The sequence below is a fragment of the Acidimicrobiia bacterium genome (genome assembly GCA_035651955.1).
In the GTDB taxonomy this organism is placed as follows: Bacteria; Actinomycetota; Acidimicrobiia; order IMCC26256; family JAMXLJ01; genus JAMXLJ01.
Genome location: DASRES010000055.1, coordinates 1 through 56489 on the forward strand (window position 1 = coordinate 1; position 56489 = coordinate 56489).

The window sequence follows — 56489 nt, forward strand, 5'->3', positions numbered from 1 at the left end:
CGCGGCTGACGCGCGTCGTGGGTGTCGTCGGCGCGTCCGCCGTCGTGATCCTCATCGTCATCCTCCGATCGCGGACCCGGCCGACGGCAGGATGCGGCGGATCGCGGTGATGTTCTGCGGGAGCGGCGCGAGCTTCACGACGTCGCCCGTGTGCGGCGCGACGACGTACATGCCGTTGCCCGCGTAGATGCCGACGTGACCGTTGACGCGCATGCCCTTGTCGCCGACCGAGAACACGAGGTCGCCCGGTTGCAGGTCGGCGCGGTCGACCGGTTGGCCGACCTTGACCTGGTCGTAGGTGACGCGGGGCAGGTCGATGCCCATGCGGCGGTACGCGACCTGCACGAGGCCGGAGCAGTCGAGGCCCTTGGACGGGTCGTTGCTGCCGTACACGTACGGCGTGCCGAGGTACTGCTCCGCGATCTGGACGACCTGCTGCCCGGGAGTCGTCGCGCCGCTCGCGCCCGTCGCGGTGGTCGCCTGCCCTCCTTGCACGCCCGCGAGCACGCTCGCGAAGTCCGAGCCCGATCCGGCCGTCGACGTGGTCGACGTCGTCGAGGTCGCCGGTACGCCCGCGACGGTCGCCTGCAGGCTCTCGATCGAGCTCTGGATCTGCGCGATGCGCGCCTGCGCGGCGGCGAGACCGCTCGCCGCGCTCGTCGCGCTCGTCGCGTCCACCGCGGTCATGATGTTTCCGCTCCTGGCGCCTTCGGCGCCGGGTGATCCCCGTGGTCGCGCTCGCTGCTCGCGCGGGATACCCGGCTCGCGGACGCTCGCCGCTCGCGGGGCCACGCTTCCGCTCGCCTCTCGGCTCGCTCGCTCCCGCTCCGGTCGTCGTCCGTCGCGCGCGTCGTGCGGAACCGGCTGACGACGAGGTCGTCGACCTCCTGGTCCGCGGCACGCTGCGTCTCGAGCGCGTGCTCGGCGCGGTCGCGCTCGTCGAGACGCTCGAGGCCTTCCACACGTTGCGCGGTCACGTGCCACGCGAGCCGCTTCTCCTCGGCGGCGTGCTCGGCGACTTCGCGCGCGGCGCGCGCCATCGAGATCGACGACGCGATCGACGCGAGACGCGCCTGGTTGGCGAGGAACGCGGGTGTCGACGCGACCTTGGCCGGCTTCGGCAGCTCCTCGAGGTGCGCGATCCGCTGCGCGAGGTGGACCTGCGCGGCCGCGACGGCCTGGTTCGCCCCGAGCAGCTCCGCGCGGGCGCGCTCCTCCTGGATGCGGCGCACGCGCAGGACTGAGTCCAGCCGGAACCGGTACCGCTTCATGTTGTGGTTGGGCTCCCGTCTTCGGGTCGATTCCGCTTCGGCCTCCCGGGCATCCGCCCAGGCCTCCGCTTCATCTCCCTGTCTCTACTGCGCAGGCGTCGGCGTCGCGACGATCGCCTGCAGCGCGGCCCATCCCGCGTCTGCCGTGGCGATCTCGCCGAGGTCCTGTCGGAGGAAGCCGTCCATGGCGTCTCGGAGTTGCACCGCCCGGTCCACGAGCGGGTTCGTTCCCGGCACGTACGCGCCGATCTCGATGAGGTCACGCGCGTCGCGGTACGCGGCCAGCAGGCGACGGAACTCCGTCGCCGCGGCGCGCTGCTCGCGCGTGGTGATCGCGGGTGCGACCCGTGAGATGGACTCGAGCACCTCGATGCTCGGGAAGTGGCCCGCCGTCGCGAGCCGCCGCGACAGCACGACGTGCCCGTCGAGGATCGAGCGGGCCGCGTCGCCGATCGGCTCGTTCATGTCGTCGCCCTCGACGAGCACGGTGTACAGGCCGGTGATCGAGCCGCGCTCGCCTGCACCGGCGCGCTCGAGCAGCTTCGGCAACAACGAGAACACGGACGGCGGGTAGCCGCGGGTTGCGGGCGGCTCGCCGGCCGACAGGCCGACCTCGCGCTGCGCCATCGCGAAGCGCGTGAGGCTGTCCATCATCAACACGACGTCCGCGCCCTCGTCCCGGAACCATTCCGCGATGCGGGTCGCGGTGAACGCGGCGCGCAGGCGCACGAGCGCGGGCTCGTCCGACGTCGCGACGACGACGACCGACCGGGCCAGGCCCTCGTCGCCGAGGTCGCTCTCGATGAAGTCGCGGACCTCACGCCCGCGCTCGCCGATGAGGCCGATGACCGAGACCTGTGCCTCCGTGCCGCGGGCGATCATCGACAGCACGCTCGACTTGCCGACGCCCGAGCCGGCGAAGATGCCGAGGCGTTGCCCACGCCCGCACGGGATCAGCGTGTCGAGCGCGCGCACCCCGAGCGGGAGCTGCCGGTCGACGTGGCTGCGTCGCAGCGGGTGGGGCGGCTCGCCGTCGACGGTCACGCGCGTGACGTCGCGCAGCGCGCCGAGGTCGTCGATCGGCCGGCCGAGCCCGTCGAGGACGCGTCCGAGGAGACCGGCACCGACGGGAACGGTCATGGGACGGTCCGCGGCCGCGACGGTCGCGCCGGTGCGCACACCGCGCAGGTCGCCGAGCGGCATGCAGACGAGGCCGCGGTCGCGCAGCGCGACCACCTCCGCGGGCAGCGGGCCGTGCGGCGTGTCGATCGTGACCGCGTCGCCGATCGCGCTCTCGAGTCCCTCCACCTCGAGCTGCAGGCCGACGACCGACGTGACGCGGCCCGTCACACGCGGGCGCGCGACGCGCGCGGCCTCTTCGAGTCGCGTCAGGAGCGCGTTCACCTGGCGTCTCCCACACCGAGCGCGACGCGCACGCGGTCGACGGCGTCGGCGAGGATCGCGTCGACACGGCACGACCCGGCCTCGACGCGCGCGTCACCGGGTGCGAGCGACGGATCGGGGACCAACGTCACGTCCCGCCCGGGCGCGAGCTGGGCGGCGTCGCCGATCGTCTCGACGTCCTGCGGGCTGAGATGGATGCGCACAGGAAGTCGCTCGGGCGCGAGGGCCAGAGCGCGCGCGACCGCGTCGTGACCGGGGTTCGCGGCCAACGCGAGCTCGCGGCCCAGCAGCGCCTGCAGCAGCGCGAACGCGGCCGACGCAAGCGCGTCCTCGACGTCCGCGAACGCGCGGCCCTGCTCGGCGTCGAAGCGCGTCGCGGCGAGCTCCAGCGCCTGCAACGCCGGCCGGAGCCGCGCGGCCCGCTCGGCCTGCGCCTGCTGTGCCTCGAACGCGGCCGCCTGCATCCCCTCGCTGTGGCCTGCCGCGTAGCCGGCGTCGAAGCCCTCGCGGAACCCGGCCTCGCGCGCGTCGCTCACGAGCGCGTCGTCCACGAGCACGCCCGCGGTCGACTGGGACGGCAGCACGGCCGTCTCGAACGCCTGGACCGGCTGCGAGTACGCCTTGAGCACGGCGCTGCGCCTCACCTCGGGCCGCCCCATCAGTTCACGAACTCCTCGTTGGAGCGCGTGACGACGATCTGGCCGGCCTCTTCGAGCGCACGGATGACGCGCACGACCGCGCCCTGCGCCTCCTCGACCGTCTTCAGCCGCATCGGCCCGAGCAGCTCGATCTCCTCGTCGAGGTTCGCCGAGGCGCGCTCGGACATGTTCGACATGATCTTCTGGCGCACGTTCGGCGCGACACCCTTGAGCGCGACCGCGAGCTCCTTCGAGTCGACCTGCCGGAGCACGAGCTGGATCGAGCGGTCGTCGAGGCTGACGATGTCCTCGAAGACGAACATCCGCCCGCGCACCTCGTCCGCGAGCTCCGGGTTGTCGCGCTCGAGGCCCTCGAAGATGAGGCGCTCGGTCGCGCGGTCGGAGCGGTTGAGGATGTCGACGAGCGCCTGCACGCCGCCCACGACCGACATGTCCTGCTGCTGCACGAGCGACGACAGCTTCGGCTCGAGGATCGCCTCGATCTGCGCGATCACCTCCGGTGACGTGCGGTCCATTGTCGCCAGCCGGCGCGCGACGTCGCGCTGCAGCTCCTCCGGCAGCGCGCTCAGGACCATCGCCCCGGCGTCCGCGTTCAGGTGCGCGAGCACGAGCGCGATCGTCTGCGGGTGCTCGTCCTGCAGGTAGCTCAGCACCTGGCGGGGATCGGCACGGCGGAGGAACTCGAACGGCGCCTTCACGATCGTCGCGCCGAGGCTCTCGAGGATCTCCCGCGCCTTGTCCTCGCCGAGCGTCTCCTCGAGCAGCTCGCGGGCGCGGTCGAACCCGCCCTGCGCGACGTGTGCACGCGCGGTGCGCAGCTCGTTGAACTCGCTCATCACCGCGTCGACCGACTCCGCCTTCACGGTGTCGAGGCGCGCGACCTCCGCCATGATCTGCGACACCTCCTGCTCGCGCAGGAGCCGCAGCACCTTGGCCGACCGCTCCGTACCGACCTGCATCAGCAGGACCGCAGCCTTCTGCGGCCCCGTGAGACCCCGCTGCGCCACCTCGTCAGCTCCTGCGGTCCGCGAGCCAGCTGCGCAGGGTGGCGGCGGCTTCCTCGGGCTGGCGGTCGATCAGGGCGACGATCTCGTGCTCGAGCTGGTCCATCTCGGTCGGCTCCGGCAGGCTCGCCGGCTCCAGCGAGGCCGGCCCGTCGTGGTCCTCGAGCGCCTGCAGCTGCGCGAGCTGCTGGCTCTGCAGGAGGCGTGCCATGTCGGCCGCGGGGAGCGCGGCTCCCGTCCCCGCCTCGAGCGCACGCAGGTCGAGCGGCACGCGGATCGGCTCACGGGCCGCGGCCTTCTTCATCGCGCGCCAGGCGAGGAACAGCACCACGCCGACGAGCAGCAGCGCGACGAGCGCCTTGATCATGTCGAACAGCGCGTTCTGCTTCTTCTGCTGCTCGCTCGACGACAGCGCCTTCGCGGCGTCCTTGGACGCGGTCTGGTCGAAGCTCATGCGCGTCACGTTGATCGTGTCGCCGCGCGTCGGGTCGAGGCCGACCGCGGCCTGCACCGAGCTCTGCACGTTCGGCACGTCCGACGGCTGCACCTTGTTGCCGTCCACGATGACCGCCACCGAGAGGCGGTTGATCTTGCCGGGCGCGCTGCGGACCTCGGCGTGGACCTTGCCGACGCCGTTGGTCGTGTCCGACGTGTTCTTCGAGTAGTTCGTGTTGCCGCCCGCGGCGGCCGGAGTGCCGTTGGGGCCGAGCACGCCGGTCGAGCTGCTCGACGGGCCCGTGAACGTCTCGGTCGACTGGTTCTGCGTGAGCGCGGGTGCCGTCGTCGGCGTCGTGGCCCCCGCGACCGTCGTCGGCGTCGTGCCCACGACCTGGTCCGCGATGTCGTTGCCATACGCGTCCGCGGTCGTCGCCTTCTCGTCGAAGTTGAGGTCGGCCGCGACACGCACGATCGCGTGGCCGGGACCGTAGATCTGGTCGAGCATCTGCTGGACCGACTCCGTGACCCGCGACTCGTACGACGCGGTGTCGCCTGCGTGCGCGTCGCCGGCCGCTGACCCCGCGATGCCCGGCGCGGACAGCACGGTGCCCTTCGTGTCCGCGACCGTGACGTCGTTCGGCGACAGGCCCTGCACGCTCGACGCGACGAGGTTGACGATCGCCTGCACGGACCCCGAGTCGAGCGGCTGGTTCGGCTTCGTCTTCACGAGCACCGACGCGCTCGGCTTCTGCGAGTCCTGCGCGAACACGTCGTTCTGCGCGATGACGAGGTGGACGTTCGCCGCCTCGACCGAGTCGAGCGCCTCGATCGTCTTCGTGAGCTCGCCCTCGAGCGCGCGCTGGTAGTCGACGTTCTGCTTGAACTCGGAGGTGGTGAGGCCCTCCTTGTCGAGCAGCGCGTACCCGTCGCTGTTGCTCGCCGGCAGACCCTGCGCGCTCATGTCGAGACGCTCCTGGTACACCTGCGACTGCGGCACGAGGATCGTGTTGCCGCCGTTCGCGAGCTGGTACTTGATGCCCTTCGACTGCAGCTTCGTCGTGATGTCCGACGCGTCCTTCGAGTCCAGGTTGCTGAACAGCGGCGCGTACTGCGTCTTGGGCGCGTGCGACAGGAACAGCATCCCCACGACGACGAGGCCGATCGCGCCGAGACCGGTCACGACCTTCTGGCCCGTCGTGAAACCGCCGAGGAACCGCTGGATCTGGCTCTTCGTGCGGTCGAGGTCGAGCTTGGGCATCAGACCTGCATCCCCATGATCGAGTTGAAGGACTGCACGGCGCTGTCACGCACCGCGGTCGTGAGCTGGGTCTGCAGCTGCGCCTGCTGCGACGCGATCAGGTAGTCCGTCATGTCGGTGAGGTTGCCGGTGGCGGCCTGCGTCGACAGCTGGTCCGCGTTCGCCTGGGTGCTCTGCAACTGGTCGAGCGCGTTCGCGATCGCGGTGCCGAAGTCGCCCGTCGCGCCCTGCGCCGCGCCGGCGGCGCCGGTGGCATCCGTCGGCGTCGCGGCGGTCGGCTGGAGCCCGAGCGTCGCGAGCGGGCCGAGTGAACCGAGTGATCCCACGGCAGGGACGGCCATGTCGCGCTACTTCCCGAGCTCGAGCGCGGCCTGGTACGACTCCTGCGCACGCGAGATCGTCGCCAGGTTCGCCTGGTAGCCGCGCTCGGCCACCATCATCTGGACCATCTGGTCGCCGAGGTCGATGTCGGGCATGCGGACGTTGCCCTGCGCGTCGGCGAGCGGGTTGCTCGGGTCGTTCACGACGCGACCCGTCGGGCTGCCGAACGTCACCCCCGCGACCGCGGCACCGTGACCGATCCCCGAACCGTCCGTGCTCGGCACGGACTCGGCGACGACCATGCGCTCCTGGAACGCGGGCTGGTTCATCGGCCGCGCGGTGTCGAGGTTGGCGATGTTGTCGGACACCGCGTCGAGCCACGTGCGATACACGTGCAGGCTCGAGCCCGACGTGTTCATCGCGTCGAACATGGACATCGGCTAGCCCTTCCCGATCGACATGCGGAGGATGTTGAACTTCGCGGTCATCGCCTCGACCATGAGCTGGTACTGCATGCCCGTCTGCATCATCGAGACGGTCTCGTCGTCGAGGCTCACGTTGTTGCCCTGGAGGTTCGTGGGCGCGTTCGAGCGCGTGATCGTCGGTTGCACGGTGCCCGGGTCGCCGCCGTTCTGGATCGCGTCGCGCAGCGAGTCCTCGAACGAGACCTGCTCGGCGAGGAAGCCCGGCGTCTCGGTGTTGGCGACGTTGTCGGAGATCGCCCGCTGGCGCGCGGCGAGGCCGTGGAGCGCGCCCTGGATGGCCTCCATCGCGAGGTCCATCACGCGCCTTCACCTCCCCGCGGGGTACCGGTGATCAGGCGCGCACGCGAGACGCAGCCGAGGCGGGGCCGGAGGCCGGGACGCCGGAGCGGAGCCGACCCGGGAGATGTCGCGATGCTTCGAGCGTCGTCGCAGTTGTGCGGTCGAGTGGACGACAACGCGAACCTCCGCGTTCGCTGCCGGCACCCATCCATGGCGTCGAGGCGAGCTTCTCCGTGCTCGACGCATCCCATCGGCGGGTCGGCCGCGCGCCTGAGGAGATCGGGCGCGATGCCGCGGATCCGCCGCGTGTCACGCGCGCGGGCGCGGAGCTTTCATTGAGAGAATTCCGTTGCTCCGCGGTACTCACGTTTCAATGAAACGTGAGGAGCACGTCGAAGAGCTCAGTTCGCGGACGGGTCGAGCAGGCCGCGCAGCACGCTCGTCGCGGTGTCGCGCTCGAGCAGGCCGGCGGGCGGGAGATCCCGCAGCGCGTTCGTGACCCGCTCGCCGTGCACCTCGCCTGCGGGACCGAACAGGTCGAGCAGCGCGTCGACGACGACGCCCCGGTCGATGAGCTGCGACGTCGGCAGCGCGTCGATCACCTCGCGGACGTGGTCGGTGAAGGTCGTCGTCTCGCTCATGACTCCTGTCTCGGCACGGTCGGCCCTCGCTGGAGGGGATTCGGGCGTGAACGTGGGGTCGAACGTTCGCGCTCCGGCGGCGATTCCGGAAGGGTCGTCCGGATCATTCCGTTCGCCTGATTTGCCCGGGTGCCCGGTGGCACACCGCACCCGGGCCGCGCCCGAGCGCCCGGATGGGTCTTGAGCGGGCCCACCGGCGTGCCGATGAGCAGACCGGGGAGGCGTGGCGACGGGCCCGCCCGGTACGTGAAGGCACGAGGGCGATGGCAGACATCGAAGTGGTCCCGACGGGGTGCGAGTCGTTCGACCGCGGCCGTGCCCTCCTCGCCGACGGCCGCGACGACGAGGCGCTCGACGCCTTCGACCTCGCCGTCCTCGAGGCCGGCGACGACGCGATCCGGGCCGCGGCAGCGGCCGCGCTCGCGCGCCTGCTCCTCGGGCAGGGGCGCCACCGCGAGGCGCGCACCTGGGCACAGGCCGCGCGGCGCGACCCCGCGCATCGCGACCTCGCGGACGTGCTCGAAGCCGCCGCGCTCGTCCAGGCCGGCGACTGCTCCGCGGCGCTCGCGCTGCTCGCCCCGATCGGCTCGGCCGGTGACGGCTTCACCGAGATCCCGGCCTCGCTCGTGCGTCTCGTGCGTGGTCACGCCTGCTACGTGCTCGGCCGGTTCGACGAGGCCACGACCGAGGTGCTCGGCGCGTTCGCGGACGACGCGATGGTCCCCGACGTGTGGGCCGCGTTCGCGGCGATCTGCGCGGAGACCGACTTCGACCCGCGACCGGTCGTCGCGATGGTCGAGCGCGCCGACTACACGCGGGTTGCCGCCTGGCTCGACCGCGCGCCCGCGGACGGCGTCGACCGGATCGTCGAGGCGATGTGGGAGCGCCACCCCGGTGACGGCGCGCTGCTGGCCTTCGCGAGCGCGTTCGCCCCGTACCTCGAGCTGTCGCGCGCGCTCGAGTGGTCCGCCCGCATCCGAGAGGCGGGCGCCGCGGACCACTGCCCGCTGATCCGGCTCGCCGGCGCGCGCGACGCGCATCCCACCGAGCGCGTCCGCGCCGCGATCGTCGCAGCCGAGACGTTCGGCGACGAGCGCGCTGCGGCGTTCATGGCGGACGCCGCGCCCGCGGTCCCCGAGGAGGAGCTGGGCGACCTGCTGCACGAGGTCCTGGTGGTCGCGCCGGACCACGCGTCGCAGTTCGTCGTCGACGCCGCATCGACGACGCGACGCTGTCTCGTCCTCGCGGTCGCGATCCACGACGAGGGCGCCGTCGAGGAGTCGCTCGCGCTGCTCGTGCGCGGGCTGGCGGACATCGACGACGACACGGCCCGCGTCGCGGAGGAGGTCGGCGAGGTACTGCCGCCCGACGTCGCGGAGGCGTTCGCGCGCGAAGCCGAGGCGCGTGATGCCGGCGACGTCGCAGTGTTCATCCGTCGTGCGGTGATGGTCCACCGCGCGCGCCACTAGCACCGGGCGTCACGCGATGGCGGCCCCTCTCGATCCAGACCGGATCTTCTGCGTCGTCCCCGCGCGCTCCGGGTCGACGCGCGTGCGCGACAAGAACCTCGCGCTCGTCGGCGGGTCGTCGCTGCTCGAGCGCGCGGTGCGCGTCGCGCGCGCGGCGGTGGGACGCGTCTACGTGTCGACCGACAGCGAGCGCTACGCCGAGATCGCGCGCCGGGCGGGCGCGGACGTCCCCGCGCTGCGGCCCGCGGCACTCGCGTCGTCCGACGTGCCGATGGACCCCGTCGTGGCCCACGCGCTGGGTGCGTGGGGCGGCCGGTCGAGCGAGCTCGTGCTCGTCGTGCAGCCCACCGCGCCGTTCACCACGGTCGACGACCTCGTCGCCGTCGTCGACGCGTACGACGACGCCCCGGGGGCGGCGAGCGCGGTGACCGCGGTCACCGTGCCCCCGACGACCGCGTTCACGCTGGTCAGCGGCCCGGACGGTACCGGGGTCCCGCTCGTCCCGTCGCTGTTCGATCGCCGCACCCAGGACGTCCCGCCGCTCGCGAACGCGACGGGCGCGGCGTTCGTCGCGCCGGCCGCGCGCGTCGCCGCCGGTGGCCCGCTCGTCGAGCCGCCCATCGCGCTCGCGTTCGTCGACCCGACTCGCGCGATCGACGTGGACGACGAGGACGACCTCGCCCGCGCGCAGGAGCTCGCGTCGTGACGCTCGGGACGAACACGGCGTCGCCCTGGTTGATGGCCGAGATCGGCGTCAACCACGACGGTGACATCGAGCGCGCGCGGGACATGGTCCGTGAGGCGGCCGCGGCCGGGTTCGACGCGGTGAAGTTCCAGTACTGGATCGTCGACGAGCTCCTTGCACCGCGCGCGCCGAACGCGGCGTACCAGGGCGACGGCGATCAACACGACCTGCTCGCGCGCCTGCGCCTCGAGGTGGACCAGCTCGCGGAGCTCCGCGACGTCGCGCGCGACGCGGGCATCGCGTTCGTGTGCACGCCAGACGGCGAGCGCGCCTGCGCGGACGTGCTCACGCTCGACCCGCCCGTGCTGAAGATCGGCTCGGGCGACGCGGACAACCCGTGGCTGCTGCACGCGGCCGCCCAGTCGGGTCGCCCGCTCCTCGTGTCGACCGGGATGATGACGGATGCCGAGGTGAAGGAGGTCGGTCGTCACCTCGCGTCCTGCCGGGACGTCGTCTTCCTCCACTGCGTGTCCGCGTACCCGACCCCGCTACGTGAGGCGAACCTCGCACGCATGGCCCGGCTGCGCGAGCTGACTGGTCGTCCCGTCGGGTTCTCAGACCACACGCTCGGCGTCGCGGCGACGGCCGCCGCGGTCGCGCTCGGGGCCGGCGTCGTGGAGAAGCACGTCACGTGGGACGTCGACGCGCCGGGCCCGGATCACGCGGCGTCGCTCGCGTTGCGCGACGCCCCCGAATGGGTCGCCACCGTCCGGGCGGTCGCGGCCGCGGTGCACGACCCGGTCGCGTCGGCCGCGGAGGCCGCCAATCGCGACGTCGTGCGCAAGGGCCTGTACCCCAAGCGGTCCCTCGACGCGGGATACCGGCTGCGACGCGAGGACCTCGAGCCCCTGCGCCCGCTCGACGGTGGCGTCCCCGCGCTCGCGGTCGATCGCCTGGTGGGATGGCAGCTGCGCGTCGCGGTCGGGCCCGAGCGTCCGCTGCACTGGGACGATCTCGCACCATGACGTCGACGGGCGAAGAGGTTTCGCGACGCGCGGCGCACGCGATCGGCGGCGAGATGGCGATCGAGCCGCTCGACCTCGCGCTCCCCGCGCGACCAGCCGACCGCTGGCTCGACGCGCTCCCGGTCGCGCCGCCCCGCCCGCGCGCGCTCGTCGGGTCGGGACGCGAGGCGTTGCGCCTCGTCCTCGGGGACGCGAAGCGGCGCGGTCGTGACCGCGTCGTCGTCCCCGCGTACGTGTGCGACGCCGTCGTCGCGCCCGCACGCGCGCTCGGCTTCGAGATCGTCACCGTCGGCGTCGACGCCCGTGTCGCGCCGCGCGCGGACGCGCTCGTCGCGGCGGTCGGTGGCCGCCCGGAGCGCACGACCGTCGTGACCGTCGCGCCGTTCGGCTTCCCGTACCCCGTCGACGTGCTCGACGCCGTCACCGAGCTCGGCGTGCGGGGCGTCGACGTGGTCGAGGACCGGACGCATGCGCTCTTCGGGCGCTTCGCGATGCACGCGACGCGCGGTGTCGCGAGCCTCCGGAAGTGGTGCGCGATCGGCGACGGCGGTGTCGCGTACGGACCCGGTGTGACCGGGATCGCGACGCCGCCCGACGAAGCGTTCGCGCGGGTGCGTCACGACGCCCTTGTGGCGAAGCATGCGTGGTCGCGTGGTGCGGGGCCCGAGGACGCGTTCCTCGACGCTTTGCGCGCCGCAGAGGCGCACCTGGACGCCGGCGACGATGTGCACGCGATGAGCGCGCCCGCGCGCCACCTCCTCGGGCGCGTGGACGTCGCCGCGCTCGTCGCCGCTCGCCGGCGGAACTACCTCGCGCTGCTCGAGGCACTGGACGGGACGTCCGGTCTCGAGCCGCTGTTCCCGGAGCTGCCCGACGGTGTCTGCCCGCTCGGGTTCCCCGTCCTCGTCGACGCGCGTGACGCGCTGCGGGCGCGTCTCGCCGCGGCCCGCGTCTTCTGCCCGGTTCACTGGCCGCTGCCCACCGATGCCGATCCCGGCGCGTCCGCGCTGGCCGCGCGCGAGCTCACGATCCCGTGCGACCAGCGCTACGACCCCGACGACATGGCGCGCGTCGCGCGGCTCGTCGTCGACGCGACGACACGGCCCCGCACGCGGACGTCGCGTGCGACCGCGGCCCGCGTCGTCGAGGTCGACGACGACCGTTGGGACGCGGAGGTGCGCGCGGTCACGGGCGACGGGAACGCCCCCGTTGACCCGACGTGCGGCCGCGGCATGCTGCGCGCGACCGCCGGGTCACGCGGCGGGCGCCCGGTGCTGCTCGTCGCCGAGGGCGACGGCTGGCGCGCCGCGTACCCACTGCTGCTCACCGGCGCGGATGAAGGCGCCGTGCTGGCCCGGACGCCCGAGTACGGCGGGCCGATCATCGCGGCAGAGGACCCGGACGCGGTCGTGGACACCGTGCGATCCGCGATCGACGCGACCCTGCACGAGCTCGGCGTCGCGAGCGAGGTCGCGCTCCTCGGGCCGTGGCTGCCGCACCGGGACACCGTCACGCGTGCGTGGTCCGCACGCCCCGAGAAGGTCATCTGCGTCTCGGAGCTCGCCGACATCGACGCGCGTCGCGGTGCGCTCAGTCGCAACATGCGCCGCGACCTCGCGCAGGCGCGCCGCGTGCTCACCGAGTGCTGGTCGCCGCTCGACCGCTCGAACGCGACGCGCTTCGCGCGGCGCTACGCCGAGCACATGGACCGGCTGGGCGCGGCCGACCGTTGGCGGCTCGACGAGGCGTACTTCCGCGCGCTCGCGGAGGATCGTGCCGTCGACGCGTGGCTCGGCGAAGCGGTCGGGGACGACGGCGCGGACGGCGCCGCCGTTCTCGTCGTCGTCAGCGGTCCGGTGGCGAGCTACGTCTACGGGACCCGGTGGGGTCGCGCGGGTGCCGCCACGACGCTGGCGATCTGGCGCGCGCACGAGGAGCTCGCGGCGCGTGGTGTCCGCGAGCTGCTGCTCGGCGGCGGCGTGACGACCGCCGACGACGACTCGCTGCTGCGGTTCAAGCGCCGGTTCGCGCCCCGCGAGGAGCAGCTCCTCATCGCGGCGCGCGCCTTCGACCGCCGCGCTCACGACCGGGCCGTCGCGCGCGGCACGGCACGGCCTCTGCCCACCGGAGCGGTCGAGTGCTGACCGCTCGCACGGCGACGCCGTGGGACGACGTCTTCAGCACCCGCGCGTGGGGACGGTGGCCGGCCGAGGAGGTCGTGCGTGCCGTTGCGCGGTTGTCGCGCGGTCAGCGGATGCGTGTGCTCGAGATCGGGTCGGGTGCCGGCGCGCAGCTGTGGTACCTGGAGCACGAGGGCCACGACGCGTTCGGCGTGGACCTGTCGCGCGAAGGAGCGCAGCGCGCATGCGACCGGTTGCGCGACGAAGGGATGCCGGCTCGGCTCGCGGTCGGCGACGCGCTCGCGCTGCCGCTGCCGAGCGCCGTGTTCGACCTCGTCCTCGACGTCGAGGCGATCGCCTACGTACCCGAGGACCGGACGGGATCCGCGTGGCGTGAGGTCGCCCGTGTGCTGCGCCCGGGCGGCTCGTTCCTGTCGATCGCGTTCACGCCGCGGACGTACGCGTGGCACGCGGCACGCCGGGTCGGTGAGCGCAGCGTCGACGACATCGTGGACGGCCCGCTCGCGGGGACGCCGTGCACGGCGCTCGTCGACGAGGGACTCGTGCGCGTCCTCGCGAGCGACGCCGGTCTCGGTGTCGTCGACGTGCAGCGCCGCGGCCGCAGCACCGGTCCGGAGCAGTACTGGATCGACGAGCTGGTCGTGCTCTGCGAGCGTGCGGGAGTCAGCTCACCCTGAGAGCGGGGGTCGAGTGACTCCAGAGCGCGTGGCGTACGACGTCGATCACGCGCTCCTGCTGCTCGTCGCCGAGGCTGGCGGACGAGGGGAGGTTCAGCACCCGCTCGCCGAGCTCCACGGCGACGTTCCCGCCGAGGACCGGCGCGTCGCGGTACGGCGCCTGTGTGCGCAGCGGCGGCCACACCGGGCGTGACTCGATGCCCGCGCCGTCCAGGGCGAGCCGGACGCGCTCGCGCGTCACCTCGTCCTCCAACACGATGCTCGACAACCACCCTGAGCGCCGCGCCCACGCGCAGTCGGGCGCGGCCTTGATGCCGTCGACGTCCGCGAACGCGGCGTCGTAGCGATCGGCGATCGCGCGCCGCCGGGCAAGGAACGCGTCGAGCTGCTCGAGCTGCGCGACGCCGAGCGCGGCCGCGAGGTTGCTCATCCGGTAGTTGAACCCGATCTCGTCGTGGACGTACCCGACGCCGGGCTCCTTCGCCTGCGTGGCGAGGTGCCGGACGCGCGCCGCGAGCGTGGCGTCGTGCGTCACGACCATGCCGCCACCGCCCGTCGTCATGATCTTGTTGCCGTTGAACGAGTAACAGCCGACGGTGCCGACCGTGCCGACCTCGCGCCCGTCGAGCGCGGGCCCGGCCCCGGCGGTCCAGGTCGCGCCCAGCGCCTCGGCCGCGTCCTCGACGACGGGGACGCCGTGACGCGCCGCGGCTTCCAGGACGGGCCCGAGGTGGGCCGGATGACCGAGCAGGTGGACGGCCACGATCGCGGCCGGCATCGCGACTCCGCGGCGGGCGCGCCGGGTGAGCTCGCCCACGACGACGTCGGGCGCGAGGTTCCACGACTCACGTTCGCTGTCCACGAGCGTGACCCGCGCCCCGCAGTACCGGGCCGGGTTCGCCGACGCGACGAACGTGAGGTCCGACACCCAGACCTCGTCGCCGGGCCCGATCCCGAGCGCGTGCAGCGCGAGGTGGATCGCGGCCGTGCCGCTCGCGCACGCGACGGCAAAGGGCGCGCCGACGCGCGCTGCGACCTCGTCCTCGAAGCGCGCGACGTACGGCCCATTGGCGACGAAGGTGCTCGCGAGCGCGTCGCGCACGTAGGCGTCGGCGTTCCCGCCGAGCAGCGGCTCCGACAACGGGCAGCTCATGTCTGGTACCGGTCCGGGTCGATCGCGCCCGGCCGCGCCGCGAGCCACGCCGCGGTGCGCGCCAGCCCCTCGTCGAGCGAGACGGACGGCTTCCACCCGAGGAGCTCGCGCGCGCGGCGCGGGTCGCTCAGGAGGACCATCACCTCGCTGCGCTCGGGACGGAGGCGCTGCTCGTCCTCGACCACCGTCACGTCGACGTCGAGGGCCTTCGCGGCCCGCTCGACCAGCTCGCCGATCGAGACCGTCGTCCCGGTGCCGAGCTGCACGACGGTGCCCGGCTCGAGCGCGGCGGTCGCGGCGCGGACGAACCCGTCGACGGTGTCGGTGACGTACGTGAAGTCGCGTCGTGGTGCGGTGCTGCCGAGCCGGATCTCGGTACGGCCCGCGAGCAGCTGGCTCAGCACGGTCGTGATCACCGCGCGCGCCGACTGACGCGGACCGAACGTGTTGAACGGCCGGAGCACGACGACGGGTGTCCCGAACGAGCACGCCCACGCCTCGCACAGCTTGTCGGCTGCGATCTTGCTCGCGCTGTACGGCGACTGGCCCCGCAGCGGGTGGTCCTCGGTGATGGGCACGACGTCCGGCGTGCCGTACACCTCGCTCGTCGACGTGTGCACAAGCCGCGTCGCGCCGGTTCGCTTGACGGCCTCGAGCACGTTCAGCGTGCCGGTGACGTTGGTGTCGACGTACGAGCGCGGCGCGTCGTAGCTGTACGGGATCGCGATGAGCGCGGCGAGGTGGAGGACGATCTCGCAGCCGTCGACCGCGGCCTCGACGCTGCCGGCGTCGCGCACGTCGCCGAGACGGAGATCCGCCGCCGCGCGCACGTCGGGCAGCTCGTCGAGCCACCCGTACGAGCCGTTCGAGTTGTAGCAGCACAACGCGCGCACGTCCGCGCCGTCGGCGACGAGCCGCTCGACGACGTGACTGCCGATGAACCCGTCCGCTCCCGTCACGAGCACACGACGCCCGCGCAGCGCGCTCGCCGGGTTCTGTGAAGCCGAACGGCCGCTCTTGCGCCGTTGGGCTTCACAGAACGGACTCGGGTGGTCGGTCACGATGCCTCCCCACGCGCGCGGCGCAGCTCGTCGTGACGGCCGACGTCGATCCAGTCACCGTCCAGCAGGTGCCCGCCGACCGGAAGGCCCTCGCGCATCGCGCACGCGAGGAGCTCGGTGACCGGGAACTCGCAGCCCGGTGGGATGCGCTCCAGCAGCGACGGCTGCAGCGCGTAGACGCCCGCGTTCACGGACCAGATGCGCGTCGGCTTCTCCTCCAGGCGCACGAGGTGCCCGTGTCGGACGTCTGCGACCCCGAAGGGGATCTCGTGCGCGTACTCGCGCAGGCCGACGGTCGCGACGTTGCCGCCCTGCGCGTGTGCCGCGAGCAGCCGGCCGACGTCGAACTGGGTGACGAGGTCGCCGTTCATGACGACGACGGGGTGCGCGTCGTCACGCGCGTCGTCGGGCAGCAGCGCCAGCGCACCGCCGGTGCCGAGCGGGACGTCGGGGTCCTCGCGCAGGTACTCGATGCGGCAGCCGAGGTGGGCGCCGTCGCGGAAGTGCTCCTCGATGACGTCGGCCATGTAGTTGACGGCCAGGTAGACGCGGGTGATGCCCGATCCGACGAGGTGCAGCACGATCCGCTCGAGGATCGGCCGGCCCGCGACGGGGAGCATCGGCTTCGGCAGCCGCGCGGTCAGCGGGCGGAGCCGCGCGCCCTTGCCCCCGGCCATCACCACGGCCGGGTTGGGTCGCAGCTCGGGCCCGATGAGGTCGCGCAGGAGGTGGAGGCCGCGCAGCCGTCCCGCGTCGTCGAGGACCGGCACCTGGCTGATGAAGCGGGCCTGCATGAGCTCGAGGACGTCGGCACGCGCCGCGCCCTCGTCCACGTACACGAAGGCGCGCTGGGCGAACGGCGCGATCGGCGCGTCCAGTGCGTGACCGGCGAGGAGCGCGCGGCGCACGTCGCCGTCGGTCGCGATCGCGACGAGCCGCTCGTCGAGTCCGACGAGGAGCGCGATCTCCGCGGCGCCGGCGTCGATCGCGGCCATCGTCTCGCCGATCGTCGCCTCCGGCCCGATGCACATCCGTGCCAGCCGCTCGTTCACGATGTTCCCGCTCTCTGCGCCTTCGGCGCCGGGTACTCACCGTGGTCGCGCTCGCTGCTCGCACGGGATACCCGGCTCGCTGACGCTCGCCGCTCCCCGGGCCACGCTTCCGCTCGCCTCCCGGCTCGCTCGCTCGAGGAACTGCCCCCCGCGTCGACGAACTTCTTGTGGAGCAGCCCGTCGAGGTCGAGCCCGAGCAGCACGTCGACGACGCGCGACGCCGCCTTCCCGTCGCCGTAGGGGTTCGGCAGCCCGCGGAGCGACGCACGGAACGACGGGTCGAGCGCGCGCGCCGTCGCGGCCCGCACCGCGGCCCCGTGGCCGGCGACGTCGACCACGTTGGGGCCGCGCACGCGTCCGCGCTGGCGGTCACCGACGTTGACGACGGGGAGCGCAAACGACATCGCCTCGACGATCCCGCTCGACGAGTTGCCGAGCATGACGTCGGCGGCCGCGAGCGCGGTCGGGTAGAGCTTGCCGAGCGACTCGACGACGACCACGTTCTCGCGCGTGCGCGCCCACTCGCGGAGGCGAGTGATGATCCGCGCGGCGCCCGGGTCCGCGCCGGGGTAGGTCGCGACGACCGTCTCGAACGCCTCGCACGCGCCCAGCAGCGCGTCGAGCTCGGCGTCGAGCCGCTCCGGGTGCAGCGTCGGCGGGTGGTACGTCAACAGCGCGAACGGGTGGCGCAGGTCGATGCCCAACCGGCATGCAAGCGCGCCGGCCGGCGGATGCGCGTCGTGCAGCAGCCGGTCGATCGTCGGCTCTCCGGTGACGTGCACGCGCCACGCCTCCTCGCCGAGCCGCCGCACGCGGGCCGCGTACTCCTCGCACGCGCAGCAGTGCACGTGCGCGAGCTTCGTGACCGCGTGGCGCACCGAGTCGTCGATCGCGCCCTCCGTCACCTCGCCGCCGTGGAGGTGGACGAGCGGGACGCGGTGCAGCGTCGCCGCCGTCGCGACGCCGAGCAGCTCCGTCCGGTCGCCGAGCACGACGAGCAGGTCGGGACCGTGCTCCACGAGCGCGCGCGAGACGGTCTCGGCCGTGCGCGCGACGACGGCGACGTTCGCGTCGGCCGTGTCGTCCTCACCGACCCCGGTCTCGAGCGCGTGGACGACGTCGGCGCCGAGGTCGATCTCGCGGAGCGTGCGTCCGTAGCGATCCGAGAGGTGCGCGCCGGCCGCGAGCACGACCAGCTCGACGCGCGGCTCCGCGTGCAGCGCGCGCAAGACGGGCGACAGCGGCCACAGGTCGGCACGCGTCGCGGTGAAGACCGCGATGCGACGGGTCATGCTGCCCGCGCTCCCGTCGTGAACGCGCGCAGCTCGCGCGCGACGGCGTCGATGACGCTCTCCCAGGACTCGTCGGCCCGCCGCCGGAACAACCGGTTGGACGGCATCCACGGGTACCGGTCGGCTGCGCCGAGCGCGGTCGAGTTGTGCTCGATCGACAGCTGCCACGTCTCGATCCCGAGCGCGCCGCACATGTGCGCGACGGACGTCGCGGGGCCGATCGCGAGGTCGAGCGCGCTCGTCAGCGCGGCGACGTCGTCGAGATCGACCATCAGGTCGATGTCGGGCCAGCGGTGGATCGTGACGCCGAAGCGCTCCTCGGCCTCCACGACCTCGGCCTCGCAGTCGTCGTACTGCAGGAGCACCCAGTGGACGTCCGGCGTCGCGAACAGCGGACCCCACTGGTGGAGCTTCGTGTAGTACCAGGCGCGGTCGCCGTGCCGGTTCCGGCTCCGCCACGACATGCCGACCTTCGGACCGTCGCCCAGCGCGTCGAGACGCGCCCGCCACCGCGCGACGGCCGCGGGATCGGGCGTGAGGTACGCGCCGCGGTCGCGGGGGAACGCGTCGAGCGTCGGTCGCAGCAGGCGCGGCAGGCTGTAGAAGGGGATCTGGACGTCGTAGTCCGGGGGGTCGACCTGCTCGATCCCGTCCGCCATCGAGAGCGTCTCCTCGCGCACGATCGCGGTCGGGAACGTCCGCTGGAACAACGGGATCAGCCGGATGCTGCACTCGATGATGACGCGTCCGGCTCGCGCGACGACCTCCTCGAACATCGACGCGCACAGCAGCTCGTCGCCGATGCCCTGCTCGCGCCAGAGCAGGATCGTCTTGTCGGAGATGTCCTCGCCGTTCCAGCGCGGCGCGGGCAGCTTGCGGTTGGGGCGGCGTTGGCCCGACGCGAGGCCGTACTCGAACTCGTCCCACGCGTCCGGCAGGCGACCGGCCATGAGCAGCGCGGCCGCGTAGTTGAAGTGCACCTGCGGGTCGTCCGGTGCGCGGCGCAGCGCCTCGCGGTACATCGCGATCGCCTCGTCGAAGGAGCCGCGGTCGGCGAGCGTGAGCGCGACGTTCCCGAGCGCGCGCGGGTCGTCCCACAGCTCGGTCGCGCGTGTGAAGCACTCGACCGATTCGTCGAACCGTCCCAGCAGGCGGAGCGCGAGCCCACGCGCGGTCCACGCGACGTGTTGCGCCGGGTCGAGCTCCGTGACGCGCGCCAGCGCCAGCTCCGCGGGACGGGTGCGGCCCTGCTCCTGGAGCGCGAGGCCGAGGCCGAGCAGCGCGTGCACGTCGTCCGGATCGCGGACGAGCAGCTGCCGGTAGGCCGCAACCGACGTGTCGAGCAGGTCGACGCGCGCGAGCTCGCTCGCACCGCGCGTGCGCTGCATGTCGGCGAGCGTGCGGAGCGCGGCCGTGTACGTCGGATCGAGCTCGAGCGCGCGCTCGAACTCGGCCGCGGCATCGTCGAAGTCGCCCCGCTCCCCGAGCGCGATCCCCAGGTTGTGGTGGTACTCGGCGACGTCGCCGTCGAGCGCGATCGCGCGCTCCATGTGCGCGACGGCCGCATCGAGGTCGCGCCGGCTGCCGAGCACGACGCCGAGCAGGTTCAGTGACGGAGCGTGGTCGGGGCACGTGCGCAGCACGCGGCGACTCTCGTGCTCCGCGCCGTCGAGGTCACCGCGGCGCAACGCGGCGACCGCGCGTTCGTGCCCCGTGACGGCGTCGACACGCGGTGCGGGCCGCGTCGACGTCCTCCGCCGCTGCCGCGTTCGCTGCTTCTTCCCCACGTGCCCCCTCACGAGACAGGTCGGCGCGCGCGGCGCCCCTGTCTCATCGGCACCGGGGCGGTCGACCTGAGCGGCGAGCCCTTATCAGCCGCGCTGGTCGAGCAGGCGGGGGCGGGGGGCGTCGTGCACGGACGGGAACCCGCGCCGGTGCGACGACACCGAGCGCAGCCGGTCGAACACCTCGTCGCGGCGCTCCGCGAGCAGCGCCTCCACCTCGGCGCCCGCGTCGAGCACGGCCTGGGCGCGCGCCCGGAGCGCCGGGGGCACCGGACCGATCCCCGCGTGGGGGACGAACCGGACGAGCTCGGCCGGCATCGGCACGGTGTCGCCGGTCTGCAGCGCCTGCAGGTACGCCGCGGAGCGCGCGTCGAGATCCGCGCCCGCGAGCTCACGGCACGCGGCGATGCGCGCCTCGTACTCGTCGAGCAGCTCGGCCCACGCGTCGTGCTCTGCGGTCATGCCACCGATCCCAGTGCCGGTCCTGTGCCCGTCGCGTCACGGGCGGCCTGCTTCCACGCGTCCCGCAACGGCTCGACGATCGCGATGCACGTCTCGATGCGGCGACGGTCCTTCTTCACGTTCGCGGTCACGAGCTGGGCGAGCACGAACGAGTACAGGTCGTGGAGGTTGCGCGCGCCGGGCCACGCGTTGGTGTCCAGCGCGGCCTGGAGCTGCTCGACGACGCGCTGGGCGTGCGTCAGCTCGCGGTTCGCCGTCTCGATCGCGCCCTCGTCCACGGCCTTCGCGCCGCGGTGGAGGTCCATCCAGAGACGGTCGTACAGCGCGACGACGATCCGCGCGGGTGACATCACCTCGACGGAGTCGGCGACGTAGCGCTGTCTCAAGTTCGATGTGGTCATGGTGCACTCCGTTGCGTTGGAGCCGCGCGTTCCATCGTGCGGCCTGACTAACCCGAGCTCGATGACGAAGACGACGACGACGAGGACGACGACGTCGTCGCGACGCCGAGCTGCTGCGCGAGCCAGCTCTGCTGCGCGTGCAACTGGCCCATGACGCTGTCGAGGTCGGCGAACTGCTGCTGCAGCTGCTGCTGGTAGTTGTTGATCTGCGTCTGCATGTTCGAGATCTGCTGCGTCATGTCGTCGATCGTGGCCTGGATGCTGTTGTGCTCGACGGTGAACGCACCGCTGAGCGCGTCGGTCGCGTTTGCGCCGACCGACACCAGGCGTGCGGCGATGCCCGGCGTGTACGTGACGTTCCCGAGATCGCCCGTGCTCGTCCCCGTCACCTGCACCGTGAAGCCGGGAATGACGTCGTCGCCCGCGTCCACCGTGAGGAACTGACCCGAGCCGAGCGACGTGCGACCGTCGATCGTGCCCTGCACGTCCGAGCCGTAGAAGCCCTGCCACGAGCCCGACGTGGTCGTGAGGCCCGTCTGGCCCGCGCCGGCGTTCGACTCGCGGACCTGGAAGCTCGTCGCCGACCCGTAGCTCCCGGCGCGCACGACGAGCGCACCGTTCTCGACGTCGACCGTGAGTCCCTTCACGTTGTTGGTCGTGAGCGCGTTGGTGAGCCCGGCTGCGATCGAGTTGAGCGACTCGCCTGCCGAGGCGTTGTACGTCGACGTGACGCCGTTGAACAGGATGTCGATCGTGTCCGCGTTCGTGATCGAGCCGACGACCGCGCCGGTCGCGGTCGCCTGGGTCGCGGCGTGCGTCACGTTGACGTCGTAGGTGCCGGCGCTGTCGCGGTCGCCCGCGCGCTGGAACGTCACCGCGCTGTTCGCGGCCGTCCCCGACTGCACGAACAGGTTCATCACCTGCGTCGGGTTCGCCTGGTACGCAGCGAGGAAGGCGTTCTGGTCGAACGTGACGTTGCCGTTCTTGTCGATCTGCAGACCCGCGAGCCCACCGCTGCTGAGCGAGCTCGTGCTCACCGCGCCGGTGATCGCCTGGACCAGCCGATCGGCCTGGAGCTGCACGGTGAGGTCACCGAGCAGCGGCGCGGCGGTCTGCGTCGTCGGGTCGTACGCGGTCTGCTTCTGCACCTCCTGGAGCGCGTCGTTCGCCGCGGTCGCGAGGTTGCCGACGAGTGTCGCGATGCTCTGCCCGTCGTTCGCCACGTTCACGGTGACCGGTGACGCCGACGTCGACACGAGGTTCAGCGTGAGGCCCGGCACCATGTTGGCGATCGTGTTGGTGTGCGACGTCACCTGGTACGCGCCCGGCCCGGAGCCGACCGTGATCTGCGAGTCCGCGCCCTGGGTCAGCGTCAGCATCGAGCCCAGTCCGGTGAACGCGCTCGCGTCGACGTCGACGTCCGAGTTCACGCCCGTCGTGGTCGACGCGAGCTGCAGCCGGTAGGCACTCGGCCCGACCTGCACGGCGGTCGCGCTGATCCCGGCGTTCGCGGAGTTGATCGCGCTGACCACGCCGGCGAGCGACCCGTCCGTGATCGCGACCTGCGTGGCGTTCACGGTCCCGGTGCGCAGACCGCCCGACAGCGTGGCGGTGATCGAGCCCGTCGGCGCGGCGAGCGTGACGGTCGCGCCCGCCTCGGCGTCGGTCACGGTCGTCGCGGTGCCGTCCACCGTGACGATCCCGTCGGTTCCCGTCACCGCGGACGCGTCCGTCGCGAGGCCGAGCGCCGCCTGCGCGGTCCCACCGGTCACCTGGATGGACGCGCTACTGCCCTCGCGCGTCGTCGCGAGCACGAGCTTGCCGTTGCCGTCGACCGAGGCGGTGAGCGCACCGTTGGACGCGCTCTGCACTGCGGCGGCGAGCTGGCTCTGCGTGTAGGTGCCGGCCGCGAGCGTGAGCGTCTGGGGGGCGCCGTTGATCGAGACCTGGAGCTGGTCGTTGACGCCGGCGGTGATGGTCGTGCTCGCGGCGAGCGCGCTGTCGCCCGCGCCGGGCGTGCGCGTCGCCGCTGCGGACGCCTGCGTGACGACGATCGTGTGCGCGCCGGCCGGGAGCGTGCTGCTCGACGCGAACGTGCCGAGCCCGTACTGGTTGCCGCCCTGGGCGAGCAGGATCGGCCCGTTCGCGATGACGGTCGACGTCGACGCGACCGTGTTCTGCGAGCGCAGGGCCGCGGCGGCGGCGAGACGATCGACGGTGAAGGTGACCGAGCCGGTCAGCGCGCTCGACGACGCGCTCGCGGTGACGGCACCGGGGTTCGACGAGGTCGCCGTGAACACCTGCCACGCCGACGCGCGCGAGAGCGCGAGCGCGGCGTTCTGGACGGCGGAGAACTTGGAGGAGATGGAGTCGACCGCGGCCTGCTGGGCCTGCTGGGCCTGCATGCGGGCCTGCAGCTGCTGCATGGGGATGCTCTGCACCTGCACCAGCTGCTGGATCATCGAGTTGACGTCGAGGCCGCCCCCGATGCCGAGGCCCGGTAGCGAGATCCCGCTGATCGACGACACCCGCCCTCCTACTCCTGGTCGCGCTCGCTGTTCGGCGGGACACCCGCCTCACGGCCGCTCGCCGCTCCGTTGGTGTTGCAGTCTTCGTTGCGGTTCGGGGCGGGGATCGCTCCCCGCCCCGAACCACGTGTCACTGGTCCCTTGTCACTAGCCCTGCAGGAGCGAGAGCACCGACTGCGGGATCTTGTTGGCCTGACCCAGCATTGCCGTACCGGCCTGCATGAGGATCTGGTCCTTGGTGAAGTTGGTCATCTCGAGCGCCATGTCCGTGTCGCGGATCTGCGAGTTGGACGCCGACAGGTTCTCGGTCGCCACCTGGAGGCTGGCCACCGAGCTCTCGAGACGGTTCTGCTTCGCACCCAGCTGGCCACGAAGGCTCGACACGTTCGAGATCGCCACGTCGACCGACGAGATGAACTGCTCCGCGTTGTTCGTGTTCAGCACGTCGCCCGCGACGTCGGCGAGGCCGGAGCCGTCCGACTTCGAGAGCGCGCCGATCGAGACCGAGATCGTCTCGTTGGCGTTCGCACCGATCTGGAACACGCCACCCTGACCGCTGACGTTCGCCGAAGCGGTCACCTGGCTGAAGCCGTTCGCAGCCGCGGTGTCCGATGCGATCGACACCGAGCTGCTGGTGCTCGCCGTCGTGCGGGTGACGTCCACGCGGTACGCACCGCTGCCGAGCGTCGTGACGCTGACCGTCACCGCGCTCGTCTGCGCGCTGAACGCGGACACCAGCGCCGCCTGGTACGACGCGCCCGTGGCGTACGACGCCGCCGCGAGCGTGACCGTGAAGCTCGCCGTGCCGTCGATGGCGACGGTGAGGGTCGCGGTGTCGTTGTTGGCGATGCTGCCCGAGGCGACGAACGTGCTGTGCACGTCGGCGGCCTGGTTGCCGTAGGTGCCGTCGAGGAGGGCCTGCGTGCCGAACTTGGTCTGGCCGGCGACGCGGCTGATCTCCGCCTTCAGCTCGACGATCTCGTTGTTCGCGGCAGCGCGAGCGTTGTCGTCGTTCGAGCCGTTGGCCGCCTGCACGGCGAGGTCACGCATGCGCTGGAGCATGACGTTGACCTGGTTGAGTGCACCCTCAGCCGTCTGGACGACGCTGATGCCGTCCTGGGCGTTGCGGGTCGCCTGCTGCAGACCACTGATCTGCGCCGAGAGGCCCTCGCTGATGACGAGGCCGGCGGCGTCGTCGGCGGCCCGGTTGATCCGGTAGCCCGACGACAGCTTCTCGAGGCTCTTGCCCATCGCGCTCTCGGTGTTCGAGAGGTTGCGGTAGGCGTTGAGCGCCATGATGTTGTCGTTGATGCGCATGAGTGGAATCCTCCGTGATCCGTGCGCTGCTTCCCGTCCGTGGAAGCCCTGATCCGCCGAGTCGTCCGGCGGCAGGGTCTCATCGGACGACGGCCTCGCTCCTGAAGCGTTTCGGCCGAACTTCCGTCGTTCCTGAGTCAGCTCGCCTTGCGGATCTCGGGCTCGTCGACGTGCGCGGTGTACGCCCGCGCGGCGATCTTCTCGTGCACCGACGCCGGCGCCGCGTCGAGGCGGGCGCGGTAGCTCGACCCCTCGGCGACCTGCGCGTAGTACGCGGCCTTCCGCTTCGCGACGCGGCCGTTGGGACGGGGCTCCGGCTCGAGCGCCTCGGGCTCGAGGTGCGCGTTCATCCCGTCCTTCAACAGCGCGAGCGCCTCGGCCCGCAGCTGCGAGACCCGCGACTCGGAGACGCCGAGCTCGTCGGCGAGCTCCTGCATGGAGCACTCCTCGAAGAAGTAGCCCACGACCACCCGGCGCAGGCGCTCGGGCAGCGCGCTGACCGCGTCGGTCAGGTACGCGCGGCGCTCACGCTCGAGGATCGCGTCCTCCGGGTTCTCGCCCTCGTCCACGAGGAAGAGCTCGGAGGTCCCCTCGAGCACGAGCGACTCGTAGTTCAGGACGGTGGCGCGGTGGACGTCGTCGACGAGCTTCTGGGCGGTCGGCGCGTCGATCCCCATCTCCTCGGCGACCTCGGCCGGCGTGGGCGTGCGCCCCAGCTTGTTCGTGAGGTCCGTCGTCGCCGTCTGCATGCGACGGGCCCGGGCCCGCACCGAACGGCTCGCCCAGTCCCGGCCCCGCAGCTCGTCGAGGAGCGCGCCCCGGATGCGGGTCGAGGCGAAGCGCTCGAAGGCGATGCCGCGGTCGGGGTCGAAGCTGCGCGCCGCCTGGGCCAGTCCGAGCATGCCCGCGGAGACGAGGTCGCTGCGGCTGACGTAGCTCGGGATCCGGTGGGCGATCTCGGAGACCGCGTACTGGATCAGGGGGAGGTGCTCGCGCACGAGCGCCTCCTCGTCGATCCCCCGGGCGAGGCGCTCGGCCCGCGCGTCGCGCGGAGCGCGGTCGGCGGTGGTGGACTGGGACTGCTGGGTACCACGTGAGGTCTGCACGATGTGTGAGATCGGTCCCACGCAGCGTGGTTCTCGATCGACCGGGCGGATGATTCCGCTGGTCGGGTCTCATCCCTGGGGATGACGCGCCCGGCGGCCGGCGACCCGTCGGCCCAGGTCAGCGCCTCGCGCGGTGCGCGGTCGGCCGGGATGATCCCCGGGTGGAGATGCGGCATTCACGTACGGATTCCGTACGTCAGTGCCGCATGTCGCGCGCGAGAAGCGTCCGCGGGGGCCGCGGGCGGCGGACACTACGATTCGCCGCGATGCCCAGCGAGCGCGAGCACCGCGCCGTCGTCGCGGACGACGTGGCGCTGCTGCGCCTCGGCATCGCCGCGGTCCTCGAGCCGCTCGGCTTCGACATCGTCGCCGAGAGCTCGCTCGGGCGGCCCGTCCCGAAGCTCGCCGAGGACGGGGCCGTCGACCTCGTCGTCCTCGGCGCAGTCGCCGACCTGCCCCTGGCCGAGATCGTGAAGCGCTGCAAGCAGGTGCCCGAGCCGCCGCTCGTGCTCGTCCTCGTCCCGCGGACGCATCGCGACGAGCTCGGCGCGCTCCTCAGCTACGACGCCAACGGGCTGGTCGTGCGCAACCTCCCCACCGAGGAGCTCGCGCTGTCGGTCGAGCGGGTGATGAAGGGCGAGCGCGTCGTCGCGCCCGCCCTCCTGTCCACGCTCGTCGGCGCGATGGGGCCCGTGAACGACGAGGCGGTCGACGAGTCGTCGCTGACGGTCCGCGAGCGCGAGGTCCTCGCGTTGCTCGCCGAGGGCCAGTCGAACCGTGAGATCGCGTCGTCGCTCTACGTCTCGCTCCCGACGGTGAAGACCCACCTCGCGCACATCTACGCCAAGCTCGGCGCCAAGAACCGCAACGAGGCGCTCGGGCGGGCCGTCGCGCTCGGGCTCCTCGGCTAGCCCCCTATCGCTTTGTGAAGCGTGACCGCGCCTCGGTGGGCGGTCACCCTTCACAAGAAGCGGAACTCCTTCACCCCGGCGCCTTCCCGCCGATGGGACGCATGTGACAGGACGGCCGTCCGGGAGTCGCCGATGAGCCTCAGCGACGTCTCCAACATCCTCTGGCGCGAGCGCCAGCTTCTCGAGCTGCTCCTGTTCAAGCTCGAGGAGGAGCAGATGATCCTCGCCGGCGGGCGCACCCGCTGGCTCCCTCACGCGACCCGAGAGGTCGAGACGGTGCTCGGCGAGCTCAAGCGGCTCGAGCTCGACCGCGCGCTCGCGCTCGACTCGGCGTCCGCGGAGCTCGGCTTGACGGAGGCGCCGACCCTCAAGCGCCTCGCGCAGCTTGTCACCGGCCCGTGGCGGCGGATCTTCGAGGACCACCGCGCCGCGCTCCTCGAGCTCGCGCAGGAGATCGACACGCTCGCGCAGACGAACCGCGACCTCCTCGGCCGTGGCCACCAGGCGACGCGCGAGGCACTGCGCGTGCTCGGCGACGCGACACCCGACACGTACTCCGCGGACGGCGTCGCGACCGCGCACACCGTCAACCTCGGCCTCGTCAACGAGGCGATGTAGGTGTCGGACTTCGGCGCGCTGCGCATCGCGCTCTCGGCGCTGTACGCCGCGCAGAAGGGCCTCGACGTCACCGGCCACAACCTCGCCAACGTCAACACCGACGGCTATTCGCGCCAGACGGTCACCACCGTCGCGAACGCCGGGCCGCTGACGCCCGCCCTGTTCTCGAAGTGGAACGACGGTGGCCAGGGCGTGACCGTCGAAGACGTGCAGCGCTCACGCGACGTCTTCCTCGAGGCGCGCAGCTATCTCGAGCACGGCGCCGACTCGAGCCTGAAGACGGTGCAGACGACGCTGTCGAACCTCGAGCAGATGTACGGCGAGCCGAGCGACACCGGCATCCAGCAGACGCTCGCCGACTTCTGGGGCGGGTGGCAGGACGTCGCCAACAACCCGGGCGACCAGTCGGCGCGCACGCAGCTCATCCAGCTCGGTGGCGCGCTCACGACGATGTTCAACAGCGACGCGTCGACCATCGCGCAGCAACGCAACGACGCGATCGAGCAGCTCGGCACGACCGTCAACGAGATCAACACGATGGCCGCGAACATCGCCCAGCTGAACGGTGCGATCCAGAACGCGCAGGTCGCCGGTCTCCAGACGACCGACCTCCAGGACCAGCGCGACCTGCTCATCAGCAAGCTGTCCGACGACATCGGCGTGACCGCGCGCCCGAACGCGAACGGGATGGTCGACGTGTACGTCGACGGCGGGCCGCTCGTGCGCGGCACCGAGGCGCAGACGTTGGCCGTCGACTCCAGCGGGCCCACCGTCGCGGTGCGCTGGACCAAGGACAACTACCCCGCGAACTCCTCCGCCGGTCAGGTCGGCGGGCTGCTCACGAGCATCAACGACATCCTCCCGCGCTACGCGACCTCACTCGACAACCTCGCGACGCAGCTTCGCGACCAGGTCAACCAGGTCCACGGCGCGATCGGCGGGACGATCGCGGCCGGGAACCAGGACCTGTCGTCGGCCGGCACCCTGCAGTTCAACCTCTCGGTCAACGGGACCGCGCTCCCGGCCGTGAGCGTGACCGGCGCGGACTGGTCGGGCGCGGGCGGTGCCGCCGCGCTGCAGACCGCGTTGCAGTCCGCCCTGGACACCGCGACCGGCACGCCCGGTCAGGTCGTCGCGACGGTGACGGGCGGCGCGGGCAGTCCGCTGAAGGTCTCGCTCGCGGCGGCGAACCCCACCGACCAGGTCACCGTCTCGGCCGTCTCCGGCAACAACGGGTTCACCACACTGCTCGGCGACACGCTCGTCGGTCTCGACGGCGTCGGCGGACGGCCGTTCTTCAGCGGCACGAACGCGTCCACGCTCGCCGTCGCGCCCGGCGTGATCGCGGATCCGGGGACGATCGCGGCCGCGGTCGCGAGCAACGGTCCGCTCGACGGGCAGGGCGCGCTCTCGATCGGCGCGCTGTCGGCCTCGACGACGGGCGCGGACTCGACGTACCGGTCGATGATCGTCCAGCTCGGCGTCGAAGCGCAGTCCGCGAACCGTCAGGTGTCGATCCAGGACGAGGTGACGTCGCAGGTCGATTCCAACCGGGAGTCTCAGGCCGGCGTGAATCTGGACGAGGAGATGGTGTCGCTGCTCCAGTACCAGCACGCGTACTCGGCCGCGGCGCGTTACATGACGGTCGTCGACCAGACGCTCGACACGCTCATCAACCACACGGGCGCGTAGGCCGCAGAGAAGACAGATGGCTGTTTCGGACTTCAGGATCACGCAGCGCACCCTCAGCTCCGAGGTGATGTCGAACCTGCAGCGCAGCCTCGGCAAGCTGCAGCAGATCCAGGAGCAGATGTCGTCGGGCAAGGTGCTCAACCGCCCGTCCGATTCGCCCACCGCGGCCGTGTCGTCACTCGCGTTCCGGTCGCAGCTCACGCGCTCGCAGCAGTACCAGCGCAACATCTCCGATGGGATCGGGTGGCTCGGCATCGCCGACAGCACGTTGCAGTCCGTCGTGTCGAGCATGCAGCGCGTCCGTCAGCTCGCGGTGAACGGCACCGACGGCGCGATGTCGTCGCAGGACCGCAGCGCGCTCGCCGAGGAGGTCGACCAGCTCCGCGCCGGGCTCGTGACGCTCGCCAACACGACCTACCAGAACCGGCCGCTGTTCGGCGGGAACACGACGAGCGCGACGGCCTACGACGCCAACGGCGTGTACCAGGGCGACTCGGGCGGTGTGACGCGCACGATCGCGCCCGGTGTCCAGCTCGACGTGAACGTGACGGGCGGCGCGGTGTTCGGCAGTGGTGCGAGCGGCCTGTTCGGGACGCTCCAGCAGCTCTCGGACGACTTGCGCACGAACCCCGCCAACCTCCAGGGCGACCTGACCGCGATCGACGGTCACATGACGACCATCCTGAGCGCCCTCGGTGACGTAGGCGCTCGCTACCGTCGTCTCGAGACGACCAAGAACTCGCTGGACACGAACGTCACCGGGTTGCAGCAGAGCCTGTCCGAGGTCGAGGACGTCGACCTCCCGCAGGTCATCATGCAGCTGCAGACCCAGCAGGTGGCGTACCAGGCGGCCCTCGCGGCCACGAGCAAGGTGATCCAGCCTTCGCTCGTCGACTTCCTGAAGTAGGGGACATGACGACGCTGGACGAGACGAGGACGGCCGCACCCCAGCTGCACTTCGCGGCGGGCATCCCCGCGTTCCCGGACGCGCGCCGCTTCGAGCTGCGGTCGTGGGGCGACCCCGACGGTCCGTTCAGCGTCATGCAGTCGCTCGACGACGCCGACCTCGCGTTCGTCGTCACCCACCCCGGCTGGTTCTTCCCCGACTTCCAGATCGACATCGACGACGACACCGCGGACCGGCTCGGTCTGCGCGAGCCGACGGATGCGCTCGTGCTCGTCATCGTCACGGTCCGCGAGCGCGCACAGGACGCGACCGCGAACCTGCTCGGCCCGATCGTCGTGAACCGTCACACGAACGAGGCGATGCAGGTCGTCCTGCACAACTCGAGCTACGACGTGCGGACGCCGCTCGCGTCGAATTGACGCGCGTCTCGCCGCGTCGCGCGTCGAGACGAGGCATCACACGGCACGTGTCGCGCGCGGCCCTATGCTCGTGCGAGGAGCCGCGATCATGGAGGACGCCGGTGCTCGTGCTCACCCGACGCGCGAACCAGAGCATCATGATCGGCCACGACATCGTGGTCACGGTGCTCGAGGTGCGCGGCGACCAGGTTCGTCTGGGCATCCGCGCGCCCCGTTCCGTCGACGTGCACCGTGAAGAGGTGTTCGCCGCGCTGCAGGCCGCGAACCGCTCGGCCGCTTCACCGCCGAAGGAAGCGCTCGAGTCCCTCGGCGAGCTGCGCCCCAAGCGGCCGAAGGAGTAGCGCGCTCACCACGCGTCGGCGAGCGGCGTCGCGCGGCGGCCGAGCGCGTCCGCGACCGCCGCGTTCGTCACGTTGCCGTCGACGGTGTTGACGCCCGACGCGAGCGCGGGCTCGTCATCGAGCGCGCCGACGACGCCACGGGTGGCGAGCGCGACTGCGTAGGGCAGTGTGGCGTTCGTGAGCGCGAACGTCGACGTCCGCGGCACCGCGCCGGGGATGTTGCCGACGGCGTAGTGCAGCACGCCGTGCGCCTCGTAGACGGGCTGCGCGTGCGTCGTCTCCCGACTCGTCGCGACGCAGCCACCCTGGTCGATCGCGCAGTCGACGACGACCGATCCCGCGCGCATGTCCGCGACCGTCTCCTCGTCGACGACGACGGGCGCGCGGCCGCCCGGCACGAGCACCGCGCCGATCACGAGATCGGCGTCGACGACCGCGCGCTTCACGGACGCCGCATTGCTGTGGAGCGTCATGATCCGACCGCGGTGGATCTGGTCGACCCAGCGCAGTCGGTCGAGGTCACGGTCGAGGAGCAGCACCTCCGCCTCCATGCCCTGCGCGATCCACGCCGAGTTCCAACCGACGGTGCCCGCTCCGAGCACGACGACACGCGCCGGTCGCACGCCGGGCGCGCCGCCGAGCAGCACGCCGCGCCCGCCCTGCTGCCGCTCGAGGAAGTGCGCGCCCACCTGCGGCGCCATGCGTCCCGCGATCTCGCTCATCGGGGCGAGCAGGGGGAGCGCGCCCGACGGCTCCTGCACCGTCTCGTACGCGATGCCGACCACACGGTCTGCGAGCAGCGCGTCGGCGACGTCCGGGTACGCGGCGAGATGCAGGTACGTGAACAGCACCAGCCCCGGGCGGAGGTGGGCGAGCTCGCCCGGCTGCGGTTCCTTGACCTTGAGAACCAGCTGGGCGCGCTCCCAGACCTCCGCCGCGCTCTGCGCGAGCGATGCGCCCGCGCGGCGGTACTCGTCGTCGTCGAAGGCGGAGTCGTGGCCCGCGCCCCGCTCGACGACGACCGGCACGCCATGGCGCGCGAGCTCGTGCGCGCCGTCGGGGGTCAGCGCGACCCGGTGCTCGCCGTCCTTCACCTCCCGCGGCACCCCCACCCTCAATGGGGTGACATGCATACGCTCATCTTGGTCGACTCGGGGTGCGCGGAGGCGTGACACGCGCGTGAGCGAGCGGAGCGAGCGAACACGCGGAGCGAGCGGAGCGGATGGAGCGAGCGCAGCGAGCGGAAGTAGCGGAGTGGGAGCGGAGCAATGGACATAGGGATTGGGTTACCGACGACGATCGACGGTGTCGACGCGGCGACGGTTCTGGAGTGGGCCCGGCGCGCGGAGGGCGCCGGGTTCTCGTCGCTCGGCACGATCGACCGGCTCGTGTACGGGAACTGGGAGTCGCTCGTCGCGCTCAGCGCGGCCGCGGCCGTCACGGAGCGGATCAAGCTGATGACGTCGATCCTGCTCACGCCGTTGCGGCCGAACGCGGCGATGCTCGCCAAGCAGACCGCGACGATCGACCGGCTGAGCGGCGGCCGCCTCGTCCTCGGGCTCGCGGTCGGCGGGCGCGCCGACGACTACGAGGCGAGCGGGGTCGACATCACGCGGCGCGGTCGCGTCTTCGACGCGCAGCTCGCGGAGCTGCGCGCGGTCTGGTCGGGTGAGCGTGGCATCGGCCCGTCACCGGCGCGCGCCGGCGGGCCCGAGGTGATCATCGGCGGGACGAGCGATGCGGCCGTGCGTCGCGTCGTCGACCACGCGTCGGGGTGGATCGCAGGTGGCGGCGGTGTCGACGCGTTCGCGGCGACCGCCACGCGTGTGCGCGACGCGTGGGCCGAGGCCGGACGCGACGGTCGGCCGCGCCTGCTCGCGCTCGGCTACTACTCCCTCGGGCCTGCTGCGCGCACCAACGCCGATGCGTACATCCAGCACTACTACGGGTTCCTCGGCCCGGTGGCCGAGCAGATCGCCCAGGGTGTCCTCGTGAGCGACGCGCAGGTCCGCGACGAGCTCGCCGCGTTCGAGTCGGCGGGCTGCGACGAGGTCGTCCTGTTCCCGAGCTCGCCGGACGTCAGCCAGGTCGACCTGCTCGCCGCTGCGCGCGGGTGACGAGCGCGTCGGCGAGCGCGTCGGGCGCGGTCACCACGTCGAGGCGGGCACGCTCGGCCAGCCACGACCGGTTCCGCTCGTGGAGCTCGTCCGCGGCGGTGTAGCGGTTCAGCGCGACGGTGACGGGCAGCGGCGCGAGCGCCTCGACGCACAGCCGTACGGCGTTGATCGTCCCGAGCTCGGCGTCCGCGACGAGCACGACGTGATCGACCTGGAGCGCGCGCGCGAGGTCGACGTTGTCGCCGTCGTCCGCGATGGGCGAGCGCGGGCCGCCCGCACCCTCGACGAGCACGACCCCAGGACGGCCCGGCCAGCGCGTCTCCTCGGCGAGCTCGGCCACGGTGAAGGACGGGCGCCCGAGCGCGTCCGCGGCCATCGGCGGCGCGAGCGGCACCGGGTACCAGCGGTGCGGCGGGCAGACGTCGTCCGGTCGCTCGCCCGTCGCGCGCGCGAGCACGTCGGCGTCCGTGTGCGCGTCGTTCGGCGCGAACGACTGCGCCGGCTTGCGAGCCGCGACGGCGACGCCCCGAGCGTGCAGCTCGGTCGCGAGTGCCGAGCCCCACCACGTCTTGCCGATCTCGGTTCCCGTGCCCGTCACGAAGACGAGCAGGTCGCAGTCGCGACCGCTCACGACAGCCCGAGCGCGTCGAGCGCGTGCACGAGGTCGCCGACCTGCGCGTCGGCGTGCGCCGCGGACAGCGCGACGCGCAGGCGCGACGTGCCCGGTGCGACGGTCGGCGGGCGGATCGCGGGCACGAGCAGGCCCCGCTCGAGCAACGCGGCCGACGCGGCGAGCGCGTCGCGCTCGTCGCCGCACAGGACCGGAACGATCGGCGACGGATGCCCGGGCCGAACGCGCTCGACGTGTGCGCGCAGGCGATCACGCAGCCGGGCGCCCTCGTCGGACCGCAGGACACCCAGTGCGGCGAGCGCGGCCGCGGTGTCGGCCGGCGTCGACGCCGTCGTGAAGATGTAGGGGCGGGCCCGGTTGACGACGAGGTCGACCAGCGAGCGAGGGCCGACCGCGAACCCTCCGAGCGCGCCGAGCGTCTTCGACAGCGTGCCGACCTGCACCGCGGCGACGCCGGACACGTCGACGTCGGGACCGAGCACCGCGTGGGCCTCGTCGAGGACGAGCAGCGCGTCGTGGCGCGCGCACACGTCCACGAGCTCGTCGACCGGCGCGACGTCGCCGTCCATCGAGAACACCGTGTCCGTGACCACCAGCGCGCGCTCCTCGTCGGCGCTCGCGAGGAGCGAGACGAGGTGGTCGAGGTCGCGGTGGCGGTAGACCGCGACGCGGGCACGACTCGCGCGGCACCCGTCGACGATCGAGGCGTGGTTCAGCTCGTCGCTGCACACGAGCACCCCCGGACCCGCGAACGTCGTCAGCACGCCGAGGTTGGCGGCGAACCCGGTCGGGAACAGCACGGCGCGCTCGGCCCCCTTCCAGGCCGCGAGCTCGTGCTCGAGCTGGGTGTGGACGGGACGCGATCCGACGATCAGGCGCGCCGCGCCCGAACCGGTGCCCCACCGGTCGAGCGCCGCGTGCGCGGCCGCGACGACGTCGGGATGCTGGGTGAGCCCGAGGTAGTCGTTCGACGCGAACGACACGACGGGCCGCCCGTCGGGCGCGAGCTTTCCCTCCGGACCGGCTGCGTCGAGATCGCGTGGGGCGCGCCACCGCCCGGCGTCGTGGATCGCGCGCGTCTCGTCACGCGCCCAGTCGAGCCACCTCACGACGCCGTCACCGTGACGATCGCCTCCGCGAGCGTGTCGACGAGCCGGTGCAGCTCCGGCGACGTGATCGTGAGCGGCGGCATCAGCACGACGACGTCGCCGAGCGGGCGCAGCAGCACACCGCGCTCGACCGATGCCGCGCACACCTTCCGGCCCCACCGCGCGGAGGAGTCCGGTGCCGCGAGCTCCACCCCGCCCATCAACCCGCGCAGCCTGACCTCGCGCACGGCGTCGAGCGACGCGATGCGGTCGTCGAGGAGCCCCCGCAGCTCATCGGAGCGCTCGCGCACGTTCGCGAGCACGTCGTACGCGTCGAGCAGCTCGAGATGGCGCAACGCGACCGCGGCCGCGAGCGCGTTCCCACCATAGGAGTGACCGTGGTAGAGCGTCCGCTCCGACAGGTCGGGCCCGAGGAACGCGTCGAACACTCGTCCCGACGCGACCGTGGCCGACATCGGGAGGTACCCGGCCGTCAGGCCCTTGCCGAGGCACATCAGGTCGGCTCGCAGCCCGCACTGCTCCGACGCGAAGAGCGTGCCGGTGCGCCCGAACCCGGTCGCGACCTCGTCGCAGATCAGCAGCACCTCGTGCTCGGCGCAGGCCCGCCCGAGGCGCGCGAGCCCGTCCGGGTCGGCCATCTGCATCCCGGCCGCGCCCTGCACGAGCGGCTCGACGATCACCGCCGCGAGCTCGCTCGCATGGTCGGCGACCATCGCGCACGCGGTCGTGAAGCACTCGGCGTCCGCGATCTCGGGCGCGCGCAGCACCGGGAACCGCAGCGGGTCGAACAGCTCCGTCCCGAAGCCGCCGGCCCCCACCGAGAGCGCGCCGATGGTGTCGCCGTGGTACGCGCCGCCGAAGGCGAGGAACCGGGTACGGCCTGCGTCGCCGCGGTTGTGGTGGAACTGGAACGCGATCTTGAGCGCCTGCTCCACCGCGCACGCGCCATCCGACGCGAAGAGGAAGTGCGGGTCGTCGACCGGCACGACGCGCGCGAGCGCCTCGGCGAGCTCGACCACGACGGTGTTGCCGTTCCCGAGCATCGTCGTGTGCGCGCCCCGGTCGAGCTGGGCCCGGATCGCGTCGTCGAGCTCGGGCACGCGGTGGCCGAGCGTCGTCACCCACAGCGACGAGATCGCGTCGAGATAGCGGCGGCCGTCGGTGTCGACGACCTCGTGTCCGTCTGCGTGGTCGACGACGACCGGCGCGTTGTCCGCGTACGCCGCCATCTGTGTGAACCCGTGCCAGACGACGGCCGCGTCGCGCCGCACCCACTCCTCGGACTGACCCACGGGTCCGCATAGTACGGTCGCCCGGCGTGGAGCTGCGGGGCGGCGTCGCCGTCGTCACCGGGGGTTCGAGCGGCATCGGACGCGCGACGGTCGCGCGGTTGCGCGACACCGGCGCGCGCGTCGCGGTGCTCGACCGCGTCGAAGCCGCCGACAGGGTCGATCTGTTCGTCCACTGCGACGTGGCCGACGAGCACGCCGTCGTGCAGGCGGTCGCCGACGTCGTCGCCGGTCTCGGGCCGCCCGACGTCGCGGTGCTCGCGGCCGGTGTGGGCGGGTCCTCGCCGGTGCTCCGCATGTCGACGGACGAGTGGGACCGCGTGTACGGCGTCAACGTGCGCGGCCTGTTCGTCTCGCTGCGCGAATGCGCGCGTGCGATGGTCGCGCACGGTCGGGCGGGCTCGATCGTCGCGGTGGGGTCCGTCTCGGGCGTGCTCAGCGACCGCTGGCTCGCGCACTACGCGTCGTCGAAGGCGGCTGTCCACCAGCTCGTGCGCGTCGCCGCGGCGGAGCTCGGTGCCCACGGCATCCGCGTGAACGCGGTCGCGCCCGGGACGACGGACACGCCGATGTTCGGCGCCACCGCCCGCCTTCCCGGGTTCCGCGAGAAGGTCGCCGAGCGGGCCGCGCTCGGTCGCGTCGGCTCGGCCGACGACGTCGCGCAGGCGATCGTCGCGATCGCGGCGCTCGACTGGGTCACGGGTCAGGTGGTGGCCGCGGACGGTGGTGTCGCGTTGCGCAGCCCGATCGACCCGGTCGAGTCGATGCCGCTCGAGCCGACGGACGCCGGGAGATGACATGACGATCGCGATGGACCGTGAGGAGCTGCTGCGCGCCGGTGACCTGAACCTGGTCGAGGTGCTCCGGCACTACGCACGCCATCACCCGGGTGGCGTCGTGCACGAGGAGGACGGCGTCGTGCTGTTCGCCGGGTCGCCCGTGTGGCCCGGCCCGTTCGACGACGGCGCGTTCGTGCTCGACCGTCGCACGGAGCCCGACCGTGTGCTGGCGCTCGCGGCCGAGTTCTTCGCGGGGCTGCGCCCCGCGTACTCGGTGTGGCTCGCGGACCATCACGATCCCGCGCTGGAGCGGGCCGCGCTCGATGCCGGGCTCGCGCCGCTCGGCGAGGGAGATCCGCAGATGGTGCTGCACGCGCGTCTCGCGGACGCGGTGCCGCCCGAGGGCGTCGAGCTGCGGCAGGTCGTCGACGACCGCACCCGCGAGGACTATCTGACGGTGTTGCGCGGGTCGTTCACCCCCGCGCAGGGCACGCCGCCCGAGGTGTTCGACGGGTACTTCGGAACCGTCGAGTCGTTGTGCGCGCCGCACGTGCGCACGGTCGTCGCGTACGAGCGCGGCCGACCGGTCGCCGGCGCGATGGTGATCATCAGCCACGGCGTCGCGGGCGTGCAGTACGTCGGGACGGTCGAGGGTGCGCGCGGCCGCGGGCACGGCGAGCTCGTCACGCGCTGGGTCGGCAACACCGGCTTCGACCTCGGCGCGCGCGTCGCCGCGCTCCAGGCGAGCGACATGGGCGAGCCCGTCTACCGCCGCATGGGCTACGAGACGGTCACGCGCTATCGATACGTGATGGGGTCGGGATAGCCCCTCGCGTCGCTGCGTTGGGACGGAAACGCGGCGTGGAGACGACAAAGTGTCCCAACGTCGGGAGCGATGGCTAGCCCGCGATCGTGCTGCCGCCGTCGACGACGACGGTCTGGCCGGTGACGTGCGACGCGTCCTCGGACAGGAGGAAGGCGGCGACGGACGCGATCTGCTCGGGCTGCGCGACCTTCTGCAACGGGATCCGCTTCTTCGCGCGCTCGATCGCCTCCGGCGTCGCGTGCACACCGCCCGTCATCGGCGTGTCGACCGCGCCGGGGCAGATGCAGTTGGCGCGCACGCCCTTCGGCCCGTACTGCGTGGCGACGAGTCGGGTCAGGGCATCGACACCGCCTTTGCTCGCGGTGTATCCCGCGCCGACACCGTTGCCGCGCACGGCCGCGACCGACGCGATCGTGACGAGCGCGCCGCGCTGCTCCACGAGGTGCGGCAGGCAGTGGCGGATGACGAGGAACGTCCCGACCAGGTTCACGCCGAGCACGGTCATGAACGCGTCGAGGTCGACGTTCGCGGCGGGCTGCCCGTCACCGGGATGGAAGATCCCCGCGCACGAGACCAGGCCCGACAGCCGGCCGATGTTGCGCGAGACGAGCATCAGCGCGCGCTCGACGTCGGACTCCTGGCTCACGTCGCCGGTGATCGGTACGCACCGGCGGCCACCCGCGGACGCCTCGCGTGCGGTTCGCAGTGCGCCTTCCGCGTCGCGGTCGAGGGCCGCGACCGCGGCTCCCTCGGCCGCCAGGCGGAGCGCCGTCGCCCGGCCGATCCCGCTCCCCGCGCCCGTCACGAGGACCACCCTGCCGTCGAAGCGCTCTGCCATCCCGGAATCGTAGGCTGCGGGTGGTGACCACGATCGTCGAGAACACCGCGTCGATCGCGGGCATCGGGCAGACGACGTTCGCGAAGGGTCTCGGGCGCAGCGAGCTCGACCTCGCGTGCGAGGCGGTCGTCGCCGCGTGCGACGACGCGGGCTTCCCGGTGGCGGACGTCGACGGCGTCGTCTCGTTCCACGTCGAACAGGTCGACGAGGTCGACCTGATGTACGCGCTCGGGTTCCGCAACCTCGCGTACTTCGCGCGCACGCCGTCGGGCGGTGGCGGTGTCGCGAGCACGGTCGGGCTCGCCGCGCTCGCGGTCGCGACGGGGACCGCGAACGCGGTCGTCGTGTTCCGCTCCCGCAACCGGACGAAGTCCGCCGCGTACGGCGCCGATCCCAACCAGGGCGGACGGCCGTGGGCCAAGGCCGGCGCGCGCCTGTTCGACGAGCGGCAGTGGCATCACCCGTTCGGCGTCGCCGCACCCGCGCAGGAGATGGCGCTGATCGCGCGCCGCCACATGCACGAGTTCGGCACGACGGCCGAGCAGTTCGGGATGCAGGCCGTCGCGCAACGCCGCCACGCGAGCACGAACCCGAACGCGATCATGCGCGCCCCGATCTCGCTCGACGACTGGCGCGCGTCGCGGATGATCGCCGATCCGATCCGGCTGTTCGACTGCTCGCTGGAGAACGACGGCGCGGTCGCGCTGCTCGTCACGTCGACCGAACACGCGCGTGATCTCCGGCAGCCGGTCGTGCGTGTGCTCGCGGCGGCGCACGGGGGCGGGCCGATCCACACGGAGCTCGCCGACTGGTTCCGGTTCACGGCGAGCTACGACGACCGCGACCACGGTGGCCGCCACGTCGCGCGTCAGCTGTTCGAGCGGGCGGAGGTCACGCCGGCGGACGTCGACGTCGCGATGGTCTTCGACCACTTCACGATGGCCGTGCCGCTGACGCTCGAGCAGTACGGGTTCTGTGCCCTCGGTGAGGGCGGGCCGTTCGTCGAGTCGGGCGCAACCTGCTGGCCCGACGGCGCGTTGCCCGTCAACACGCACGGAGGCTCGAACGGCGAGGCGTTCGTGCACGGCGTGAACCACCTGCCCGAGGCCGTCCGTCAGCTGCGCGGCACCGCGGTGAACCAGGTCGACGGGTGCGAGGTCGCGTTCGTGAACGGCTCGATCACCGATCCTGCCGGCGCCGTCCTCCTCGGGCGGGGTGCGTCGTGAGCGACGCGCCGTTCCCGCACCCTGCACCGAACGCGGACGTCGCGCCGTTCTGGGACTGGTGCCGGCGCGGCGAGCTGCGCATCCAGCGGTGCCGCGACTGCGGTGCGTACCGGCACCACCCGCGTCCGCGCTGCCCCGACTGCACGAGCGCGTCGTACGAATGGGCCCCGGTCAGCGGGCGCGGCGTCGTGTACAGCTACACGATCTGCCACCCGCCCGTCCTTCCCGCGTTCGCGGACCGCGTCCCCTACAACGCGGTTGTCGTCCAGCTCGACGAGGGGCCCTTCATGGTGAGCAACCTCGTCGACTGCGAGAACGACGACGTGACCGTCGGCATGCCCGTCGAGGTGCGGCTCGTCGCGGTCGATGACGACCTGACGCTCCCGCTGTTCGCGCCGATCCGTTAGAGCACGCCGAGCTCGCCGCCGAGGGCGAACGCGTCCTCGGCCATGTCGCGCAGTTGCGCGCACACGGCGAGGCGCCTCGTGATCACGTCGTCGAGAGCGACGCCGCGGACGGATGCGCCGCCGTCCTCTTCGCCGACCGCGAGCAGCAGCAGGTGCGAGAGCATCCACGTGTACTTCACGATCGCGCTCGCCGCGATCGCGAAGCGGACAAGGCGCTCGTCGCCGTCCCACCCGCGTTCGCGAAGCCCGAACAGGTACGCGCCGACGCACAGCTCGGCGAGCGCGGGCCCGTCCCCGGGGGCCACGTGGAAGTCCAGTTGCGCGTCCGGGATCAGGTTGCCGACGTCCTCGCCGAGCGCGCCGATCCCGGCATAGGCCCAGTCGATCACCACGACACGGCCGACCCCGTCGCGCCGCGTCGCGCCGAACAGGTTGTCCGGATGCAGGTCGAGATGGCACAGCGTCCGTGGCACGCGGTCGAGCGAGTCGAGCAGGGCGTTCCGCTCCCGCCACGCGCGCAGGAAGTCGTCGCGCAGCGCGACCGCGTCGCGGACGACAGCTGGTACGTCGCGCCAGCGTGCGTCGTCGACCAGGACGGCCCCATGCCGGTCGCGACGCTCGACGTAGGCACGCAGCCAGTCACGACTGAGCCATGGCTCGTCGGGCACCGAGCCCTCCGCGGCCAGCCGTCCCTGCATCCGGCCGAACGCGCGTGAGACGGCTGCGTAGCCGAGCAGCGGCCACTGCGCGCCGGGCAGGCCGAGGACGTCCTCGATCCACGTGGTGACCGACCCGTCGTCGTGTTCCGTGCAGAGCAGGCACCGCGGCGCGCGCAGCCCCGTGTGCTCCTCGTCGAGGACGCGTTCGAGGAACCCGGTGCAGTACGCGAGCGCCTCGCGCCGCCAGTACATCGGGTCGAGCTCGTCGCCGGACGTCCGCCAGTGCTCGCTCCCGCGCACGGAGTGCGTGACCGTCTTCGCGATCGCCGACCAGCCTTCGCCGCGCACGCGCCACAGCGCTGCGGTCGCGCCCGCGACACCGGCACCGAGCCGCTCCGCGCGCCAGTCGCCGTCGCCCCGCGCGCCGAGCACGGACGTGACGCGCGCGACGTCGTCGGCGGACGGCTCGGCGGTCACACACCCTTCATAGCCGCCCGGGCGCGCGGACCCGTGCGTCGCGTACCCTGACGTCCTCGTCAGGGAGGGAAGCGTGTCGCAGACCGTCACGAGCGCGGGCGCCGCCCGCGACATGCACGGCGTCGACGGACGCGTCGTCGTCGTCACCGGATCCGGCCGCGGCATCGGCCGCGGGATCGCCCACCATGTCGGCAAGTGCGGTGCCAGCGTCGTCGTCGCCGAGTGGCGCGAGGACACGATGCAGCGGACCGTCGACGAGCTCGAGGCACTCGACGTCCCGGTGCTCGGCGTGCGGTGCGACATCAACGAGCGCGAGGACATCCAGTCGATGGTCGACGCGTCCCTCGCGCGCTTCGGACGGATCGACGCGCTCGTCAACAACGCGCAGACGTTCCGCCCCATGGCGCCGATCGCCGAGGTGACCGAGGAGGACGTCGACGTCTTCTACCGGTCGGGCGTGAAGGGCACGCTGTGGGCGATGCAGGCGGTCCACCCCCACATGCAGGCGCAGGGGTGGGGCCGCATCGTGAACTTCGCGTCGTCGATGGGCATCACCGGCGGCCGCGGGTTCGCGGCGTACAACGCGTCGAAGGAGGCGATCCGCGCGCTCACGCGCACAGCGGCGCGCGAGTGGGCGATGGACGGCATCGTCGTCAACGCGGTCGCGCCCGCGGCCGCGACGCATCATGGGAAGGCCGGCGAGCAGAGCGAGGGGTACCGCGTCTTCGTCGAGAGCTGCCCGATGCAGCGGCAGGGCGACCCCGAGCTCGACATCGCACCGATCGTCGCGTTCCTCTGCTCCGACGCGTGCCGCTACCTCACCGGCCACACGTTCATGGCCGACGGCGGCGCGTTCATGTGGGCGTGACACCCGGCGTCGAGGCGCTGCACGACGACGGCTACCGCTTCGTCACCGACACGCCGACGACCGCGGCCGACTACGACCAACAGCAGCACGTCAACAACGCGGCCGTGGTACGCCTCCTGAACGACCTGCGCATCGCGTACGTCAACGCGCGACTCGGTCCCCGGTTCGTCGACCACCTGCGTGACGAGGGGCGTGTGCACGTCGCGCGCGAGCTGCACGTCCTCTACGAGAGCGAAGGCCTGCCGGACGAGCGGTTCGTCGGCGGCGCGCGCGTCGCGGCCCGCTACGGGCGGGCGGGGATCATGGAGGAGCGCATCGTCGAGGAGACCACCGGCCGTCCGCTCGCGCGTGCGTGGCTCGTCCAGCTCCTCGTGCAGGACGGTCGCGTCGTGGACTACCCGGACTGGTACTGGAGCCTCGTGGCACGCGCCGAGGGCGGTCGGCTGCGGGTGGGCGACGCGTCCGCGCGACCGCCGTGGGGACCGCCCGCGTGAACGTGGACGACGCCCGCCGGAAGGTCGCCGACGAGTGCCGGCTGCAGGCCGCCGGGTGCGGGTACGTCGGCGCGCCGTTCTACGAGCACCTCCTGCTCGCGATGGCCGACGACGCGCTCGCCGGCGGCCCGACGTGGGATTTGCTCGGTCCCTACGCCGAGCGTCCGTTCGACGACGCGTACCGGCTGCGCGTGCTCGGTGGGGTCCACCGGATGGTCCTCGACGGCGACGCGCCCGCGCTCGCCGCGCACTTCCCGTCGACCGGTGGTGACGGCGACGCGGCCGCGGCCTGGCCTCTCGTACGCCACGTCTTCCGCGACCCGCCGCCGGTGCTGCTCGACGCGATGACCCGCCCGCCCCAGACCAACGAGGTCGGGCGGTCGGTCTCGCTCGTCCCCGGGTTCCTCACGGTCGCGCGCGAGTTCGGGCTGCCGTTGCGGCTCCTCGAGCTCGGCTCGAGCGCCGGCCTCAACCTGCGCGTCGACGCATACCGGTACGAGAACGACGGCGCGGCGTGGGGCGACCCGTCGTCACCCGTCCGCTTCGCCGACCTGTGGACCGACGGCCGGCCGCCGCTCGACACTCCCGCGCGCATCGCCGAGCGTCGCGGCTGCGACCGCGACCCGATCGACGCGACGAGCGACGACGCGCGCCTGAGGTTGCTGTCATACGTGTGGCCCGGCCAGCGCGACCGCTTCGAGCTGCTGCGCCACGCGCTCGACGTCGCCGCGCGCTTCCCGGTCGAGATCGACCGCGCCGACGCCGACGAGTGGGTCGAGCGACAGCTCGAGCGGCGCGCCGACGGCATCGCAACCGTCGTGTTCCACTCCATCGCATGGCAGTACTTCGGCGACGCCGCGCAGGCGCGAGTCCGTGCCGCGCTGGCACGAGCGGGCGAGCGCGCGACGGTCGACGCTCCTGTCGCGTGGCTGCGGCTCGAACCGGCGGCCGCGGGCGTCCCGACCGAGCTGCGCCTCACGACCTGGCCGGACACCGGGGCCGGCGCCGACCGCCTGCTCGCGACGGCCGGGTTCCACTTTGGCCGGGTTCGTTGGCTTTCGTGACCTCCTTCCCCGTCAAGTCACGCGTCCCCCTGCCGATCGAGTGACAGCGGCGCAGATCGATCGCGCCCGGGGATCGGAGTGACGGACATGCGGTGGACGGTGGGTCGGAAGCTCGCGGGGTTGAGCGCGGTCGCGCTCGCCCTCGCGCTCGTCGTGGGCATCGTCGGCTGGAACGGGACCGGCCGTGTGCACGGGGATCTGCAGCGCGTGGTCGCGGCCAACGCCGCGCAACGCGAGCAGGCCGAGGTCGACGCCTCGCACGACAACGTGATGTCCGACGTCCTCATGGTGCTGCGCGCCGCCGACGACGGCGAGCTGAGCGACGCGCGTGCCGCGCTGGGCGACGACGCGAAGACGCTCGTGGAGAAGGTCCAGGGCGTCCGCCGGGCGAACCTGAGCCCGTCGATCAACGCGGCGGCCGACGCGCTCCTGCCCGAGGCCCGTGACTTCGTCGCGTCGACGCAGAAGCTCGCGGCGATGCGCGGTCAGTCGCCCGAGGCGATCGACGCGGCGTTCCGTCCGTACAACGACGCGTTCGGCACCTTCACGGACCACATCGACGCGCTGACAGCCCGCGTGCAGAAGGCGGCCGTGACCGACGCGTCGTCGGCCGGCTCGGCCACGAGCTCCGCTCGCATGCTGATCGTGCTCGTCCTCGCGATCGGCATGGTGATCGTCATCGCGATCGCGGCCCGCCTCGCCCTGGGCATCACACGGCCGCTGCGCCGCAGCGTCGAGAGTCTCGAGGCCCTCGCGCAGCGGGATCTCACGCGCAGGCTGGAGGTCACGACGACCGACGAGACCGCGCAGATGGCGACCGCGCTGAACGCGGCGATCGACGGCCTGCGCGACGCGCTCGGGTCCATCTCACAGGGTTCGGAGCAGCTCGCCACGGCCTCGAACGGGTTGCTCTCGACGAGCTCGCGGGTCAGCGAGGGTGCCGACGTCGCCGCGTCCCAGACGGGTGTCGTCGCCGCCGCCGGCGAGCAGGTGAGCGCGAACAGCCAGAGCGTCGCGAGTGCCGTCGAGGAGATGAACGCCAGCATCCACGAGATCGCGCGTCACGCGTCCGAGGCGTCGGGCGTCGCCGCGGAGGCCGTCACGATCGCGGCGAGCGCCGACGAGCGCGTCAACCGGCTCGGCGTGAGCAGCGCCGAGATCGGTGAGGTGCTCGACCTCATCTCGTCCATCGCCGACCAGACGAACCTGCTCGCGCTCAACGCGACCATCGAGGCCGCGCGCGCCGGCGAGGCGGGGAAGGGCTTCGCGGTCGTGGCGAACGAGGTGAAGGAGCTCGCGAGCGAGACGGGTCGCGCGACCGCGGACATCGCGGCGAAGGTCGCGGCCATCCGCGAGGACACCTCGGGCGCGGTCGAGGCGATCAGCCAGATCGGCGAGATCATCGGTCGCATCAACGACATCCAGACGACCATCGCATCGGCGGTCGAGGAGCAGGCCGCCACGACGAGCGAGATCGGTCGCAGCGTCGACGAGGCCGCGCGCGGCGCGAGCGACATCGCCAAGAGCATCGAGGACGTGAACGGCGCGGTCCAGGTCGCGGCGCAGGGCGCGAACGAGACGCAGGCAGCCGCCGGTGAGGTCAGCCGGACGGCCGACGAGCTGCGCGCCCTCGTCGCCGGCTTCCGCTACTGATCGCGTCGCCGGTCTCGGCCCTCATGCGCCCAGCCGCGTGAGCGCATCACCCAGCCAGTCGACGCTGCGGCGAATCGCCGCGCCGTAGCCCTCCTCCTCGATGCGCGGGCCGATGAGCTCCAGGTCGAACGGGCCGGCGTACCCGGCGTCGAGGACCTGGCCGAGGATGCGCTCGATCGGCACGTCGCCGTCACCGGGGACGAGACGCGCCGGCGTCGACAGCGTCCCGACCGCGTAGTCGCTCACCTGCACGAGCCGGAACGTGTCCACGCCGCGCGCGATCGTCTCGGCGAGGCCGCGCTCGGCCCAGCACGCGTTGATCTCCATGCAGACGCCGGTCCCCATCCGGCGCGCCAGGTCGACGACGTCGGCGAGCGTGTGCACGAACCCGACGTCCGCGCGCAGCGAGTTCGTGTGCTCGACCGCGAGCGCGACGCCCCGCTCGCGCGCGAGCGTGACGACGGGCGCGATCGCCTCCTCGAGCGCGTCCGCGGCCTCCTCCCACGTGAGACGCCCCGCCGGGCCGGTCGTCACCACGAGGCACGGTGCGCCGAGCGCGTGCGCGCCGTCGAGCGCGCGCACCAACCGCGCGCGCTGCCCGTCCCACTGCGCGGGCCGGTCGAGGTGGAACGGTCCGATGCCGATCACGTTCGCCACGCGGATCCCCGCATCGCGTACGCGAGCGATGCCCTCGTCCCACCCGAACCGGTCGAGCTTCGCCATCGACACGCCGACGTTCGTGATGCCCGCCTCGGCGTAGAACTCGAGGTCCTCCGCGAGCGACCAGTCGTAGCTGGAGATCGCGCTGACGGAGACACGCGGGTGCATCGGCGCTCAGCCCAGGACGAGACCGCGGGCGATGCTGCTCCCGCCGTCGAGCTGCAGGTTGATGCCGGTCAGGAACTCCGACTCCCGGCTCGCGAGGTACACGACCGCGTACGCGACGTCGCGCGCGACGCCGAGTCGCGTGAGGTGCATGCCCTCCATGCGCGCGCGGCGCTCGTCCGTCATGTCGGCGTCGCGACGGTCGTTCAGCACGTACCCGGGGCTGACGGTGTTGCACCGGATCCCGTCCCGGGCGTAGTCGACCGCGATCGAGCGCGTCAGCGCGTTGAGCCCGCCCTTGCTCGCGACGTACGCGGCGAAGCCCGGGCTCGCTCGCTCGGCCTGCCGGCTCGACACGTTGACGATCGCGCCGTGACCGGCCCGTCGCATGTGGGGGATCGCGGCACGACACAGGCGCATCGGCGCGGTGAGATTGACCCGCAACGCCTGCTCCCACGCCGCGTCGCCGATCTCGCCGACGGGACCGTCGCGCTCGACCGTCGACGAGACCGCGTTGTTGACCAGCACCGTGAGCCCGCCGAAGTGCGTAGCCGCCGCGTCGACGAGCGTGTCGCACGCCGCGGGGTCGTCGAGGTCGGCGGCGACGAACGTCGCGTCGCCACCGCCGCGCACGATCTCGTCGACGACGGCGTCGCCACGGGTCTTGTCGCGGCCGGTCACCGTGACCCGCGCGCCCTCGCGCGCGAGCTCGATCGCGACGGCCCGTCCGATGCCCGCGGTCGAGCCGGTCACGAGCGCGACCTCCCCGGCGAGACGCACGTTCCCCTCCACGCTCGACCTGACGCCGGCGTCAGGCTACCAGGCGACCTCCGCGCAGCCTTCGTGGCTGTCCGGCTCGACCTGCAGCGTCGCGTGCTCGATCGAGAAGCGGTCGCGCAGCACGACGCGGGCTTGGTCGAGCACGGCGTGGCTGTCGACGTCCTCGCCGACCATGAGGTGCGCGGACGCGACGTCCATCTCGGATGTGAGCGTCCAGACGTGGACGTCGTGCACGTCGACGACACCGGGCAGCGTCGCGAGCTGGGCGCGCAACGCGTCGACGTCGATGTCCTTCGGCGCGACCTGCAGCAGGATGCGCAGGGCCTGCCCGCCGATGCGCACGGTGCGCGGGAGGATGAACAGCCCGATCGCGGCACCGATGATCGGGTCGATGAGCCGCCACCCCGTCGTGACGAGCACGATCGCGGCGACGATCGTCCCGACGGATCCGAGCGTGTCCGCGACGACCTCGAGGAACGCGCCCTCGACGTTGAGGCTCTCACCCGCGCCGCGGCGCAGGAGCAGCAGCGCGGTCACGTTGGCGACGAGCCCGATCGTCGCGACGACGAGCACCGGCGCGCCGACGACGTGGGGCGGGTCGCCGAAGCGCAACGCCGCCTCGACGAGCACGAACATCGCGACCGCGAACAGCAGCACGGCGTTCACGAGCGCGGCGAGGATCTCGAGGCGGTAGAGCCCGTAGGTCCGCCCGGGATCGCGCACCGGGCGCTGCGCGACCTGGATGGCCGCGAGCGCGAGCCCGAGCCCGGCGACGTCCGTCAGCACGTGGCCCGCGTCGGACAGCAGCGCGAGCGAGTTCGTCAGGAGCGCGGTGACCACCTCGACGACGAACACGACGACGCCGAGCAGGAGCGCGACGACGAGCGGGCGACGGTGACGGGCCCCCGCGCTGGTGTACGCGTGGCCCGCAGGGCCGCTCACGGAACCCGTTGCGGACCGGTCACCTGGTCGACTGTACCGGCGGGGCGACGGGCCGCCGTCGTGTCACCGTGTCGCGCCGTGCGCACCGGTCGCGGCCGTCGCAGCCGGAGCGCGGCCGCCACGACCGTTCCCACACCGAGCCCGAGCGCGTTGGTCACGACGCCGCGCGCGAGCACGTCCGGGAGCGTGGACGGCACCTGCGACCGCGTGATCGACGTGATGTCCGCGAACCCGCCCGCGACGAGCAGGAAGACCGCGGCGATGAGGATCATCGGCGTCGCGTCGTACGGATCGCGACCGCGCCGCAACAGCATCGCGAGCGCGCCGATCCCGACGACGCAGCCCGCGATCGAGTAGATGCTCGAACCGACGTCGGACAGCGTCGACGCGGTGCTCGCACCCCAGTACCCGGCGACGTGCATCGCCTCGCCCGCGACGAGCAGCGCGATCGCGACGCCGAGCACGGCGGGCCAGATGCGCGTGCGCGACGCGAGCACGACGAGCGCGGCGAGCCCGACGGCGATCCCGATCCAGGGCAGGACCGACGGGCCGGGCACCCAGGTGACGTCGCCCACCGCGTGCAACCGGCGCGTGCCGTAGTCGATCGGGACCTGCCAGCCCCCGATGACGACATGGCTGTGACCGGGGTCGCGCGTCACCTGTGGCGGGGCGGCACCGCCCATCCAGTGCGCGCGATGGTCGTGCCAGCGTGCAGTCCGGGACGACGAGATCTTCCGCCATCCCGGCGCGGCGTTCGCGTCGTAGCTCGGCGGCGCCGACGCGGTCGGGATCGTCGACCGGTTGAGGAACACCGCCGGCGACTTCGTGTTCTCGTAGACGCCGCGCGGCCCGACGCGCAGGTACGGCTCGCCCTGGTACCCGAGCACGACCGCATCCGTTCCCGTCGTGTTCGTCAGCTCGAGCTTCCCGCCGAGGTCGACCGACCGCACCGTGAGACCGGGCACCGCGGGCTCGACGCCCCGCACCGTGGTCCGGTAGTTCGTAGGTTGCACGCCGCCGACGCCGTGGGCCCAGGCCGGCAGCGCGTCGACGACGACCACCGCGGCCGCCGCGACGAGCACGGCGAGAACGACCGCCGTACGGGTGACGACGGCGCCCAGCAGCTCGACGGCGCGCGCAGGACGGGCCACGACACGGATCATCGCGCCCGAACAGGCAAGATGACGTGCCGTGGCAGCGAAGGACAGCACCGTTCGTGCCCGCCGGCAGACGCGTGCCGCGGTGCGCGTGCTCGTCGTCGCGGCGCTCGCCGTGATCCCGCTCGTCGTGTCGTGGCCGCGCGCGTCTGCCGCGGTCGCACCCGAGCCGGCCGCCGTCGCGCCCGGCAACGTCGTGACGATCGGGTTCCAGGTCGTGAACGACCGGGCGCCGCACGCGACGACGCGCGTCGAGATCGACTTCCCCATCCACCCCGCGATCGTCAACGCGGACGCGGTGCCGGTCCCGGGGTGGACCGTGCGCATGGATCGGCGCCCGCTCGCGCACCCAGTGCCGACCCCCGACGGCCCCGCGGGCGACGCCGTTCGCCGGCTCGTCTGGACCGGCGGACCGCTGACGGGCGCGAACCTCGTGCGGTTCACGATCGACGCCGGACCGATTCCGTCGTCGGTGGGGACGATCGGTTTCACCGCGGTGCAGACGTACGACGACGGCGTGGTGGTGCGCTGGCACGACGATCCGTCGAAGCAGAGCGCGTCGCACCCCGCCCCGTACCTCGACGTGAGCCGGTTCGCGGCGACGCGGCCGGCAGCCGCGGCCGCGCCGCTCGACGCGGCGTTCAACCTCGACGAGAAGCGCGCGATCGACCGTCGGGTCCGGCTGCTCGTCCGCAACGGCGAGGTCGCGACACCCGACGATCTCGAGTCCGCGCGGTGGCTCTCGCTGCTCGCGGTGGTCGTCGGGCTCGCCGGGCTCGCGCTCGGCGGCGCTGCGTTCCTGGCGGTCAGGCGCGCACGCCGCGATGGCGCGCTGGGCCCGCGCGACCCGCATGACGCGCCGGGCGCGGACCACGGCGCGACCGCGAGCGCCGCGCCCGAGCCGTAGCCGGCGCGAGCATTCGCGCGTGAGCGACGACCCGGTCCGGCGCTTCGCGCGCCTCGTCGAGGTGCCGGAGGAGGAGATCCGCCTCGACGAGGCCGCGCTCCTCCTGCCGACGTGCGTACGGCCGGTCGACGTCGCCGACGGGCTCGCGCGCCTCGACGACCTCGCGGACGGCTGCTCCGCGCGCGACGCCGACGGCCTGAGCCGGTACCTCTTCGTCGAGAACGCCTTCCGTGGCGACACCGACGACTACGAGGACCCGCGGAACTCGTTCCTCGACGACGTGCTGACGCGGCGCAAGGGCATCCCGATCACGTTGAGCGTGCTGATGCTCGAGGTCGGCCGGCGCCTCGACGTGCCGCTCGCCGGCGTGGGGATGCCCGGTCACTTCCTCGTGCGCGACGCGCGGGACGCAGACGCGTTCTTCGACCCGTTCCACGGCGGTGCTCGCATCGATGCGGCGGGCGCGCGGTCGCTCCACGCCGCGCTGCGCGGGGACGAGTCGTTCGGGCCGGAGCTCCTCGACCCGGTCGGGCCGCGGGCGATCCTGTCGCGGATGCTCGCGAACCTGCAGCACTCGTTCATGTCGCGCCGTCCCGCGGCCGTCGTCCCCGTCGTCCGCATGCGATGCGCGATCCCCGGGCTGTCGCGCGCCGAACGGCACCACCTCGCGACGCTGCTCGGCTCGCTCGGCGACTTCGAGGAGGCGGGCGTCATGCTCGAGCAGCTCGCGACGGAGCTGACCGGTACCGACGCCGACCGTGTTCGCCGGCAGGCCGTCGCGCTGCGCGCTCGTGGGAACTGACGAGCGATGGACGAGCGTGAGCTGCCGATGTTCCCGCTCGGCACGGTGCTCTTCCCGTTCGCACCGCTGCCGCTGCACGTGTTCGAGCCGCGCTACCGCGCCCTGGTCCGGCACTGCCTCGACACCGAACCCGAGTTCGGCGTCGTGCTCATCGAGCGCGGCTCGGAAGTCGGCGGCGGCGACACGCGCTTCGGCATCGGGACGGTCGCGCGCATCGTGCAGCTCGCCGAGCTCCCGGACGGCCGGTCGCTCCTCGTCGCGGTCGGCACACGACGCATCCGTGTCGAGGACTGGCTGCCCGACGACCCCTATCCGCGCGCGCTCGTCGCGCCGTTCGAGGACGACGAGCGCACCGGCGACGTACCCGGCACGCTCGTCGACGACGTGCGGCGCGTGTTGTTGCGTGTCACGTCGTTGCGCAGCGAGCTCGGCGTTCCGTCGCCGTCGGCCGACCCGCCCGTCCCAGATCACCACGACGACGTGGCGCGCGCGTCGTTCGAGCTCGCGGCGCGCGCGCACGTGAACCCGCTCGACGCGCAGCGCGTGCTCGAGCAGACGAACGCCCACGCGCGGCTCGCGATGCTGCACGAGCTGTTGACCGACGAAGCCACCGTCCTCGAGCACCAGCTCGGAGCGGGGTGACGCGAGGCGGCCCGGTTTTCGGCCCCGCGACAAGCGGTAGGGTCCGGTCGTGGAACCCGACGAGGCACGTCAGCGGTTGGAGGCCGAGAAGTCGCGCGTGGAAGGGCTGATCCGCGACCTGCGCGGCGAGCTCGGTCCCGGATCAGAGAGCGACGAGGTGTCGGAGCTGGCCGACTACGACCAGCACCCCGCGGACTTGGGCAGCGAGACCTTCGAGCGCGAGAAGGATCTCTCGATCCTGGAGTCGCTCGAGTCCGAGCTCGCGGAGCTCGAGGCCGCGCTCCAGCGCGTCGACGACGGCACCTACGGGATCGACGAGGTGACCGGCGAGCCGATCCCGACCGAACGGCTCGAGGCGTACCCGACCGCGCGCACCAACGTCGGGACCGAGCGGCGCGAACAACAGTGACAGAGTGCGGACGAACGCCGGCCGTGGGCGGATGCCCGGGACGGCCGGCGCCGAGGGAGCCATAGACATGGCTTTCGCGCTCGACGAGATCGGCCGGTGGTCGGACGAGCACGAGTTGACGGTCGATGCCGAGCGTGCGCGCGCGTACGCGGCCGCGACGAACGACCCGATCCCCGCGCACCGCGACGGGGCGCTCGCCCCGCCGGTGTTCGCGGTCGTCCCGATCTGGGACACGCTCCTCGCGACCGTCACGCGTGTCTGCAGCCCGCAGGCCGCGATGCTCGCCGTGCACGGGGAGCAGGACATGCGGTTCCACCGCCCGATCGTCCCGGGCATGACGTTGCGTTCACGCGGTGCACCCGTCGGCCTGCACGTCAAGCCGTCGGGCACGACGCTCGTCAGCCGCTACGAGACGCGCGACGCCTCCGACGGTGAGCTCGTGAACGAGCAGTACTGCGTCACGTTCTTCCGTGGTGTGCAGGCCGACGGCGAGCGCGGCGACGACGCGCCCGGGCACGAGTTCCCCGGCGCGCTCCCCGGTCAGCCTCCGGCGGGCGAGGTCGTCCAGCACGTCGACGACGACCAGACCTTCCGGTACTCGAAGGCGTCCGGCGACCTGATGCCGATCCACCTCGACGACGAGGTCGCGCGGTCGGTCGGCCTCCCCGGCATCATCGTCCACGGACTGTGCACGATGGCCTTCGTGAGCTGGGGTGCGATCCAGTCGGTCGCCGACGGCGATCCCACGCGGCTGCAGCGGCTCGCGGTCCGCTTCTCGCGTCCGGTCATGCCCGGCGAGGACATCACGTCGCGGTTCTTCGCGACGAACGAGGGCGAGTCCGGCACGACGAGCTACGGGTTCGAGACGTGCAACCCCGCGGGGGAGGCGGTGCTGCGCGACGGGCTCGTCGAGGTCGCGCGCTGACCGTCCGGCTCCGGCTCTTCGCCCGGGCCCGCGAGGCCGCGGGCACCGCCGAGGACCGCTACGAGGCCGGCACGGTCGGCGAGCTGCTGAGCGAGGCGGTTGCCCGCTACGGCGACGGGTTCGCGGAGGTGCTCGGTGTGTCCCGGGTGTGGGTCAACGGCGACGAGCCGCTCGCCGGCGACGCGACCACCCTTTCGGACGGCGACGAGGTCGCGGTGCTGCCGCCCGTCAGCGGGGGCTGCCGGGGGCCGGGGCCGGACGGGGGCCCCGTACGGCCGGGCTAGCCTGAGACCGCCGTGGACCAGCAGCGACGCCGCATCGACCGCATCCTCGACCCCGCCTACGTCGCCGACCTCGGCGCGCGCTCCGTCGACGACCTGCGGACGATGCGCGACGAGTGCGTGAACGTCGAGACGGAGGTCTCGTACGTGCGCCGGCTCGCGCAGGCCCGGCTCGACATCATCGCCGCGGAGATGGAGCGCCGGTCCTCGGGCGGCTCGCTGGGCTCGCTCATCGACGCGCTCCCACGGATCCTGGCCGACGGCGGCCAGCGCGGTCAGCGTGGTGCACCGGCCAACAGCCACATGCCGCAGCAGCTCGCGCCCGCGATGGACATCGAGTGGACACGCGGGCTCGAGCCGCTCGTCACCGACGCGACGCTGGCGAACCTCCCCGCCCTGTCCGACGACGAGCTGCGCGAGACGACCGAACGGCTGCGCACGCTCGAGTCCGACGTCTCCGCGACGCGCCGATCGCTGCACCGCGTGATGGACGCGATCGAGCACGAGCTCGCGACGCGTCTGCGCGTCGGCCCGTCGTAGGCGTCGGCGTGGCCGCACCCGAGGCCCTCGAGGCGCGCCTGCGCGAGCTCGGCGCGTTCATCCGTGACCAACGCCGTCGCGACCGGCTGTCGTTGCGGAAGCTGAGCGAGCTCGCGGGGATCTCGAACCCGTACCTGAGCCAGATCGAGCGGGGTCTGCGCAAGCCGAGCGCGGAGATCCTGCAGGCGATCGCGCGCGGTCTGCAGATCTCGGCCGAGACGCTGTACGTGCAGGCCGGGATCCTCGACGAGCGCGACGACACGCCCGACCTCGTCGCCGCGATCCGCGGTGACCCGACCATCACCGACGGGCAGAAGCAGGCGCTCGTCGAGATCTACCGGTCGTTCCAGCGCGAGGCCGGGCTCCACGGCGAGCGGGCCGCCGGCGACGTACGGGACGGTTGAGCCGGGGGTACCCTGGCTACGATCCCCGGCGGCATGGTCCGGCGTCTCGGGATCCTCAGCGTGCACACGTCGCCGCTCGCGCAGCCGGGCACGGGCGACGGCGGGGGGCTCAACGTGTACGTGCACGCGCTCGCGTCGTCGCTCGCGCGCGCGGGCGTCGAGTGCGACGTGCTGACGCGCGCCGACCGTCCCGGTCTGCGGCCCGTCGTCGACGTCGAGCCCGGCTTCCGTGTGGTCCATCTGGCGGCCGGGCCGCGCGCGCCCGTCCCGAAGCATGCGCTCGACGAGCTCGTCGACGAGCTCGTCGACGCGACGCTCGCACACCAGCGGGACGCGCACGTCGAGTACGACGTCCTGCACGGGAACTACTGGATCTCGGGCGCGGTCGGCCACCGTCTCAAGCACCAGCTCGACGTCCCGCTCGCGTCGACGTTCCACACGCTCGCGCGGGTCAAGGCGTCCGCCGGCGTCGACGGCTCGGACGACGCGCGCGACCGTGCACGCGTCGAGCAGGAGGTGATCGGCTGCAGCGACCTGCTGTGCGCGTCGACTGTCGAGGAGCGCGACCAGCTCGTCGACCTCTACGCCGCGGACCCCGAGCGCGTGGAGATCGTCCCGCCCGGCGTCGACCACGAGCTGTTCTCGCCCGGCGACGACGTGGACCGCGCGCGTGCGCGCGACGCGCTCGGCGTCGGTGACCGGCGGGTGCTCTTGTTCGTCGGGCGCATCCAGCCGTTGAAGGGTGCGGACCTCGCGATCGAGACGCTCGCCGCGCTCGACGACCCACGCTCGCTGCTCCTCGTCGTGGGCGGTCCGAGCGGCGCGGACGGCGACCGCGAGCTCGCGCATCTCCGCGACGTCGCCCGCGCGCTGGGCGTCGACCACCAGGTTCGCTTCGTGCCGCCGCAGCGCCATGGCAGGTTGCGCGCGTTCTATCGCGCGGCAGACGTCTGCCTCGTGCCGTCACGCAGCGAGTCGTTCGGCCTCGTCGCGCTCGAAGCGGCCGCGTGCGGGACACCCGTCGTCGCCACGGCCGTCGGCGGTCTGCGCTCGCTGGTCGACGACGGCCAGACGGGGTTCCTCGTCACCGAGCGCGATCCCGTCGCGTTCGCGACGCCGGTCGCGGTGCTCCTCGACGCCCCCGACGTCGCCCGAGAGCTCGGCGTCGCCGCGCACGCGCGCTCGCGCCGCTACTCGTGGAGCATCACCGCGGGCCGGCTCCGGCGGCTGTACGCCGATCTCGCCGCCCGCGAGCCCGTCCAGTGCGCGTGACGTGGTTGCCTCGGCGATGACGGGCGACGATCTGCTCGACCTCGACGCCGCGCACGCACTCGTCGACGCGCAGCTGTTCGGGCCCGTGCGCGACGAGCCGGCCGTCCAGCACGTCGAGTACGACCCCGAGATCCGGCGCTGGTACGTCCGCTTCGGCTGCGAGGGTCGCGACGCGGCGACGATCTACTTCGACCTCCACCAGCGCACGCTGCGCTACGAGCTCTACTTCATGCCCGACCCGCCCCGGAACCGCCTCGAGCTGTACGAGTGGTTGCTCCACCGCAACCACACGATGTACGGGGCGAGGTTCTCGCTCGGCCCCGACGGCGACGTCTATCTCGTGGGCCGGTTGGCGCTCGAGCACCTCACGGAGTGGGAGCTCGACCGGATCGTCGGCGTCCTGTTCGAGCTCGTCGAGCAGTGGTTCCAGCCCGCGATCCGCCTCGGGTTCGGCCCGCCGAGAGCCTGACGGCGCCCACGGCGCCGTCTCACGATGCGTCGCGTTGCGTCGTGTCGCGTCGGGTTGCGTGACGGTACGGATTGTCGCTACGGTGTACGGGTCGTTGCCGACGGGTAGCGACTGCAGGGCCCGAGGTGCAGGAGGCCCCGCCGTTCGGGGAAGTGCGGCGGGTCCGAGCGTTCCTCGGGCCCTCTCGCGCCCCGGGTTACGGTGGCGCCGTGACCCGCACGGCGCTCCTCGGCGGCGGCCGCATGGGCGAGGCCCTGCTCGCCGGGCTGCTCGACGCCGGGTGGGAGGCCGACCAGCTCGCCGTGGCGGAGGTCGAGCCCGACCGGCGCCAGGCGCTCCAGCAGCGGTTCCCGGGCGCCCGGGTCGTGCCGAGCCCGGCCTGGGCGGTGGCCGACGCCGACGTCGTCGTCGTCGCGGTCAAGCCGGGCGACGTGGCGACCGCCCTCGGCGCCGCCGCGCAGAGCCTGGGCGACGACACGCTGGTGCTCTCGATCGCGGCCGGCGTGACGATCGCGGAGCTCGAGCGCCTCGCACCGGGCCGGCCCGTCATCCGGGCGATGCCGAACACGCCCGCGCTCGTGCGCCGGGGCGCCGCCGCAATCGCGCCCGGATCGGCCGCCCGCGACCCGCACCTGAGCCTCGCCGAGCGGCTGCTCGGCGCGGTCGGCGTCGTCGTGCGCGTCCCCGAGACGTTGCTCGACGCCGTGACCGGCCTCTCGGGGTCCGGTCCCGCGTACCTGTTCCTCGTCGCGGAGGCGCTCGTGGAGGCGGGCGTGCTCGTCGGTCTCCCGCGCGCGACCGCGTCGACGCTCGTCGTCGAGACGCTTCTCGGCGCGGCGACGTTGCTCGCGGAGGGCGACGAGGGGCCCGAAGCGCTGCGCGCGGCGGTCACGTCG

At 72.7% G+C, this 56489-nt stretch carries 61 protein-coding genes (1 of these 61 running past the window's edge); 31 read left to right on the forward strand and 30 right to left on the reverse strand.

The features are described 5' to 3' along the window. Positions 1-57 precede the first annotated feature (57 nt). The 10 genes from VFC33_12260 to VFC33_12305 form a co-directional block, all read right to left on the reverse strand. The gene (locus tag VFC33_12260) at positions 58-687 is read right to left on the reverse strand and encodes a C40 family peptidase (GenBank protein ID HZR14009.1); all 630 of its coding nucleotides are present in this window, start codon (positions 685-687) and stop codon (positions 58-60) included. Next, on the reverse strand, positions 684-1271 hold the full coding sequence (fliJ, locus tag VFC33_12265; GenBank protein ID HZR14010.1) for a flagellar export protein FliJ: 588 nt from the start codon (positions 1269-1271) through the stop codon (positions 684-686). Before fliJ ends, VFC33_12260 begins: the two co-directional genes overlap by 4 nt. A gap of 84 nt (positions 1272-1355) precedes the next feature. Beyond that, the gene (locus VFC33_12270; protein HZR14011.1) at positions 1356-2675 is read right to left on the reverse strand and encodes a FliI/YscN family ATPase; all 1320 of its coding nucleotides are present in this window, start codon (positions 2673-2675) and stop codon (positions 1356-1358) included. Beyond that, on the reverse strand, positions 2672-3334 hold the full coding sequence (locus VFC33_12275; protein HZR14012.1) for a FliH/SctL family protein: 663 nt from the start codon (positions 3332-3334) through the stop codon (positions 2672-2674). Before VFC33_12275 ends, VFC33_12270 begins: the two co-directional genes overlap by 4 nt. Beyond that, complete coding sequence (fliG, locus tag VFC33_12280; GenBank protein HZR14013.1) at positions 3334-4341, reverse strand: flagellar motor switch protein FliG; 1008 nt, start codon at positions 4339-4341, stop codon at positions 3334-3336. Before fliG ends, VFC33_12275 begins: the two co-directional genes overlap by 1 nt. Positions 4342-4345: 4 nt before the next feature. Further along, a complete protein-coding gene (gene fliF / locus VFC33_12285) occupies positions 4346-6034 on the reverse strand; it encodes a flagellar basal-body MS-ring/collar protein FliF (GenBank protein ID HZR14014.1) in 1689 nt (562 codons plus the stop codon). After that, on the reverse strand, positions 6034-6375 hold the full coding sequence (locus VFC33_12290; protein HZR14015.1) for a flagellar hook-basal body complex protein FliE: 342 nt from the start codon (positions 6373-6375) through the stop codon (positions 6034-6036). The genes fliF and VFC33_12290 overlap by 1 nt, the downstream gene beginning before the upstream one ends. Before the next feature lie 6 nt (positions 6376-6381). Next, positions 6382-6792, reverse strand: a complete 411-nt coding sequence (locus VFC33_12295; GenBank protein ID HZR14016.1) for a flagellar basal body rod C-terminal domain-containing protein — start codon at positions 6790-6792, stop codon at positions 6382-6384. Between the two features lie 3 nt (positions 6793-6795). Next, positions 6796-7137, reverse strand: a complete 342-nt coding sequence (locus VFC33_12300; GenBank protein HZR14017.1) for a flagellar basal body protein — start codon at positions 7135-7137, stop codon at positions 6796-6798. 383 nt (positions 7138-7520) lie between these two features. Continuing rightward, the gene (locus VFC33_12305) at positions 7521-7760 is read right to left on the reverse strand and encodes a hypothetical protein (GenBank protein ID HZR14018.1); all 240 of its coding nucleotides are present in this window, start codon (positions 7758-7760) and stop codon (positions 7521-7523) included. A 263-nt stretch (positions 7761-8023) separates the two neighbouring features. Between VFC33_12305 and VFC33_12310 the strand changes: the two genes are divergently transcribed. From VFC33_12310 to VFC33_12330, 5 genes are read left to right on the forward strand one after another with little or no spacing between them, the layout of a single operon-like run. Then, entirely contained in the window at positions 8024-9229 is a 1206-nt protein-coding gene (locus VFC33_12310; protein ID HZR14019.1) for a hypothetical protein, read from the forward strand. Between the two features lie 16 nt (positions 9230-9245). Continuing rightward, positions 9246-9935, forward strand: a complete 690-nt coding sequence (locus VFC33_12315) for a hypothetical protein (GenBank protein HZR14020.1) — start codon at positions 9246-9248, stop codon at positions 9933-9935. Beyond that, complete coding sequence (locus tag VFC33_12320) at positions 9932-10939, forward strand: N-acetylneuraminate synthase family protein (protein ID HZR14021.1); 1008 nt, start codon at positions 9932-9934, stop codon at positions 10937-10939. The genes VFC33_12315 and VFC33_12320 overlap by 4 nt, the downstream gene beginning before the upstream one ends. Then, on the forward strand, positions 10936-13083 hold the full coding sequence (locus VFC33_12325; protein HZR14022.1) for a DegT/DnrJ/EryC1/StrS family aminotransferase: 2148 nt from the start codon (positions 10936-10938) through the stop codon (positions 13081-13083). Before VFC33_12320 ends, VFC33_12325 begins: the two co-directional genes overlap by 4 nt. After that, positions 13077-13757 carry a class I SAM-dependent methyltransferase gene (locus tag VFC33_12330; GenBank protein ID HZR14023.1) on the forward strand — a complete coding sequence of 227 codons (681 nt, stop codon included), beginning with the start codon at positions 13077-13079 and terminating at the stop codon, positions 13755-13757. Before VFC33_12325 ends, VFC33_12330 begins: the two co-directional genes overlap by 7 nt. Here the strand turns inward: VFC33_12330 and VFC33_12335 are convergent. From VFC33_12335 to VFC33_12380, 10 genes are all read right to left on the reverse strand, one after another. Then, positions 13744-14910, reverse strand: a complete 1167-nt coding sequence (locus VFC33_12335) for an aminotransferase class I/II-fold pyridoxal phosphate-dependent enzyme (GenBank protein ID HZR14024.1) — start codon at positions 14908-14910, stop codon at positions 13744-13746. The two genes, VFC33_12330 and VFC33_12335, sit on opposite strands and share 14 nt — an antisense overlap. Beyond that, positions 14907-15971 carry an SDR family NAD(P)-dependent oxidoreductase gene (locus VFC33_12340; protein ID HZR14025.1) on the reverse strand — a complete coding sequence of 355 codons (1065 nt, stop codon included), beginning with the start codon at positions 15969-15971 and terminating at the stop codon, positions 14907-14909. Before VFC33_12340 ends, VFC33_12335 begins: the two co-directional genes overlap by 4 nt. Continuing rightward, positions 15968-17023 (reverse strand): nucleotidyltransferase family protein, encoded by a 1056-nt coding sequence (locus VFC33_12345; protein HZR14026.1) that lies wholly within the window; start codon positions 17021-17023, stop codon positions 15968-15970. Before VFC33_12345 ends, VFC33_12340 begins: the two co-directional genes overlap by 4 nt. After that, the gene (gene neuC, locus VFC33_12350; GenBank protein ID HZR14027.1) at positions 17020-18315 is read right to left on the reverse strand and encodes a UDP-N-acetylglucosamine 2-epimerase; all 1296 of its coding nucleotides are present in this window, start codon (positions 18313-18315) and stop codon (positions 17020-17022) included. Before neuC ends, VFC33_12345 begins: the two co-directional genes overlap by 4 nt. Continuing rightward, positions 18312-20102 carry a tetratricopeptide repeat protein gene (locus VFC33_12355; protein ID HZR14028.1) on the reverse strand — a complete coding sequence of 597 codons (1791 nt, stop codon included), beginning with the start codon at positions 20100-20102 and terminating at the stop codon, positions 18312-18314. Before VFC33_12355 ends, neuC begins: the two co-directional genes overlap by 4 nt. A gap of 84 nt (positions 20103-20186) precedes the next feature. Beyond that, positions 20187-20561 carry a hypothetical protein gene (locus tag VFC33_12360; GenBank protein HZR14029.1) on the reverse strand — a complete coding sequence of 125 codons (375 nt, stop codon included), beginning with the start codon at positions 20559-20561 and terminating at the stop codon, positions 20187-20189. Further along, positions 20558-20962, reverse strand: coding sequence for a flagellar export chaperone FliS (fliS, locus tag VFC33_12365; protein ID HZR14030.1), 405 nt, complete (start codon positions 20960-20962; stop codon positions 20558-20560). Before fliS ends, VFC33_12360 begins: the two co-directional genes overlap by 4 nt. Positions 20963-21009: 47 nt before the next feature. Next, entirely contained in the window at positions 21010-23490 is a 2481-nt protein-coding gene (gene fliD, locus VFC33_12370) for a flagellar filament capping protein FliD (GenBank protein HZR14031.1), read from the reverse strand. Between the two features lie 147 nt (positions 23491-23637). Continuing rightward, positions 23638-24807 carry a flagellin gene (locus tag VFC33_12375; protein HZR14032.1) on the reverse strand — a complete coding sequence of 390 codons (1170 nt, stop codon included), beginning with the start codon at positions 24805-24807 and terminating at the stop codon, positions 23638-23640. A gap of 137 nt (positions 24808-24944) precedes the next feature. Next, positions 24945-25934 carry a FliA/WhiG family RNA polymerase sigma factor gene (locus tag VFC33_12380; GenBank protein HZR14033.1) on the reverse strand — a complete coding sequence of 330 codons (990 nt, stop codon included), beginning with the start codon at positions 25932-25934 and terminating at the stop codon, positions 24945-24947. A 245-nt stretch (positions 25935-26179) separates the two neighbouring features. On the opposite strand from VFC33_12380, the gene VFC33_12385 reads away from it, so the two are divergent. The 6 genes from VFC33_12385 to csrA all read left to right on the forward strand — a co-directional run bounded on the left by VFC33_12385 (position 26180) and on the right by csrA (position 30801). Further along, positions 26180-26824 carry a response regulator transcription factor gene (locus VFC33_12385; protein ID HZR14034.1) on the forward strand — a complete coding sequence of 215 codons (645 nt, stop codon included), beginning with the start codon at positions 26180-26182 and terminating at the stop codon, positions 26822-26824. A gap of 132 nt (positions 26825-26956) precedes the next feature. Then, on the forward strand, positions 26957-27442 hold the full coding sequence (gene flgN / locus VFC33_12390; GenBank protein HZR14035.1) for a flagellar export chaperone FlgN: 486 nt from the start codon (positions 26957-26959) through the stop codon (positions 27440-27442). Continuing rightward, the gene (flgK, locus tag VFC33_12395) at positions 27443-29134 is read left to right on the forward strand and encodes a flagellar hook-associated protein FlgK (GenBank protein ID HZR14036.1); all 1692 of its coding nucleotides are present in this window, start codon (positions 27443-27445) and stop codon (positions 29132-29134) included. A gap of 16 nt (positions 29135-29150) precedes the next feature. Then, the gene (gene flgL / locus VFC33_12400) at positions 29151-30041 is read left to right on the forward strand and encodes a flagellar hook-associated protein FlgL (protein HZR14037.1); all 891 of its coding nucleotides are present in this window, start codon (positions 29151-29153) and stop codon (positions 30039-30041) included. A gap of 5 nt (positions 30042-30046) precedes the next feature. Then, entirely contained in the window at positions 30047-30460 is a 414-nt protein-coding gene (locus VFC33_12405) for a flagellar assembly protein FliW (protein HZR14038.1), read from the forward strand. 101 nt (positions 30461-30561) lie between these two features. After that, the gene (gene csrA, locus VFC33_12410; protein HZR14039.1) at positions 30562-30801 is read left to right on the forward strand and encodes a carbon storage regulator CsrA; all 240 of its coding nucleotides are present in this window, start codon (positions 30562-30564) and stop codon (positions 30799-30801) included. A gap of 5 nt (positions 30802-30806) precedes the next feature. Here the strand turns inward: csrA and ald are convergent, their stop codons facing one another. After that, positions 30807-31934 (reverse strand): alanine dehydrogenase, encoded by a 1128-nt coding sequence (gene ald, locus VFC33_12415; GenBank protein ID HZR14040.1) that lies wholly within the window; start codon positions 31932-31934, stop codon positions 30807-30809. Between the two features lie 135 nt (positions 31935-32069). Between ald and VFC33_12420 the strand changes: the two genes are divergently transcribed. Then, positions 32070-32918: an LLM class flavin-dependent oxidoreductase gene (locus VFC33_12420; GenBank protein HZR14041.1), complete on the forward strand. Its 849-nt coding sequence runs from the start codon at positions 32070-32072 to the stop codon at positions 32916-32918. On the opposite strand, the gene VFC33_12425 is transcribed toward VFC33_12420, so the two are convergent. The 3 genes from VFC33_12425 to bioA are packed head-to-tail and all read right to left on the reverse strand — an operon-like array spanning position 32881 to position 35950. Beyond that, positions 32881-33549 carry a dethiobiotin synthase gene (locus VFC33_12425; GenBank protein HZR14042.1) on the reverse strand — a complete coding sequence of 223 codons (669 nt, stop codon included), beginning with the start codon at positions 33547-33549 and terminating at the stop codon, positions 32881-32883. The genes VFC33_12420 and VFC33_12425 overlap by 38 nt on opposite strands. After that, positions 33546-34658 carry an 8-amino-7-oxononanoate synthase gene (locus VFC33_12430; protein ID HZR14043.1) on the reverse strand — a complete coding sequence of 371 codons (1113 nt, stop codon included), beginning with the start codon at positions 34656-34658 and terminating at the stop codon, positions 33546-33548. The genes VFC33_12425 and VFC33_12430 overlap by 4 nt, the downstream gene beginning before the upstream one ends. Next, positions 34655-35950 carry an adenosylmethionine--8-amino-7-oxononanoate transaminase gene (bioA, locus tag VFC33_12435; protein ID HZR14044.1) on the reverse strand — a complete coding sequence of 432 codons (1296 nt, stop codon included), beginning with the start codon at positions 35948-35950 and terminating at the stop codon, positions 34655-34657. The genes VFC33_12430 and bioA overlap by 4 nt, the downstream gene beginning before the upstream one ends. A 26-nt stretch (positions 35951-35976) precedes the next feature. Between bioA and VFC33_12440 the strand changes: the two genes are divergently transcribed. Then, positions 35977-36744 carry an SDR family oxidoreductase gene (locus VFC33_12440; protein ID HZR14045.1) on the forward strand — a complete coding sequence of 256 codons (768 nt, stop codon included), beginning with the start codon at positions 35977-35979 and terminating at the stop codon, positions 36742-36744. Between the two features lies 1 nt (position 36745). Further along, a complete protein-coding gene (locus tag VFC33_12445) occupies positions 36746-37552 on the forward strand; it encodes a hypothetical protein (protein HZR14046.1) in 807 nt (268 codons plus the stop codon). Between the two features lie 73 nt (positions 37553-37625). Here the strand turns inward: VFC33_12445 and VFC33_12450 are convergent, their stop codons facing one another. Then, positions 37626-38390 carry an SDR family NAD(P)-dependent oxidoreductase gene (locus tag VFC33_12450; protein HZR14047.1) on the reverse strand — a complete coding sequence of 255 codons (765 nt, stop codon included), beginning with the start codon at positions 38388-38390 and terminating at the stop codon, positions 37626-37628. Between the two features lie 23 nt (positions 38391-38413). Here VFC33_12450 and VFC33_12455 point away from each other — a divergent pair, with 23 nt between their 5' ends. Next, positions 38414-39616, forward strand: a complete 1203-nt coding sequence (locus VFC33_12455) for a lipid-transfer protein (GenBank protein ID HZR14048.1) — start codon at positions 38414-38416, stop codon at positions 39614-39616. After that, entirely contained in the window at positions 39613-40023 is a 411-nt protein-coding gene (locus VFC33_12460; protein ID HZR14049.1) for a Zn-ribbon domain-containing OB-fold protein, read from the forward strand. Before VFC33_12455 ends, VFC33_12460 begins: the two co-directional genes overlap by 4 nt. Here the strand turns inward: VFC33_12460 and VFC33_12465 are convergent. Further along, on the reverse strand, positions 40020-41159 hold the full coding sequence (locus VFC33_12465; protein HZR14050.1) for a phosphotransferase: 1140 nt from the start codon (positions 41157-41159) through the stop codon (positions 40020-40022). The genes VFC33_12460 and VFC33_12465 overlap by 4 nt on opposite strands. Positions 41160-41232: 73 nt before the next feature. Between VFC33_12465 and VFC33_12470 the strand changes: the two genes are divergently transcribed. The 4 genes from VFC33_12470 to VFC33_12485 all read left to right on the forward strand — a co-directional run bounded on the left by VFC33_12470 (position 41233) and on the right by VFC33_12485 (position 45238). Continuing rightward, entirely contained in the window at positions 41233-42027 is a 795-nt protein-coding gene (locus tag VFC33_12470; GenBank protein ID HZR14051.1) for an SDR family oxidoreductase, read from the forward strand. Next, a complete protein-coding gene (locus VFC33_12475; protein HZR14052.1) occupies positions 42024-42521 on the forward strand; it encodes a hypothetical protein in 498 nt (165 codons plus the stop codon). The genes VFC33_12470 and VFC33_12475 overlap by 4 nt, the downstream gene beginning before the upstream one ends. Next, on the forward strand, positions 42518-43585 hold the full coding sequence (locus VFC33_12480) for a DUF2332 domain-containing protein (GenBank protein HZR14053.1): 1068 nt from the start codon (positions 42518-42520) through the stop codon (positions 43583-43585). Before VFC33_12475 ends, VFC33_12480 begins: the two co-directional genes overlap by 4 nt. A gap of 87 nt (positions 43586-43672) precedes the next feature. Beyond that, positions 43673-45238, forward strand: a complete 1566-nt coding sequence (locus VFC33_12485; GenBank protein ID HZR14054.1) for a methyl-accepting chemotaxis protein — start codon at positions 43673-43675, stop codon at positions 45236-45238. Between the two features lie 21 nt (positions 45239-45259). Here VFC33_12485 and VFC33_12490 read toward each other — a convergent pair whose 3' ends face one another. Genes VFC33_12490 through VFC33_12505 form a run of 4 tightly spaced genes read right to left on the reverse strand, consistent with a single transcriptional unit; the run spans position 45260 to position 48936 of the window. Further along, positions 45260-46066, reverse strand: coding sequence for a sugar phosphate isomerase/epimerase (locus VFC33_12490; protein ID HZR14055.1), 807 nt, complete (start codon positions 46064-46066; stop codon positions 45260-45262). A gap of 6 nt (positions 46067-46072) precedes the next feature. Next, positions 46073-46843, reverse strand: a complete 771-nt coding sequence (locus VFC33_12495) for an SDR family oxidoreductase (GenBank protein HZR14056.1) — start codon at positions 46841-46843, stop codon at positions 46073-46075. Between the two features lie 36 nt (positions 46844-46879). Then, a complete protein-coding gene (locus VFC33_12500; protein HZR14057.1) occupies positions 46880-47785 on the reverse strand; it encodes a cation diffusion facilitator family transporter in 906 nt (301 codons plus the stop codon). Further along, on the reverse strand, positions 47782-48936 hold the full coding sequence (locus tag VFC33_12505) for a hypothetical protein (GenBank protein HZR14058.1): 1155 nt from the start codon (positions 48934-48936) through the stop codon (positions 47782-47784). The genes VFC33_12500 and VFC33_12505 overlap by 4 nt, the downstream gene beginning before the upstream one ends. A 40-nt stretch (positions 48937-48976) precedes the next feature. On the opposite strand from VFC33_12505, the gene VFC33_12510 reads away from it, so the two are divergent. From VFC33_12510 to proC, 11 genes are all read left to right on the forward strand, one after another. Then, positions 48977-49849: a DUF1775 domain-containing protein gene (locus tag VFC33_12510; GenBank protein HZR14059.1), complete on the forward strand. Its 873-nt coding sequence runs from the start codon at positions 48977-48979 to the stop codon at positions 49847-49849. A gap of 19 nt (positions 49850-49868) precedes the next feature. Further along, a complete protein-coding gene (locus VFC33_12515; GenBank protein ID HZR14060.1) occupies positions 49869-50651 on the forward strand; it encodes a transglutaminase-like domain-containing protein in 783 nt (260 codons plus the stop codon). Between the two features lie 6 nt (positions 50652-50657). Next, positions 50658-51293 carry an LON peptidase substrate-binding domain-containing protein gene (locus VFC33_12520; GenBank protein HZR14061.1) on the forward strand — a complete coding sequence of 212 codons (636 nt, stop codon included), beginning with the start codon at positions 50658-50660 and terminating at the stop codon, positions 51291-51293. Between the two features lie 49 nt (positions 51294-51342). After that, positions 51343-51702: a hypothetical protein gene (locus VFC33_12525; protein ID HZR14062.1), complete on the forward strand. Its 360-nt coding sequence runs from the start codon at positions 51343-51345 to the stop codon at positions 51700-51702. 67 nt (positions 51703-51769) lie between these two features. Then, positions 51770-52627: a MaoC/PaaZ C-terminal domain-containing protein gene (locus tag VFC33_12530; protein HZR14063.1), complete on the forward strand. Its 858-nt coding sequence runs from the start codon at positions 51770-51772 to the stop codon at positions 52625-52627. Continuing rightward, positions 52570-52911 carry a MoaD/ThiS family protein gene (locus VFC33_12535; GenBank protein HZR14064.1) on the forward strand — a complete coding sequence of 114 codons (342 nt, stop codon included), beginning with the start codon at positions 52570-52572 and terminating at the stop codon, positions 52909-52911. The genes VFC33_12530 and VFC33_12535 overlap by 58 nt, the downstream gene beginning before the upstream one ends. 12 nt (positions 52912-52923) lie before the next feature. Then, on the forward strand, positions 52924-53448 hold the full coding sequence (locus VFC33_12540) for an aerial mycelium formation protein (GenBank protein ID HZR14065.1): 525 nt from the start codon (positions 52924-52926) through the stop codon (positions 53446-53448). 8 nt (positions 53449-53456) lie between these two features. After that, positions 53457-53852 carry a helix-turn-helix transcriptional regulator gene (locus tag VFC33_12545; GenBank protein ID HZR14066.1) on the forward strand — a complete coding sequence of 132 codons (396 nt, stop codon included), beginning with the start codon at positions 53457-53459 and terminating at the stop codon, positions 53850-53852. 33 nt (positions 53853-53885) lie between these two features. Continuing rightward, the gene (locus tag VFC33_12550; GenBank protein ID HZR14067.1) at positions 53886-55124 is read left to right on the forward strand and encodes a glycosyltransferase; all 1239 of its coding nucleotides are present in this window, start codon (positions 53886-53888) and stop codon (positions 55122-55124) included. Between the two features lie 16 nt (positions 55125-55140). Then, positions 55141-55593 (forward strand): YbjN domain-containing protein, encoded by a 453-nt coding sequence (locus tag VFC33_12555; GenBank protein ID HZR14068.1) that lies wholly within the window; start codon positions 55141-55143, stop codon positions 55591-55593. Positions 55594-55802: 209 nt separating this feature from the next. Continuing rightward, a protein-coding gene (gene proC / locus VFC33_12560) for a pyrroline-5-carboxylate reductase (GenBank protein HZR14069.1) crosses the window boundary here: on the forward strand, positions 55803-56489 show its 5' portion. Its footprint extends 123 nt past the window's final position; 687 of the gene's 810 nt are visible here — the first part of the coding sequence; the start codon lies at positions 55803-55805; its stop codon lies off the right edge, out of view.

Excerpts from the sequence above, each read along its gene's own strand:
- ald (HZR14040.1), bottom strand. The coding sequence starts at position 31,934 with ATGCATGTCACCCCATTGAGGGTGGGGGTGCCGCGGGAGGTGAAGGAC.
- VFC33_12450 (HZR14047.1), bottom strand. The coding sequence starts at position 38,390 with ATGGCAGAGCGCTTCGACGGCAGGGTGGTCCTCGTGACGGGCGCGGGG.
- VFC33_12310 (HZR14019.1), top strand. The coding sequence starts at position 8,024 with ATGGCAGACATCGAAGTGGTCCCGACGGGGTGCGAGTCGTTCGACCGC.
- VFC33_12360 (HZR14029.1), bottom strand. The coding sequence starts at position 20,561 with ATGACCGCAGAGCACGACGCGTGGGCCGAGCTGCTCGACGAGTACGAG.
- flgL (HZR14037.1), top strand. The coding sequence starts at position 29,151 with ATGGCTGTTTCGGACTTCAGGATCACGCAGCGCACCCTCAGCTCCGAG.
- flgN (HZR14035.1), top strand. The coding sequence starts at position 26,957 with ATGAGCCTCAGCGACGTCTCCAACATCCTCTGGCGCGAGCGCCAGCTT.
- VFC33_12305 (HZR14018.1), bottom strand. The coding sequence starts at position 7,760 with ATGAGCGAGACGACGACCTTCACCGACCACGTCCGCGAGGTGATCGAC.
- VFC33_12490 (HZR14055.1), bottom strand. The coding sequence starts at position 46,066 with ATGCACCCGCGTGTCTCCGTCAGCGCGATCTCCAGCTACGACTGGTCG.
- VFC33_12325 (HZR14022.1), top strand. The coding sequence starts at position 10,936 with ATGACGTCGACGGGCGAAGAGGTTTCGCGACGCGCGGCGCACGCGATC.
- VFC33_12315 (HZR14020.1), top strand. The coding sequence starts at position 9,246 with ATGGCGGCCCCTCTCGATCCAGACCGGATCTTCTGCGTCGTCCCCGCG.
- VFC33_12485 (HZR14054.1), top strand. The coding sequence starts at position 43,673 with ATGCGGTGGACGGTGGGTCGGAAGCTCGCGGGGTTGAGCGCGGTCGCG.
- fliJ (HZR14010.1), bottom strand. The coding sequence starts at position 1,271 with ATGAAGCGGTACCGGTTCCGGCTGGACTCAGTCCTGCGCGTGCGCCGC.
- fliS (HZR14030.1), bottom strand. The coding sequence starts at position 20,962 with ATGACCACATCGAACTTGAGACAGCGCTACGTCGCCGACTCCGTCGAG.
- VFC33_12550 (HZR14067.1), top strand. The coding sequence starts at position 53,886 with ATGGTCCGGCGTCTCGGGATCCTCAGCGTGCACACGTCGCCGCTCGCG.
- VFC33_12300 (HZR14017.1), bottom strand. The coding sequence starts at position 7,137 with ATGGACCTCGCGATGGAGGCCATCCAGGGCGCGCTCCACGGCCTCGCC.
- VFC33_12385 (HZR14034.1), top strand. The coding sequence starts at position 26,180 with ATGCCCAGCGAGCGCGAGCACCGCGCCGTCGTCGCGGACGACGTGGCG.
- VFC33_12290 (HZR14015.1), bottom strand. The coding sequence starts at position 6,375 with ATGGCCGTCCCTGCCGTGGGATCACTCGGTTCACTCGGCCCGCTCGCG.
- neuC (HZR14027.1), bottom strand. The coding sequence starts at position 18,315 with ATGACCCGTCGCATCGCGGTCTTCACCGCGACGCGTGCCGACCTGTGG.
- VFC33_12530 (HZR14063.1), top strand. The coding sequence starts at position 51,770 with ATGGCTTTCGCGCTCGACGAGATCGGCCGGTGGTCGGACGAGCACGAG.
- fliF (HZR14014.1), bottom strand. The coding sequence starts at position 6,034 with ATGCCCAAGCTCGACCTCGACCGCACGAAGAGCCAGATCCAGCGGTTC.
- VFC33_12405 (HZR14038.1), top strand. The coding sequence starts at position 30,047 with ATGACGACGCTGGACGAGACGAGGACGGCCGCACCCCAGCTGCACTTC.
- VFC33_12520 (HZR14061.1), top strand. The coding sequence starts at position 50,658 with ATGGACGAGCGTGAGCTGCCGATGTTCCCGCTCGGCACGGTGCTCTTC.
- VFC33_12420 (HZR14041.1), top strand. The coding sequence starts at position 32,070 with ATGGACATAGGGATTGGGTTACCGACGACGATCGACGGTGTCGACGCG.
- VFC33_12335 (HZR14024.1), bottom strand. The coding sequence starts at position 14,910 with ATGAGCTGCCCGTTGTCGGAGCCGCTGCTCGGCGGGAACGCCGACGCC.
- VFC33_12275 (HZR14012.1), bottom strand. The coding sequence starts at position 3,334 with ATGGGGCGGCCCGAGGTGAGGCGCAGCGCCGTGCTCAAGGCGTACTCG.
- VFC33_12295 (HZR14016.1), bottom strand. The coding sequence starts at position 6,792 with ATGTCCATGTTCGACGCGATGAACACGTCGGGCTCGAGCCTGCACGTG.
- VFC33_12445 (HZR14046.1), top strand. The coding sequence starts at position 36,746 with ATGACGATCGCGATGGACCGTGAGGAGCTGCTGCGCGCCGGTGACCTG.
- VFC33_12375 (HZR14032.1), bottom strand. The coding sequence starts at position 24,807 with ATGCGCATCAACGACAACATCATGGCGCTCAACGCCTACCGCAACCTC.
- VFC33_12260 (HZR14009.1), bottom strand. The coding sequence starts at position 687 with ATGACCGCGGTGGACGCGACGAGCGCGACGAGCGCGGCGAGCGGTCTC.
- VFC33_12555 (HZR14068.1), top strand. The coding sequence starts at position 55,141 with ATGACGGGCGACGATCTGCTCGACCTCGACGCCGCGCACGCACTCGTC.